General features: G+C 66.9%; 40 protein-coding genes and 1 rRNA gene. 17 read left to right on the forward strand and 24 right to left on the reverse strand.

Features of this window, described 5'->3' with window-relative positions; all coding sequences use genetic code 11:
* Positions 1-182 precede the first annotated feature (182 nt).
* Both AC5JJ2_RS12750 and AC5JJ2_RS12755 read right to left on the reverse strand, forming a co-directional pair.
* Positions 183-1,646, reverse strand: coding sequence for a M48 family metallopeptidase (locus tag AC5JJ2_RS12750; protein ID WP_495858372.1), 1,464 nt, complete (start codon positions 1,644-1,646; stop codon positions 183-185).
* Positions 1,647-1,670: 24 nt separating this feature from the next.
* Positions 1,671-2,270 (reverse strand): riboflavin synthase, encoded by a 600-nt coding sequence (locus AC5JJ2_RS12755; protein ID WP_495858373.1) that lies wholly within the window; start codon positions 2,268-2,270, stop codon positions 1,671-1,673.
* A gap of 87 nt (positions 2,271-2,357) precedes the next feature.
* On the opposite strand from AC5JJ2_RS12755, the gene AC5JJ2_RS12760 reads away from it, so the two are divergent.
* The gene (locus tag AC5JJ2_RS12760) at positions 2,358-3,365 is read left to right on the forward strand and encodes a Rieske 2Fe-2S domain-containing protein (RefSeq protein WP_495858374.1); all 1,008 of its coding nucleotides are present in this window, start codon (positions 2,358-2,360) and stop codon (positions 3,363-3,365) included.
* A 4-nt stretch (positions 3,366-3,369) separates the two neighbouring features.
* Positions 3,370-4,401, forward strand: a complete 1,032-nt coding sequence (locus AC5JJ2_RS12765) for a Rieske 2Fe-2S domain-containing protein (protein WP_495858375.1) — start codon at positions 3,370-3,372, stop codon at positions 4,399-4,401.
* Here AC5JJ2_RS12765 and AC5JJ2_RS12770 read toward each other — a convergent pair.
* The 3 genes from AC5JJ2_RS12770 to AC5JJ2_RS12780 all read right to left on the reverse strand — a co-directional run bounded on the left by AC5JJ2_RS12770 (position 4,384) and on the right by AC5JJ2_RS12780 (position 8,249).
* On the reverse strand, positions 4,384-5,448 hold the full coding sequence (locus AC5JJ2_RS12770; protein WP_495858376.1) for an ABC transporter permease: 1,065 nt from the start codon (positions 5,446-5,448) through the stop codon (positions 4,384-4,386). The two genes, AC5JJ2_RS12765 and AC5JJ2_RS12770, sit on opposite strands and share 18 nt — an antisense overlap.
* Before the next feature lie 3 nt (positions 5,449-5,451).
* Complete coding sequence (locus AC5JJ2_RS12775) at positions 5,452-6,399, reverse strand: ABC transporter ATP-binding protein (RefSeq protein WP_495858377.1); 948 nt, start codon at positions 6,397-6,399, stop codon at positions 5,452-5,454.
* A gap of 257 nt (positions 6,400-6,656) precedes the next feature.
* Positions 6,657-8,249, reverse strand: a complete 1,593-nt coding sequence (locus AC5JJ2_RS12780; RefSeq protein ID WP_495858378.1) for a deoxyribodipyrimidine photolyase — start codon at positions 8,247-8,249, stop codon at positions 6,657-6,659.
* A gap of 54 nt (positions 8,250-8,303) precedes the next feature.
* Here AC5JJ2_RS12780 and AC5JJ2_RS12785 point away from each other — a divergent pair, with 54 nt between their 5' ends.
* The 4 genes from AC5JJ2_RS12785 (at position 8,304) to AC5JJ2_RS12800 (ending at position 12,884) form a co-directional block, all read left to right on the forward strand.
* Positions 8,304-9,227, forward strand: coding sequence for an ABC transporter ATP-binding protein (locus tag AC5JJ2_RS12785; RefSeq protein WP_495858379.1), 924 nt, complete (start codon positions 8,304-8,306; stop codon positions 9,225-9,227).
* A gap of 3 nt (positions 9,228-9,230) precedes the next feature.
* The gene (locus tag AC5JJ2_RS12790) at positions 9,231-10,643 is read left to right on the forward strand and encodes an ABC transporter permease (RefSeq protein WP_495858380.1); all 1,413 of its coding nucleotides are present in this window, start codon (positions 9,231-9,233) and stop codon (positions 10,641-10,643) included.
* 384 nt (positions 10,644-11,027) lie between these two features.
* The gene (locus AC5JJ2_RS12795; RefSeq protein ID WP_495858381.1) at positions 11,028-12,230 is read left to right on the forward strand and encodes a glucuronate isomerase; all 1,203 of its coding nucleotides are present in this window, start codon (positions 11,028-11,030) and stop codon (positions 12,228-12,230) included.
* A 45-nt stretch (positions 12,231-12,275) separates the two neighbouring features.
* On the forward strand, positions 12,276-12,884 hold the full coding sequence (locus tag AC5JJ2_RS12800) for a Uma2 family endonuclease (RefSeq protein WP_495858382.1): 609 nt from the start codon (positions 12,276-12,278) through the stop codon (positions 12,882-12,884).
* A gap of 6 nt (positions 12,885-12,890) precedes the next feature.
* Here AC5JJ2_RS12800 and AC5JJ2_RS12805 read toward each other — a convergent pair whose 3' ends face one another.
* The 4 genes from AC5JJ2_RS12805 to pyrH all read right to left on the reverse strand — a co-directional run bounded on the left by AC5JJ2_RS12805 (position 12,891) and on the right by pyrH (position 17,603).
* A complete protein-coding gene (locus tag AC5JJ2_RS12805) occupies positions 12,891-13,259 on the reverse strand; it encodes a (2Fe-2S) ferredoxin domain-containing protein (RefSeq protein WP_495858383.1) in 369 nt (122 codons plus the stop codon).
* Positions 13,259-16,141 (reverse strand): calcium-translocating P-type ATPase, PMCA-type, encoded by a 2,883-nt coding sequence (locus tag AC5JJ2_RS12810; RefSeq protein WP_495858384.1) that lies wholly within the window; start codon positions 16,139-16,141, stop codon positions 13,259-13,261. Before AC5JJ2_RS12810 ends, AC5JJ2_RS12805 begins: the two co-directional genes overlap by 1 nt.
* A gap of 138 nt (positions 16,142-16,279) precedes the next feature.
* On the reverse strand, positions 16,280-16,840 hold the full coding sequence (gene frr / locus AC5JJ2_RS12815) for a ribosome recycling factor (RefSeq protein ID WP_495858385.1): 561 nt from the start codon (positions 16,838-16,840) through the stop codon (positions 16,280-16,282).
* Between the two features lie 25 nt (positions 16,841-16,865).
* Positions 16,866-17,603 carry a UMP kinase gene (gene pyrH, locus AC5JJ2_RS12820; RefSeq protein ID WP_495858386.1) on the reverse strand — a complete coding sequence of 246 codons (738 nt, stop codon included), beginning with the start codon at positions 17,601-17,603 and terminating at the stop codon, positions 16,866-16,868.
* 126 nt (positions 17,604-17,729) lie between these two features.
* Between pyrH and AC5JJ2_RS12825 the strand changes: the two genes are divergently transcribed.
* Positions 17,730-18,923, forward strand: coding sequence for a HEAT repeat domain-containing protein (locus AC5JJ2_RS12825; protein ID WP_495858387.1), 1,194 nt, complete (start codon positions 17,730-17,732; stop codon positions 18,921-18,923).
* Here the strand turns inward: AC5JJ2_RS12825 and AC5JJ2_RS12830 are convergent.
* From AC5JJ2_RS12830 to AC5JJ2_RS12860, 7 genes are all read right to left on the reverse strand, one after another.
* Complete coding sequence (locus AC5JJ2_RS12830) at positions 18,880-20,145, reverse strand: ribonuclease D (protein WP_495858388.1); 1,266 nt, start codon at positions 20,143-20,145, stop codon at positions 18,880-18,882. The genes AC5JJ2_RS12825 and AC5JJ2_RS12830 overlap by 44 nt on opposite strands.
* A gap of 25 nt (positions 20,146-20,170) precedes the next feature.
* On the reverse strand, positions 20,171-21,058 hold the full coding sequence (locus AC5JJ2_RS12835; protein WP_495858389.1) for a sugar phosphate isomerase/epimerase family protein: 888 nt from the start codon (positions 21,056-21,058) through the stop codon (positions 20,171-20,173).
* Between the two features lie 79 nt (positions 21,059-21,137).
* The gene (locus AC5JJ2_RS12840; RefSeq protein ID WP_495858390.1) at positions 21,138-22,397 is read right to left on the reverse strand and encodes a Gfo/Idh/MocA family protein; all 1,260 of its coding nucleotides are present in this window, start codon (positions 22,395-22,397) and stop codon (positions 21,138-21,140) included.
* Positions 22,398-22,644: 247 nt separating this feature from the next.
* Complete coding sequence (locus AC5JJ2_RS12845; RefSeq protein ID WP_495858391.1) at positions 22,645-23,427, reverse strand: putative hydro-lyase; 783 nt, start codon at positions 23,425-23,427, stop codon at positions 22,645-22,647.
* A complete protein-coding gene (locus AC5JJ2_RS12850; protein WP_495858392.1) occupies positions 23,424-24,389 on the reverse strand; it encodes a glutamate cyclase domain-containing protein in 966 nt (321 codons plus the stop codon). The genes AC5JJ2_RS12845 and AC5JJ2_RS12850 overlap by 4 nt, the downstream gene beginning before the upstream one ends.
* Before the next feature lie 3 nt (positions 24,390-24,392).
* Positions 24,393-25,097, reverse strand: coding sequence for an RluA family pseudouridine synthase (locus AC5JJ2_RS12855; RefSeq protein WP_495858393.1), 705 nt, complete (start codon positions 25,095-25,097; stop codon positions 24,393-24,395).
* A 140-nt stretch (positions 25,098-25,237) separates the two neighbouring features.
* A complete protein-coding gene (locus AC5JJ2_RS12860; protein ID WP_495858394.1) occupies positions 25,238-26,614 on the reverse strand; it encodes an amidase in 1,377 nt (458 codons plus the stop codon).
* A 47-nt stretch (positions 26,615-26,661) separates the two neighbouring features.
* On the opposite strand from AC5JJ2_RS12860, the gene argC reads away from it, so the two are divergent.
* The 5 genes from argC to AC5JJ2_RS12885 are packed head-to-tail and all read left to right on the forward strand — an operon-like array spanning position 26,662 to position 31,076.
* Positions 26,662-27,681, forward strand: a complete 1,020-nt coding sequence (gene argC, locus AC5JJ2_RS12865) for an N-acetyl-gamma-glutamyl-phosphate reductase (RefSeq protein ID WP_495858395.1) — start codon at positions 26,662-26,664, stop codon at positions 27,679-27,681.
* A gap of 3 nt (positions 27,682-27,684) precedes the next feature.
* Entirely contained in the window at positions 27,685-28,467 is a 783-nt protein-coding gene (locus tag AC5JJ2_RS12870; protein WP_495858396.1) for a TIGR02996 domain-containing protein, read from the forward strand.
* Between the two features lie 8 nt (positions 28,468-28,475).
* A complete protein-coding gene (locus tag AC5JJ2_RS12875; RefSeq protein WP_495858397.1) occupies positions 28,476-29,291 on the forward strand; it encodes a TIGR02996 domain-containing protein in 816 nt (271 codons plus the stop codon).
* A gap of 4 nt (positions 29,292-29,295) precedes the next feature.
* Positions 29,296-30,405 carry a TIGR02996 domain-containing protein gene (locus tag AC5JJ2_RS12880; RefSeq protein WP_495858398.1) on the forward strand — a complete coding sequence of 370 codons (1,110 nt, stop codon included), beginning with the start codon at positions 29,296-29,298 and terminating at the stop codon, positions 30,403-30,405.
* Positions 30,402-31,076 carry a hypothetical protein gene (locus tag AC5JJ2_RS12885; protein WP_495858399.1) on the forward strand — a complete coding sequence of 225 codons (675 nt, stop codon included), beginning with the start codon at positions 30,402-30,404 and terminating at the stop codon, positions 31,074-31,076. Before AC5JJ2_RS12880 ends, AC5JJ2_RS12885 begins: the two co-directional genes overlap by 4 nt.
* A gap of 85 nt (positions 31,077-31,161) precedes the next feature.
* Here the strand turns inward: AC5JJ2_RS12885 and AC5JJ2_RS12890 are convergent, their stop codons facing one another.
* Together AC5JJ2_RS12890 and AC5JJ2_RS12895 are read right to left on the reverse strand one after the other, a co-directional pair.
* Positions 31,162-33,762: a serine/threonine-protein kinase gene (locus AC5JJ2_RS12890; RefSeq protein WP_495858400.1), complete on the reverse strand. Its 2,601-nt coding sequence runs from the start codon at positions 33,760-33,762 to the stop codon at positions 31,162-31,164.
* 150 nt (positions 33,763-33,912) lie between these two features.
* Positions 33,913-35,415, reverse strand: coding sequence for a serine/threonine-protein kinase (locus tag AC5JJ2_RS12895; RefSeq protein WP_495858401.1), 1,503 nt, complete (start codon positions 35,413-35,415; stop codon positions 33,913-33,915).
* A 206-nt stretch (positions 35,416-35,621) separates the two neighbouring features.
* Here AC5JJ2_RS12895 and AC5JJ2_RS12900 point away from each other — a divergent pair, with 206 nt between their 5' ends.
* Together AC5JJ2_RS12900 and AC5JJ2_RS12905 are read left to right on the forward strand one after the other, a co-directional pair.
* Positions 35,622-37,718, forward strand: coding sequence for a molybdopterin-containing oxidoreductase family protein (locus tag AC5JJ2_RS12900; RefSeq protein WP_495858402.1), 2,097 nt, complete (start codon positions 35,622-35,624; stop codon positions 37,716-37,718).
* Between the two features lie 130 nt (positions 37,719-37,848).
* On the forward strand, positions 37,849-38,307 hold the full coding sequence (locus tag AC5JJ2_RS12905) for a hypothetical protein (RefSeq protein ID WP_495858403.1): 459 nt from the start codon (positions 37,849-37,851) through the stop codon (positions 38,305-38,307).
* Here AC5JJ2_RS12905 and pyrG read toward each other — a convergent pair.
* The 3 genes from pyrG to AC5JJ2_RS12920 form a co-directional block, all read right to left on the reverse strand.
* Entirely contained in the window at positions 38,304-39,956 is a 1,653-nt protein-coding gene (gene pyrG, locus AC5JJ2_RS12910) for a CTP synthase (protein WP_495858404.1), read from the reverse strand. The genes AC5JJ2_RS12905 and pyrG overlap by 4 nt on opposite strands.
* Positions 39,957-40,071: 115 nt before the next feature.
* The gene (kdsB, locus tag AC5JJ2_RS12915) at positions 40,072-40,827 is read right to left on the reverse strand and encodes a 3-deoxy-manno-octulosonate cytidylyltransferase (protein WP_495858405.1); all 756 of its coding nucleotides are present in this window, start codon (positions 40,825-40,827) and stop codon (positions 40,072-40,074) included.
* A gap of 59 nt (positions 40,828-40,886) precedes the next feature.
* Positions 40,887-41,261, reverse strand: coding sequence for a hypothetical protein (locus AC5JJ2_RS12920; protein WP_495858406.1), 375 nt, complete (start codon positions 41,259-41,261; stop codon positions 40,887-40,889).
* Between the two features lie 365 nt (positions 41,262-41,626).
* Between AC5JJ2_RS12920 and AC5JJ2_RS12925 the strand changes: the two genes are divergently transcribed.
* The 3 genes from AC5JJ2_RS12925 to ftsH all read left to right on the forward strand — a co-directional run bounded on the left by AC5JJ2_RS12925 (position 41,627) and on the right by ftsH (position 48,376).
* Positions 41,627-44,677 carry a PSD1 and planctomycete cytochrome C domain-containing protein gene (locus AC5JJ2_RS12925; RefSeq protein ID WP_495858407.1) on the forward strand — a complete coding sequence of 1,017 codons (3,051 nt, stop codon included), beginning with the start codon at positions 41,627-41,629 and terminating at the stop codon, positions 44,675-44,677.
* A gap of 7 nt (positions 44,678-44,684) precedes the next feature.
* Positions 44,685-46,124 (forward strand): DUF1501 domain-containing protein, encoded by a 1,440-nt coding sequence (locus AC5JJ2_RS12930; RefSeq protein ID WP_495858408.1) that lies wholly within the window; start codon positions 44,685-44,687, stop codon positions 46,122-46,124.
* A 218-nt stretch (positions 46,125-46,342) separates the two neighbouring features.
* On the forward strand, positions 46,343-48,376 hold the full coding sequence (gene ftsH / locus AC5JJ2_RS12935; protein ID WP_495858409.1) for an ATP-dependent zinc metalloprotease FtsH: 2,034 nt from the start codon (positions 46,343-46,345) through the stop codon (positions 48,374-48,376).
* 86 nt (positions 48,377-48,462) lie between these two features.
* On the opposite strand, the gene AC5JJ2_RS12940 is transcribed toward ftsH, so the two are convergent.
* The 3 genes from AC5JJ2_RS12940 to AC5JJ2_RS12950 form a co-directional block, all read right to left on the reverse strand.
* Complete coding sequence (locus AC5JJ2_RS12940) at positions 48,463-51,468, reverse strand: M1 family metallopeptidase (protein WP_495858410.1); 3,006 nt, start codon at positions 51,466-51,468, stop codon at positions 48,463-48,465.
* Positions 51,469-51,635: 167 nt separating this feature from the next.
* A complete protein-coding gene (locus AC5JJ2_RS12945) occupies positions 51,636-51,869 on the reverse strand; it encodes a Trm112 family protein (RefSeq protein WP_495858411.1) in 234 nt (77 codons plus the stop codon).
* Between the two features lie 155 nt (positions 51,870-52,024).
* Positions 52,025-53,315, reverse strand: a 16S ribosomal RNA gene (locus AC5JJ2_RS12950); the annotation flags it as partial.

Genomic DNA, 53,315 nt, shown 5'->3' on the forward strand with positions numbered 1-53,315 from the left:
CCCCCCCCCGGGTTGGGGGGGGGTGGGGGTGGGGGGGGGGGGCCCAACCTCCCTCACGCAGGAGGAGCGTCTTCGCGTCCGTGACGCTCTCACCCCCTCACCCCGGCCCTCTCCCCCGCAAAGCCGGGGGAGAGGGAGAAAGATCGGCGGGTCGGCGCAAAGCCTTGACCCGCCCCACAAGATCACAGCGCCCGCGCCATCTCCTGCCACCCGATGACGGCCGCGATCCCCGTCACGACCGCCAGCAGCACCAGGATCAGCCCGCAACGGAGCAGGAACACCCGCCACTGGATGCCGCGCTCCATATCCGGGTTCCGCATCAGCTCCGAGAGGAACCGAATCCGCTCGGTAATCGGCCCGTGCTGCCACGACCGGACCAGTCCCCAAAACCGCTTCCAGAACGACAGCGTTTCGGGCGTGTTCCCCTTGCTCGCATCCATCCCGTTCAGGTCCGCCACCCGCTCGAGCGCCCGGATCATCGCGTCGATGCCGTTCGCCGACAGGTCGCCGCCGGACGCCACCCGGCAGCCGTAGATGTCCGCCTGCCGCTCGCACCGCCGGGAGAGGAAGCCGAACACCACGAAGAGGTACGCGAGTAGCGCCCCGAGCGGCGGCAGCCCGGCCCACGGCTCCCACGCCTTGGCGTCGATCCAACTCATCTCCGCCAGTCCGGTGAACCCCAGCCCGACGACGGCGGCGACGGCCGGGGCGCTGAGCAAGAAAAAGAGCGCGTAGTACGGGATGTGCCAGTGCTTGGCGTGGCCGACCTCGTGGCCGAACACCGCGTCCAACTCGTCCGGGGCCATCGACTCGACTAGCCGGTCGGTAAACACGACGTACCGCGCCCACGGCACGACGCCCACGACCATCGCGTTCGCCATGGCCCCGCGGGTCGGCCAGACGAGCAGGTTCGTGTACCCGAACCGGTGGCGGCGGGCGAGTTCTTCCAACCGGTCCCGGACCGGCCCCCGCGGCATCGGGACGAGGCCGAGTGCGGGCTTCAACAGCACCGGGAGCATCACGAATAGGACCGGCACCATCGCGAACGCGACCAGCTGCGCGGCCAGGCTGTTCGCCGCCTCCGGGGCGAGCCGCACGAACGTCTGCTGGGCCGCGAACAGCACGACCGGCAGCATCACGAGGAACGCGAACGGCCGCAGGTGGAAGAAGAAGTACCCGGTGCGGGACCAGAACGAGCGGTCCGAATCGACGGCCGCGTGGAACATCCGCTCCGCGTCGTAGTGGACCAGCCAGGACGTAAACACGGTCAACAGGTACGGGGCCGGGACGAGCAACTCCGCCATCGGCGCGAGGATGCGGCCGTGGTCGGACGGGAAGATCGCGCGGTTCCAGACCGTCCAGCCCCAGCCGAGGCCGACGACGACGAGCACGCCCATCGCGAGGTTGACGTACCCCAGGATGCGGCGGTAGCGGTTGTACTTCGTGGCGATTTCCGCCCGGCGGGACGGTTCCGCGCGGACCACGGACGCGGCCCACCGGCTGAGGACGAGGGCTGCCCCGAGCGGGATGAGCAAGGCGAACGCGGTCAGGGCAAGGCTGCCGCTGCCGCCGAACCCGAACGGGGGTTCCGGCCAGGGGACGCGGGCACACGACGCGGTCAGCAGCAGGACGAGGACGATCGGCATGGAGGTATTTTAGGACACGACGAGCTAGATCGTGATGTTCATGTTTGCCATCAATTTTTGCACGTGCTTCGCGAGCAGGTCGAGTTCCAGGTTCACCGTCGCGCCGACGCCTTTTTGCCCCAGCGTCGTGTGGTCGCGCGTGTGGGGAATGACCATGACGTGAAACCTCCCCGCGGCCGTTTTCACGACGGTCAGGCTGATCCCATCCACGGCAATCGAGCCTTTGTCCACCATCAAGTCGTCGAACGCCGGCGGGCAGGCGAACTCGACCATGAGCCACTCGCCCTGCTGTTCCTTTTTCGTAATCGTGCCGACGCCGTCGATGTGGCCGGTGACGAAGTGGCCGCCGAGCCGGTCGCCGACGCGGAGGGCCTGCTCGAGGTTCACGCCATCGCCGACTGCGAGGCGGCCGAGGTTCGTCTTGAGGAGCGTCTCCGGGCCGACCTGGAACTCGAACCGGTCGCCGGCGTGCTTCGTCACGGTCAGGCAACAGCCGTTGACGGCGATGCTCTCGCCGAGCGTCGGCGTGATCGACGGGTCCGCGACAGTGAGGGTCCGCCCGCCGTGGCCGTCCTCGGTGACGGCGGCGACGCGGGCCAACGATTGAACGAGTCCGGTGAACATGGCGGAAATTCTAGAGTTTTTGCTCGACAAAGCCCCCGCGACACGTTATTCGCTCCCAGAATCAGGCTATTTTTCGCGGAGTTCCCGATGGGAATGCTCGACCACTGGCATCCAGTGCTGCCCGGCCACGCGCTCAAGGACAAGCCCCACGGCATCCAGCTGGCCGGGCGGTTGATCTGCCTGTTCCGAACGAGCGACGGTCAGGTCGCGGCCATCGACGACGTGTGCCCGCACCGCCGGCTGAAGCTGAGTTACGGCCGGGTGGTGAACGACCGCGTCGAGTGCAAGTACCACGGCTGGACGTTCAACGGGTGCGGCGACGGGGAAAGCCCGAGCACGCCGAAGATGCACACCTGCACCGAGAGCTTCGACGCCCGCGAGGAACACGGGTTCGTCTGGGTCAAGTCCCGGCACAGCGCCCCGGCGTTCCCGGAGATCAACAACGACAACTACTACCACCTGGGCAATTTCCTGCATACCGTCCCCGCGCCGCTGGAATTGACGGTGGACAACTTCACCGAGATCGAGCACAGCGGCACGGTCCACGACACGTTCGGGTACGACCTGCCGCGGATGCACGAGGTGAAGGTGCAGTTCGAGCCGACGGAAAAGACAGTGACGGTGCGGAACGTCGGGCCGACGAAAATCCTGCACCCGCTGTTCCGGTGGCTGCTCGGCATTCGCAAGGGCGACCTGTTCCACGACCACTGGACGACGCACTTCTCGCCGGTCTACAGCGTGTACGACCACTGGTGGACCGCGCCGGACGGCGGCCGCGAGGCGATGGTCCGGTGGCGGCTGTACATGTTCTTCTGGCCGGTGGACGGGAAGCGAACGAACGTCACGTCGTTCGTGTACGCCAAGAGCCGCTACCCCGGCCCGGCCGGCGGGCTGCGGCTGGCGAAATATCTGTTCCGCCGCGAGGTGGACCGCGAGGTGCGGCAGGACATCGCCATGCTCGAACACATGGCCGACCACAACCCGACGCTTGAAGGGATGAAGCTCAGCCGGTTCGACAAAGTGTTAGGGTTGACGCGGGAGCGGATCGCGCGGATTTATCGCGGCGAGCCGGTCGGCCGGATCGCCGTAGCATAGCGGGATGGGAATACTCGACCATTGGCATCCCGTCTTGGCGGTTCGCGAACTCGGCCGGAAGCCGGCGGCCGTGAAGCTGTGCGGCCGCAACCTCGTTTTGTTTCGCACGAAGTCCGGCTCCGTCGGGGCGCTCGAAGACTTCTGCCCGCACCGCCGGAGCAAGCTCAGTTCCGGCGTCGTCGTCGGCGACCGGCTCCGCTGCCAGTACCACGCCTGGACGTTCGACTGCCAGGGGAACGGCGAAAGCCCCGGCACGCCGAAGCTGACCGCCTGCGCCGTCAGCTACGACGTGCGCGAGGCTCACGAGTACCTCTGGGTGAAGCCTCGCGGCGCGGCCGCCGAGTTCCCGGACCTGGACTTCGCCGGCTACACCCGGATCGGCGAGATGCGGCACCACTTCCCCGCGCCGTTCGAGCTGGTCCTCGACAACTTCGTGGACATCGAGCACACGACGATCAACCACCACACGTTCGGCCACGGCCTCGACGGCATCGCGGCCGTCACCGTGAACTGCGAGTCGGACGACCGCACGGCGACGATCCGCACGGCCGGGCCGACGAAGAGCATCCCGTTCCACAAGAAGGCGTTCCTCGGCGCGTGGTCGGGCTACCACTTCCACGCGGACGACACGATCTTGTTTTCGCCGCTCTACGTCCGCTACGACCACTACTGGAAGCACCCGGCCGACGGCCGCGAGGGGATGGTCCGCTGGCGGCTCTACCTGTTCTTCGTGCCGGCGGACGACGCGACGACGAACGTGGTGTCGTTCATGTACGCGAAGTCGCGGTGGCCGGGGGCGTCCGTCGGGTGGAAGGCGATCGGCCCGCTGTACCTGTGGGAGACCGACCGCGAGTTGAAGCGCGACCTGGCGCTACTCGAAAACCTAGCCGACAAGAGCGTCGATTTGGAAGGGATGAAGTTGAGCCGCTTCGACAAGATTTTGGGCCTGACCCGCGAGCGCATCGAGCGTATCTATCGGGGCGAAAGCCCAGGGTCGGCCGACCCTGGGCTTTCGCCCTCAACGCCACCGGAATAGCCGCAGAGCGACGAAGAAGCTGACGACGCCCCACGCCATCAAGATGACCGTTGGCCGCACGACGGCCGACAGCCCGGCCCCGTCGTTCATCACGTCCCGCAGGGCGTTGATGAGGACCGTCAGCGGCAGCGCCTGGATGAATGGCTGCATCACGTCCGGGAACCGGTCGGCCGAGAAGAACACGCCGGACAGCAGGTACATCGGCAGCATGACCGCGTTCATCAGGCCGGACACGGTTTCAATCGTCTTCGCCCGGCACGCCACGAGCAGCCCGATGCCGCCGAAACACGTCCCGCCGGCGAGGAGGAGGACGAGGAACGCGAGCGGGTCGCCGAACACCTTCACGCCGAACACGAGCCACGCGAACCCCATCAGCAGTACGATCTCGATCATCGTGAAGATGAGCCGGCTGATGACGAGGCTGAGCATGAAGTCGCTCTTCCGCATCGGCGTGGCGAGGAACCGCTTGAGCAACTTCCGCACCCGCATGTCCACGATGACGAACCCGACGCCCCACAGCCCGCCGCCCATCAGGTTCGTGCCGATCAGGCCGGGGATGAGGAAGTCGATGTACCGCGCCCCCGGCTCGTCGAGCGTCGATTCCGTCGGCCGGGCGGCGGTCGGGAACTGGTCGCGGAGCAGCACGTTCTCGACCGCGTTCTTCGCCAGCACCGCCTCCGGCCGGTTCGGCTCGACGAGGTAGTCCGGCCCGCCCGACACGGCCGGCGTCACGACGATGTCCGTCTTCGCGGTGCGCATCCGGTTGCGGGTCGTGACGGCGTCGCCGAGGACCACCTGTAAGCGGGGGTCTTTTTCCAGGCTCGTCTTCATCCGCTCGGCCGCGACCGGCCCGGCCGGGCCGTCGGTGACGATATCGACGGTGATCCGCTCGACCGGCCGGTTGCGGAACGCGAGGCCCAGCAGAAGCGCGAGGAACAGCGGGAAGCCGTACACCCAGAACACGGCCGCCGGTTCGCGATAGAACTCGCGGATGCGGCTGAGGACCAGCTGCACCAGCGGCGACCTGTTGCTCGACGAATCGGCCATCGGTCATTTCTCCCCGTCGTCGCGCAGGTGGCGGCCGGTGAGCGTGACGAACACGTCTTCCAGCGTGGCCGTGCGGGTCGTCAGCCCGGCCAACGGGACGCCCTGCTGCCGGAGGTAATCCATCAGGGCCGGCAACGCGACGTGAGGTTCGCCGACGGTCATCATGTACCCGGCCCCTTCAGGCCGGAGCGATTCCACCGTCGGCAACTTCTCGCACCCCTGCTTGACGGCGTCCGTCAGCTCGCCCTCGATGGAAAACTCGATGACGTGCTCGCCGCCGAGGTTGCGGATCAGCTCGCGGGGCGTGCCGATGGCGATGACCTTGCCGTGGTCCACGACGGCGACGCGGTCGCAGAGGCGTTCCGCCTCGTCCATGTAGTGCGTCGTGATGACGATGGTGCGGCCGCGGTCCTTCAGCCCGCGAATCACGTCCCACAGCTGCCGCCGGGACTGCGGGTCGAGGCCGGTCGTCGGCTCGTCGAGGAACAAGAGGTCCGGGTCGCCGACGAGCGCCGTCGCGACCGCGAGCCGCTGCTTCTGCCCGCCCGAGAGCTTGTCGATCTTCGCGTCGGCCTTCTCCTGAAGGCTGACGAGGCCGACGGCTTCATCCGGCGAGAGGCCGGAAGAGTAGAAGGAGCGGAAGAGGGTGACCGTTTCTTTGACGGTCAGCTTGTCGGCGAGCCGGGTTTCTTGCAGCGAGATGCCGATACGGGACCGGATGGCGCGGTCGTCGCGGCCCCACTTGAGGCCGAGGACTTCGATTTCCCCGCCGGAGGGTTCGAGGATGCCTTCGAGGATTTCGAGGGTGGTCGTCTTGCCCGCCCCGTTCGGGCCGAGGAGGCCGAAGCACTCGCCGGATTTGACTTCCAGGTCCAGCCCGCGGACCGCCTCGACGGGCGGCCGGCCGGGGTAGGTTTTCGTGAGGTTGCGGCAGATGATGGCGGCTGGCATGAGCGGATTATAGGAACCGGTCCACTGGCCGCGATGTCAGTGGTTGGGATGAATGGTTTTCACCCCGAAAGGGTGGGAGAAGTTAGCCCAGGGCAAGGGCCGCAGGCCCGCCGCCCTGGGTGGCGACCGCAACCACCCGCAGGCTGAAAGCCTGCGAGAAGCCGGCCGGTTGCAGCGGGTCGGACGCCCGCGCCCAGGGCGTTGCCCTGGTCTATGAACTCCCACCCCTTCGGGGTGAAAACCGGTCCCCATCTATGCTATTCACTCCCCGAAAACAGGGTCGGCTTCGGCCCGTGCTTCAACGCGGCGATGTAGTCGAAGTAGTTCTTCAGCCTGAACTTCTTCGCCGTGTTCTCGCTCGACATGTAGCGGATGCTGCCGAACACGTCGCGTTCCGGCGGCCACGGGCGGTCGAACAGGCCGAACGTCCACAGGATGCCGGTGTAACTGTTCGGGTCGCGGCCGTCGATGGCGTACTTGTTGTTGAGGTGCTCCAGCACGCGGTACGCCTCCTCCGGCGACGGCGACCACTCCAGCACCTTCTTGGCCCACAGCATTCGCAGGTAGTTGTGGATGCGGCCGGTGAGCACGAGTTCCGTCTGGGCCGCGTTCCACAACTCGTCGTGCGTGGCCGCGTTCTCGAACTGTTCGAGGGTATACACGAACTCGCGGCGGTCCCGCGCGTGCTTCGTCAACGTCGTGAGCGCCCACGCGGGCAGCACGGTTTCGAGCGTGCCCTTCGTCAACGGCGAGAAGTCCATCGTCTCGAAGTTGAACGTCGGCCGCGGGTCGGATTGCCAGCTTTGGTTCTTGCGTTCCGAGTTCCGAGTTCCGAGTTCCGAGTTCCGGCAGTGGTGCCAGTGGTGGCCCACGTCCCGCCAGGTGATCGCCTCGTCCAGGAAGCTGTTCACGTTCGGGTCGCGGCAGAAGAAGTCGTCGCGGCCGCGGGCCTGACTGTTGATGAGCGTTGGCGACCAGTCGCCGGTCGTCGCGAGCGCCCCGGCGATGACTTCCTCGATGGAGATGTGCCCGAAGTGGAGCGGCGTGCTCAACCGGCTGGCCGAGTTCTTCGCCGGGTCGTCCGGCTGGTTCCGCTCCTCGGCGTAGCGGGGGAGTTTGTGCTTCAGGAACTCCGCCAGTCGCTCCCGCCCGGCCGTGCCGCCGCCCGGTTCTGCCGCGACCGCCGGGACCGACTGGTCGATCGGGAGCGCCTTCACGTATGCCGTCACGTCCTTCGGCGGCGTCCACGGCTCGAACGGCGGATCGAGCATCGCCTTCAGGCCAGTGAAGTCCGGCTCGGCGAGGGCACGATTCGCCCACCCCTCGGCGAACAGCTTGTGCAGACGCGGTCGAAGGTGTGCCGCGGCCGCGACCGACTTCCCCAGAAGTGACAGCGGGACGATGCCGTTGGAATCGACGGCGTAGACCGGAACGTCGAGCGATGCGATCGCGCGGTTGTGGGCGGGCACGATGTACGCCGGGTAGTCGTCCGTCACGAGCGCCGCGGCGTCCGCTGCGAGCTGCTTCACGAGTCCCCGTCCCGCGTCCTCCGGCGTCTCGACGAACGGCCAGTACGTCACCCCCATGCGCTTCGCGGTCGCCGCCGTGTCTTTCATTCCCTCCAGCATGACCGTGTGGATGCGGGCGTTCGCCCACGGGTAGTTCAGCTTCAGCGCCTCGTACACGACGAGCGGCTTCTTCAAATGCTTCGCCAGGTGGACCGCGTAGTCGAGGGCGTGGTTGTGCGTCAGCCGGCGGAACATCTGACACCAGTACAGCACGTACTTCCCCCGCGGCCGGGCCGGGCGGTCGTTGAGATGCCGCACGCGGGCGTCGTTAAACGTGGACATTTCGCGTGTTCCTCGGGGGAGCGCGAACTATCTATAGGCAGCATGGGCGGGCCGATGCTCGAAATCGACGACCTGAAGAAGCGGTACGGGGCGGCCTACGCCCTCAACGGCGTATCGCTGACCGTCGCGGCAGGCGAGCTGTTCGGCCTGCTCGGTCCGAACGGCGCGGGCAAGACGACGCTGCTCTCGATCATCGCCGGCCTGCTCGACGCGAACGCGGGGGCCGTGAAGCTCGACGGCCGGCCGTTCCGCCGCGCGGACCGCGAGTTGCGGCGGTGGGTCGGCATCGGCACGCAGGACTTGGCCGTCTACCCGGACCTGACCGCGCGCGAGAACGTCGTTTTCTTCGGCATGCTCTACGGCCTCGGCGGCGCGTCATTGAACACGCGAGCGGAAGAACTGCTCACCGCCGTCGGGCTGCACGACCGGGCCGACGACCGGGCCGGGACGTTCTCCGGCGGCATGAAGCGGCGGCTGAACCTCGCCGTCGCCGTCGTCCATTCGCCGCGGCTGCTGCTCCTCGACGAGCCGACGACGGGCGTGGACCCGCAGTCGCGGAACCTCATCTTCGAGATCGTCCGGAAGCTCAACCGCGAGGGGATGACGGTCGTTTACACCAGCCACTACATGGAAGAGGTGCAGGCCCTCTGCCCGCGGATCGCGATCATCGACGGCGGCCGGGTCATCGCGTGCGACACAACCGAGCACCTGCTCAAGCTCCGGCCGAGCGAACTGAAGATCAAACTCGAAGCGACGCCCGCCGGGTTCGACGAGAAGCTGCGGGCGCTGCCCGGCGTGGCGACGGCGAAGGTCTTCCCGGACGGCGTCCACGTCACGACGCGGGAACTCGGCCCGCTGCTGCCGAAGCTGGCGACGCTGTTCGCGGCGGAGAACGTCTCGCCCCTCGCCATCGAGACGAGCGAAGCGACGCTGGAAAAAGTGTTCCTCCACCTGACCGGCCACCGGCTGCGGGACTGACGGATGCGCGCGATCCTCACACTGGCGGGAAAAGACTTGCGGCTCATGGCCCGCGACCCCCGCGCGGGCGTCATCCTTTTGCTCATGCCGGTGCTGCTCGTGCTCATCCTCGGCATCACCGTGGGCGGCGCGTTCGACCCGAACAAGAAGGAGCAACTGCGGATTTCGCTCGTCAACCTCGACCGCGGCCTGCCGCCGGACCACGGGCCGTTCCCAGACCGGCCGTGGTCGCAGATTCTGCTCGACGACTTCGCCAGCACCGCGGACATCAAGGTCGAACTCATCCCGACCCGCGAGGACGCCGAGCGGCTCGTGCGGTCCGGCGAGCGGGCGGTCGTCATCGTCCTCGAACCGGAGTTCAGCGACCTCGTCCACCGCTGCTCGTTCGTCGGCGAGCCGTTGAAGCGAAACCCGATCAACCCGCTCTACCGCGACGGCATGAAGACTTCCGCCGTCGGCGTGACCGTCCTCCGCGACCCGACGCAAGAGGTGGCGGCGGCCGTCGTCGAGCAGGTCGTGCAGGTCGCGCTCATGCGGGTCGTCATCCCGTGGATGATCGGCCAGGCGTTCGAGATGATCGGCACGCCGCCGTTCATGGAGAAGATGAAGAAGTACGTCGTCGGCATCGACCTGCTGCCGCCGTCGATCATGAAGTCCCTCGGCGACGCGATGCAGAAGGGGATCAGCGGGTTCTTCGTCGATTACGACTTCCGCGGCAAGACGTGGGCGAAGCTAACGAAGAGCGACCCGCCGCCCGCGCGGGCCGAGAACCGGTCGGCGTACCAGTCGGACGGGACCGGCACGATCCGCCGCGGGGCCGTGCGATATCAGACGCTCGTGCCGAGCTACGCCGTCACGTTCGCGTTCTTCCTCGTGCTCGTCATGGGCTGGCTGTTCACCGCCGAGCGGCGGCACGGCACGCTCGTCCGCCTCACCGCCGCGCCGATCACCCGCGGGCAACTCCTCCTCGGCAAGCTGCTGCCGTGCTTCGCCGTGTCGCTGCTGCAAGGGTTCGGCCTACTACTCGCGGGGTCCATCCTCTTCGGGATGCCGCTGGGCACGCGGCCGGAGTTGCTCGTCCCCGTCGTCTTCTGCACGTCGTTCGCGGCCGTCGGGTTGGCGATGCTCGTCGCCGCGTTCGCGAAGACGGAACAGCAAGTCTCGGTGAACGGCACGCTGCTCGTGATGGTCCTCGCCGGGCTGAGCGGGTCGCTGATGCCGCGATACCTGATGCCGGAAGAGATGCGGGCCGTCACGCGGGTGACGCCGCACGCCTGGTCGCTGGACGCCTACGCGCAACTCCTCACGAACCCCGAGCCCCAGACGGCCATCGTCTGGAGGGCGTGCGCGGCACTCCTCGGCTTCGGGTTCGTCTTCCTGAGCATCGCGTGGTGGCGGATGTCAACGCGGGAGTAGCGGGGGAAAAAGACCTGCTCCGCCGTTGGGGGACGGCGGAGCGGCAGGGGGAATGAAATCGGACGTGGGGGCGGAAGGGGAACGGCGAGTGGGGGACTCGCCACTTGTACGGGTGCAAGAGTCGCGTTGGGGGGTGGCGGACGCTTGGGGGAAGCGGCCGCCGGTTGCGATTTCCTGCACCGTCCGCCGCTGGTTGGGGGAACCGCCGCGGACGAGATTCCTAAATGCACGGGTCGTGCCAATCGCGCCGGTCGTGCCGCCGGGCCGCGATTCCTCGGGTTTTCGCGACGAGAACTGAACGGCCGGGCCGCGGATTGTAAATGTTGCCGGGTCGCGTAAGACACATCATCGGTAAAAACGACAAACTCTCCGGAAATTACCGCCATGCCAGCCGACAGCCTGGTCCAGTCGCTGACCGCCGCGTTCGACGCGATCCCGCTGATCGACCCGCACTCGCACATCGAGCCGCTGTCGCCGGTGTCGCGGTCGCTCGACGACATCCTCGGCTACCACTACTACACGGAGTTGGCGCACTCGGCCGGCATGTCGCAGAAGCTCCTGGCGAAGGACGCCGACCCGAAGGAGCGGTGTCGCGAGATCATCCGGTTCATGGACCGGTACGACAACACGGCCCAGTACGGCTGGTTCGTCGAGATCGCGAAGAACTTCCTCGGCTTCCCCGGCGACCGCGTAACGGCGGCGGACGCCGACGCGCTGTTCGACGCGAGCGTGAAGCTGTTCGCCGCGAAGGATTGGGAGCAGCAGGTCTTCGCGAAGACGAACCTCGAAAAAATCTTTCTGACGAACGAGTTCGACGACAACCTCGACGGGTTCGACACGGCGAAGTACGTGCCGTGCCTGCGGACGGACACGCTCGTGTTCAAGTTCAAGGAAGCCGGAACCCGCGAGCGGCTGGCGAAGGTGACCGGCATCGACGCCGGCGACCTGCCGACGCTGAAGAAGGCCATCCGCGCGCTGTTCGAGCGGTTCCTCGCGAAGGGGGCGAAGGCGTGCGCCATCTCGCTGCCGCCGGACTTCGCGCCAACGAAGGACGGCAACAGCGTCTTCTGGACGCTGGCCGAGAGCTGCCGCGAGTTCAAGCTGCCCTTCGACCTGATGATCGGCGTGAACCGCCGCGTGTACGAGAACGGCGTTTACCAGGGGCAAGACCTGTTCGACCGCCGGTGTTCGCTGATCCAGTACCGCGAGCTGTTCAACGCCTTCCCGGAGGTGACGTTCCCGATCTCCGTGCTGACGAGCGGGCAGAACCAGGAACTGGTGGCGTACTCGTGGATCTTCCCGAACGTCGTCCCGAACGGGCACTGGTGGTACTCGAACATCCCGGCGTACATCACCGCCGACCTCCGCGAGCGGCTGCAAGGCGTGCCGAAGACGAAGCTGGTCGGGTATTACTCGGACGCGTACAAGCTGGAGTTCGTGCTGCCGAAATACGGCATGTACCGCCGCATCCTGGCGACCGTGATCGCCGACGAGTTCGTCCGCCCCGGCCGGCTGACCGAGGCGGGGGCCGTCGCCCTCGGCACGCGGCTGCTCCGCGACAACGTGCGGGAGATTTTCAAGGTGTAGCGGGGCGGCCGTGCCGGATGATATGCTTCATGCGGAGGATCACGAATGACGACGGCGACCTTACCCACACCCTTGCACGGCAGTTCCCCGACGCTTCGCCCCTTTCGATGGACCGTGAAGGCGTTCCATCAGGCTTGCGAACGGAAGGCGTGGGGCGACGGGAAACGGATGATCCTGATCCGCGGTGAACTTTTCGAGGTGCCGCCGATGAAGCCGCTCCACGCGACGGGTATCCGCCTTGTGAACGCCGTGCTGCCCCGCGTCTTCCCCGCCGAGTACGTGATTCAGGTGCAACTGCCACTCGTTCTCGACCTCGAGACCGACCCGATCCCGGATTTCGCGGTCGTCGCCGGGGACGTGCGAACGTTCCTGACGGCGCACCCGACGACAGCCAGCTTGGTCGTCGAAATCGCAAGCACGTCTCTCGACGCCGACCTCACGACCAAAGCCGAGTTGTACGCGACGGCCATGATTACCGAGTATTGGGTTCTCGACTTGCACAACCGCCGGTTGTACGTTCTCCGCGATCCCGTTCCCGTGCCGGGCAACGGGGTGGCGTCATACCGCACGCAACTCACTTACGCGGAGGCGGACACCGTGTCGCCGCTGGCCGTGCCGGACAAGTCGATCAAGGTCGCCGACCTCTTGCCCTAGCGCCGGTCATACCCCCAACGGGTTCCGCGCGAAAATCCACTCCTCGACCGGCTGGTTCTGAACCAAGTGCCGCTCCACGAACGCCGGGATGCGGTCGGCCGTCATGCCGTGGTAGTACGTCCCTTCTGGGTACACCACCAGAATCGGCCCGCCGGCGCAGACCCGGAGGCACTGTACCTTCGTTCTGTAGCACGCCGCGGGACCGGTCGCGAGTGACAGGTTCCGCCGTTTCAACTCATCCTTCAGAACCTCCCACGCCTTCGCCCCGGCCTCCGCGGAGCAGCACGCGTCGCCGATGCACAGGAAGACGTGGCGGCGGTAGTCGCCGATGAGTAGCTTCTTGGCCAGCTCGGCGAGCTTCTCCTTCTCGTCCATCACGACCTCCGCACGAGGCGAATCCGGCGGATCACTTCCGCGAACGCCAGCACCGACGACGTGCCCGCGATGATCGCCAGCCAGTCGAACGGCTCCAGCGGCTCGACCTGGAAGACGCGGCCGCCGAACCCGACGATCAGCACCTGGCCGAGCAGCGTCACCAACATGATGAGCAGGAACATCCGGTTGTTCAACAGCCCGCGCAACCCGGACGTGGCGGGCGTCAGCGACCGGCAGTTGATCTGGTTCCACACCTGGAACAGTACGTACACGGTGAAGAAGACCGTCACCTGCCGGGCCGTCAGGTCGGTGAACCCGTCGGACACCGGGCCGTCGCCGGCGAACCACCCCGCTCGCTGCATGCCGAGTAGCAATCCGATCATCACGACCACGAAGAACCCCGCCGTGAGCGCGATGGTCCGCAGCATGTGGCGGGTGAGAATGCTCTCGGCCCGCCGCTTCGGCGGCACGCGCATGAGGCCGCGGCGCGGCGGCTCGGAACAGAGTGCGATGGCCGCGAACGTGTCCATGATGACGTTGATCCAGAGCAGTTGCAGCACCGTGAACGGCGGCTTCACGCCCAGGAACGGGCCGACGAACGCGATGACCAGGGCCGACACGTTGATCGTCAGTTGGAACTGGATGAACTTCTGGATGTTCTCGTACAGCGCCCGGCCCCAGTGGACGGCCTTCACGATCGTGCCGAAGCTGTCGTCCAGGAGGACGATCTTGCTCGCCTCCTTCGCGACCTCCGTGCCGGTGATCCCCATCGCGAGGCCCACGTCCGCCTTGCGGAGCGACGGCGCGTCGTTCGTCCCGTCGCCGGTCATGGCGACGACGTGCCCCTGCTCCTGCAGCAGCTTCACGAGCCGGTACTTGTCGAGCGGTTGGGCGCGGGCGACGACGCGGACGAGCGGCAGCCGTTGCTTCAGCTCGTCGTCGGTCAGCTTCGCCATCTCCTCGCTCGTCAGCACCAGGGCGAAGTCCGAGTCGAGCAGGCCGGCGTCGCGGGCGATGGCGCGGGCCGTCTCCGCGTTGTCGCCGGTGATCATCTTCACCTCGATCCCGGCCCCCTGGCACTCGGCCACGGCCGCCGCCACGTCCTCCCGCAGCGGGTCGCGGATGCCAACGAACCCGTCGTAGGTGAGATTCGTTTCCAGCGAGCCGCCGCGGACCATCGCGTCGATGTCCTGCCGTGTCGTTCCCGCCGGCAACTCCCGGTGCGCGAACGCCAGCGTCCGCATCGCGTCGCGGGCCGACTTCTCCAGCTCGGCGGTGACGTTCTCCCGCTCGGTCGCACCGAGGGTGCAGTCTTTCAACACCAACTCCGGCGCACCTTTGACGAAGACGAGGACGCGATCGCCGTCCGCGATCACGGTTGTCATACGCTTCTTTTCCGAGGAAAAGTGCGACTGATACAGGGCGCGAACCTTTTGCCGCTGGACAGTCACGTCGGCCTCGCCGACGGACTTCAGCCACTCCAACAGCGCTCCTTCGGTCGTGTTGCCGATGACGACCGGCTTGCCGTCCTTCTCCGCGAGATGCGCCGTCGAGTTCACGGCCGCGTTCCGTCGGAGCATCGGCGAGTCGGGTTCGACCCGCACCACGGTCATGTGGTTCTTCGTCAGCGTTCCGGTCTTGTCCGTGCAGATGACGGTCGCGGAGCCGATCGTCTCGCACGCCACGAGCTGCCGGACGAGCGAGTTCGCGCGGGTCATCTTCCGCATCGCGAGCGCCAGCGACACCGTCACGCTCATCGGCAGCCCCTCTGGGACGGCCACGACGATGACGATGACCATGTACACGAAGTAGCCGAGCAGGACGCGGAAGTTGGCGAGCAGAACCTTCGCGAGCCCCTCGTCGGCCGCCGGCCAGCGGAGTTCGCCGACGATGATGCCGCGGACGAACAGGGCGATGAAAATGGCGACGGCGGCGGCGTAGCCGATCTTGCTAATCAGCCCGGCGAGGACGGCGAGCTTCTCCTGGAGCGGCGTCGATTCCTTGCTGAGCGTGAGCTTCCGCTGGACGCGGTCGGTCTGCTCGGACGGGGCCGGGTCGTCGCCGCTTAGCCGGCGGGCGATCTGCCCAAGCATCGTGTCGTCGCCGACGTTCGTGACGACCATCCGGCCGACGCCGCCGACCACCTGCGTACCGCGGTACAGGCTCCACGCGCCGCTCGGCGCGTCGCCTTCCTCCGCTTCCGCGGGGACGAGCTTCTCGACCGGCTCGGACTCGCCGGTCATCAGGGCTTGATCGAGGTGGAATTCGTTCGCCGCGACCGGGCGGCCGTCGGCCGGGATTTCGTCGCCCGTTTCCAACACAACCAGGTCGCCGACGACCAGCTCTTCGAGCGTGAGTTGTTGCAGCCGCCCGTCGCGGACGGCCTTCACGCGGATGGCGTCCTTGTGGGCGTTCAGCGTCTCGAACTCGCGGTCGCTGCGGTACTCGGCGAGGAACGCGACGCCGGTGGCGAGGGCGACGGCCAGCATAACCGCCAGACCCTCGTAGGACGGGTGGCCGAGGGCCACGCTCAACACCACGAGCGTCAGAGCGACGGCGAACAGCGTGGCCGGAACCCACGACGCCAGCCGCGGCACGAGCCGCAGACCGAGCGTCGCGAACGTCGCGGCGAGGCCGACGATGCCGGCCCAGGCGGTCGCTTCAAACAGGTCGATGACGAGCTTGAGCAGGGACGCGGCGAGGAGGATGAGGATGATCGGCTCGTCGAACTTGGCGAGCAGCTTCCGCCACGCCGGGTCGCGGGGCAGGGGGGTGAGGCGGTTGTGCCCGAACCGGCCGCCGCTCTCGACCACCTGGGCCGCGGTCAGCCCGGCGTCCCGCGCGTTCGGGAACAAGTCCAAGACGGTGCGGAGCGTTCGCATGGCGGGTCCGGCGAAGAAAAAAAGCACCCGCTCGCGCGGGTGCTGCACTGGGTATCTTACGTTCGGCCGGGGTGTCGGTTTCCCCGCGAAGGTACTGAGTACCGGGTACCGAGTACCCGGTACTCGGTACCCGAACCGCTACCCTTCCATCACTTCCTTCGACTTCTTGTCCGCCGCGTCGTCGATCTTCGTCTCGTAGCTCTTGAGCAGGTCCTGGACCTTCGCCTTGCCCTTGTCCCGGTCGTCCTCGGTCATCGCCTTCGCCTTCTCGGCGTCGTCGAACTGCTTGTTCCCGTCCCGGCGGATGTTCCGGCACGCCACCTTCGCGTCCTCCGCCTTCTTCTTGATCTCGGCCACCAGTTTCTTCCGCTGGTCGCCGCTCATCGCCGGGAGCGACAGGCGAATCACCTTACCGTCGTTGTTCGGGGCGAGGCCGAGGCTGCTCGCCCGGATCGCCTTCTCGATCTCCTTCAGGCTGTCGGCGCTGAACGGCTTGATGACGATGCTCGCCGGGTCCGGGCAGGAGATGTTCGCCACCTCCTTCACCGGCGTCGGCGACCCGTAGTAGTCCACCCGCAGGGTGTCGAGCATGGCCGGGGACGCCCGGCCGGTGCGGAGGCCCTTCAGGTCGTTGCGGAGGACGTCGAGCGCCTTCTCCATCCGCGTCTCGCAGTCCTTCAGGTACTGTGCCGAACTCATGGGAACCTCGGGTGCAGGGGATCGGTCAGTCGCTCACGAGCGTGCCGTGGGCCTTGCCGGCGACGGCCTTCTCGATGGCGGCCTCCCGCTTGTAGTTGAACACCAGAATCTTCAGCTTCGCCTCCTGGCAGTGCTCGAACGCGCCGAGGTCCATCACCTTCAGCCGGTCGTGCAGCACCTTCGCGTAGGTCAGCTTCTCGTACCGCTCCGCGTAGGGGTCTTTCTCCGGGTCGGCGGAATAGACGCCGTCCACCTTCGTCGCCTTCAACAGAATCTCCGCTTCGAGTTCGCGGCCCCGCAGGGCGGCGGCGGTGTCGGTCGTCACGTAGGGGTTGCCGGTCCCGCCCGCGAGGATGACGACCCGGTTCCGCTCCAGGTGGCGGACCGCCCGGCGGCGGATGTACGGCTCGCAGACCGTGTCCATCGGCACGGCTGACATCAGCCGCGTCTCGCACCCGATGCTTTCGAGCGTGTCCTGCAGCGCCAGCCCGTTCATGACGGTGGCGATCATGCCCATGTAGTCGGCCGTCGCGGGCTTGATCGTGTCCAGCCCGGCGGAGAACTGCGCCCCGCGGAGCAGGTTCCCGCCGCCGACGACGACGGCCAGCTGCACCCCGCGGTCCACGACCCGCTTCAACTGGTGGGCGATCAGGAGCGTCTCGTCCAGGCTGATCCCGTTGCTCTTCCCGCCGTGCCCGAAGGCTTCCCCGCTCAACTTCAACAGCACACGGCGGTAGACGGGCGACAACTGTTCGGGGTTCATTCTGCGTCCTGGGTCTCGTTGGGGATGCCCGGAAATTATAGGGAACGCGGATTTCCGGCCAAGAACGCCCGGTGGCAGTCGGCGACGGCGTGTGATACCTTGATGTCACCCTCCGGGATGCCGCCGATGACCCGTCGAATCTCACTCGTGGTCTTGTTCTCGCTCTTCCTCCCGAACCTGCGGGCGGACGACGACCCGTCGTTCAACGGCCGCAAGATGACGGAGTGGATGGCGATTCTCAAGGACGACTCGCTCGTGCGGAAGCGCCGCGCGGCCGTCGTGTCGCTCGGCCAGATCGTCGCGGGCGACGCCGCGGCGCAGAAGAAGGCGTTCCCGCCCCTCGTGAAGGCACTCAAGACGGACAGCAACGCCGGGGTGCGGGCGCAAGTAGCGACGCTGTTCGGCCAGCAATCGACGGAAGCGGCCGCGCTGTTTCTGTCGGACGTGGCCGAGGCCCTGCGGTCGGAGAAGGACTCCGACGTTCGGAAGGAACTGGCGGTCGCGGCCGGGCGTTACGGCAAGCTGTCGGCCGCCGCCGTGTTGCCGCTCACGGACATCCTGAAGGACAAGGCCGCCCCGACCCGCGCGGCCGCGGCGGAAGCCCTCGGTCGTATCGGGAAGGAGGCCCGCAAGTCCGCGCCGGTCCTCGTGCCGCTGGCGCAGGACGCCGACCGCGGCGTGCGGTACGCGGCCGTGTTCGCGCTCGGCCGGATCGACCCGGACGACTCCGAGGCGGCGGCGGAAGCGATTTTGGAAGTGCTGAACAAGGAGCACGCGAACGGGCCGAAGGCCGCGGCCGTCGCCGCCGGGGTCGCGGGGCTGGCGTGGGCGACGACCCGCGACGCGGAACTGACTTCCGCTTGCGTCGTGTCGCTGGGGCTGCTCGGCGAGAAGTCGCCGGACGTGGTGAAGGCCGTCGCCCGCCACCTCGCCGACCCGGACACGGAACTGCGGCAACTGTCCGCGAACACGCTCGGCAAGTTCGGCATCATCGGCCGCGTGGCGAGCCTGGAACTGACGAAAGCGTTCCAACAGGACACGGACCGGCTGGTGCGGACGTATGCGTTGAACTCGTTGTGCGCGGCCCACGGGTCGGACGTGAAAGACCTGATCCCGGTGCTGACCGCCAGGCTGAACGCGGACGCGGACTACGAGGTGCGGATCGCGATTGCCGAGCAGTTGGGCGGCATGGGAGCGGTGGCGAAGGACGCACTCCCGGCGCTGCGGGAGGCGCGGCGGGACCCGCAGTTGAAGGTGCGGGAGGCGGCAGGGATCGCTATCCGTCAGATCGAGAAGCCGCCGGAGAAGCCGAAGCCTTGACCCCGGACGGTTCCGGCACGCTGACGACCGGGGCGACCCGGAGCGGGTGGGACTGGGCCGCGTTCTCCACGATCAGCGACCGCTTGCCGTCCAGGAACGCTTCCAACTCTGGCAGAATCACCCGCTGCCGCCAGCCCGTCATGAGCGCCGATTCGCGGAGCGGCGCGCCGCCGGGTTGCCGCGCCCGGACGAGCTTCTTCAAGTCCGTCACCGTCGCCACGAGGTTCGACGCCATTTTGTTCCGGGCGCACCACTCGGCCAGCACCACCCCCAGCAGGCTCGACAGCAACAACACATGTGGCGGGTCGTTCTCCCGCTCCTCCGGCTCGGGGAGTTCGGCCGTCGGCAGCGCCTTCGCCCGTTTGATCGCTTCCAGGATGTTCGGCGCGTCGGCCTTCGACACGCCGCGGTAGCTCAACAAATCCTCGACCTTGCCCGGCGGCCGCCGGGCGAGGTCGCTGAGCAACTCGTCGCGGAGGACCGTCCGCGGCGGGCGGTTCCCCTGCGCCGCCCGCTTGTCCCGCCACGCGTACAGCTCGCGGGCCACGGCCAGCCCGCGGGCGTCCAACCCGCCGACGCCCTTGAGCTTCCGCCACCGCTCGACGGCCGGGTCGTCGCCGACGCTCCGCCGGACGAACGCCGCGAACTCCTCGGCCGCCCAGTCCTCCCGCGTCAGCCGCCGCAGCCGGTCGTGCAGCTTCTTCCACATCGGGATCAGGTGGCGCACGTCGTCGAAGGCGTAGGCTTGTTGCGACGGCGTGAGCGGCCGCCGCCGCCAGTCGGTCAGCGTCTCGCCCTTGTGTAGCCGCTCGCCGAGGAGTTCCTGAACCAAGCTCGCGTAGCCGATGGGGTACGTGTACCCGACGAGGCCGGCGGCGATTTGCAGGTCGAAGACGTGGGCCGGCGGGCGGGCGATGCCGTGGTGGCACATCCGCATCTCCTCCCGCCCGGCGTGGACGATCACCACCCGCTTCGGGTCGGCGAGCAGCTCCCAGAACGCGGTCAGCGGGCCGGTCGCGAGCGGGTCGATGAGGAACAGCTTTTCCGGGGTGGCGACCTGGACGAGGCAGAGGTCCGGCCGGTACGTGTCCTCGCCGACGAACTCCGTGTCGAACGCGACGTGCGTGTTGGCCGCGAGGTGGGCCATGCACTCGGCGAGGGCCGCGGGGTCGGCGACGGTCAGTTCCGGCAGCGCGGGGTGGGCGGACGGTTTCTTCGGCATTATCGGGTGGCGGTGAGGGAGTGGGTTACTCCAAGCCTAGCACCTTCTTCATCCTCTCGGCCACGTCCTGGAGCCACTTTTCGTCCCCGGCCTTGACCTCGGACGTGGCCCAGCCGTCGTAGCCGACCTCGCCGAGGGCCTTCAGCACCTCCGGCCAGTCCTCGTCCCCCTCGCCGATCTTCACGTCCCACTTCTTCGCGTGGCTGTACGCCTTGAAGTCGAATTTGACCATCCGCTTGCCGAGCTTGCGAATCCACTCCGCGGCCGGGACGCCGTACTTGAGCATGTTGCTGCAATCGAAATACGCCCCGATCCACTCGGACTTGAAGTCGTCCACGTACTGGATCAGTTGCTCCGGCTTCGTGATGAAGTTGTTCCAAACCGTCTCGATGGCGATCTTGACCTTCAGTTTCTCCGCGAGCGGCAGCACCTTCTTCACTTCCGCCTGCGACCGCTCGTAGCACTGCTCGTAGGTCACGTCGTCCTTCACGACGCCGGGGACGAGCAGGACGGTGTCCGCCCCGACCTTCTTCGCGTCGTTCAGTGCAGTGGTCAAATCCCGCACGCCCTTTGCACGAACCTCTTCCTTCGGGCTGGAGAGCGGGTCATTCCAGTGCGTGGAGTCGATGACGCCGTGGATGACGATGCCGGTCGCGTCGCGGGCCTTGAGCAGGTCGTCCAGGTCGAGCTTGCTGGGGCTGTCGATCTCGACGCCGTGGAAGCCGAGCTTCTTGACCAGCTCGAACTTGTCGAGGTTGCTCCCGTTGACCTTCACCATGCCGTACTTGACCGCGATCTTCAGCTTCGGCTTCTTCGGGGCGGGGGCGGCCCACCCCGCGCGGGACGCGAGGACGGCGGCGGTGACGGCGGTGGAATACTGGAGGAAGTCGCGGCGGCCGAGCTGGGTCGTCATGCTGCTGCTCCGGCTACGGAAACGGGCGAAGCCGGAGGCATCGTACCCCGGCTTCGGCGCATGTCGAAAAGAAAAATGCTTAAATTACGCCCGGCTTCGGGACGCCCGGAACGGGGTTCGGCCCCCAGGCGTAATTCTTCGGCGCGAGCGAGACGTTCGACGCCAGCAGGTCCTTCCACAGGATGCGCTTGCCGGTGTAGCACGCCTCCCGGCCGAGGATGCCCATGAGGCTGCTCTTGGCCGCGTTCTCCATGTCGTTGATCGGCGTCCCGCTCCGCAGCGACGCGTAGAACGCCTTGTGCTCCTCGGCGTACATGTCCGTGTCCGCCCCCTCGTAGGCCCAGGTCGCGCCGCCGGCCGTGATCGTGTGCGGCATCAGCTTCGCGATCCCCTTCGTGCCGAACACGATGTCGCTAATCTCGCCGTGGCACTTCGCCATCTGCCGGCAGTACGAGAACACCCGCTGGCCGTTCGCGTACTCGAAGATGGTGCTGAAGTGGTCGAAGACGTTGCCGTACTTCGGGTCGGTGCGGACCTGCCGACCACCGAGGCCGGTCGCCGCGATGGGGAGTTCGTCCTTGAGAACCCACATCGCCTTGTCGAGGTTGTGGCAATGCTGTTCGACGATGAAGTCGCCGGACAGCCAGGTGTAGTAGTACCAGTTGCGGACCTGGACCTTCATCTCGTCCCAGTCTGAGCCGACCTCGCGATACCAGATCGGCCCGGTGTTGTACGTCGCCTGGATGTTGACGATGTCACCGATCGCGCCGCCGTGAATTCTCTTCACCGTCTCCTGCTTCGCCTTCTCGTACCGGAAGCAGTACCCGGAGGCGCAGAGCAGGTTTTTCTCCTTCGCCTTCTTCGCGGACTCGATGACCGAGCGCACGCCGGGGGCGTCCACGGCCATCGGCTTTTCTGCAAAGACGTGCTTGCCCTTCTCGACGGCATAGGCAAGCTGCATCGGCCGGAAGCCGGGCGGCGTGCAGAGGAACACCACGTCGCACCCGCCGTCGTCGATGAGTTGCTTGTACCCGTCGAACCCCGTGTACTGCCGCTCGGTGGGCACGTCCACGCGGTCGGCGAACTTCGACTTCTTGAACTGCTCCATCGCGGTGGCGAGGAAGTCCGGGAAGATGTCGCAGGCGGCGACGAGGCGGATGTTCTTGTCCGCCTTCATGGCGTCGCCGACAGCCCCCTTGCCGCGGCCGCCGGTGCCGACGATGCCGATCTTGATCGTGTCGCTACCGGCCGCGTGGACCGCCGGGGCCGCCAGGGTCGCGGCGGCGGTGGCCGCGGTGGTGGTCAGGAACGTTCGCCGCGAGGGGATGGGTTTCGACATACGAGCCTCGGAAAGGGGAAGTCGGTGGGAGGGCGTGACACCGCCATTATGCCGAATCGCGGGGCGTGTGTCATGCGGGAATCGCCCGGTTTTCCGGGCGGTTTCGCAAGGAAGTTGCGAAACCTGACTTCCGAAGTCCGGCTTCGACTTCGGAAGTCGATAGGGAAGAGGGGCGGTTGCCGACGTGGTAAACGCGCCTGCGCGGTTCGACTTCCGAAGTCGAAGCCGGACTTCGGAAGTCAGGCACTTACACCCGCTCCAACTCGTGGTCCCGCAGGTCGGTCAGGAACATGTGTCCCGGCTTGTGCGTGATTGCGAACGGCGGCTTCGCCGCCATCACCGCCGCCTGCGGCGTCACGCCGCATGCCCAGAAGACGGGGACCTCACCGGGCCGAATCTCGACCGCGTCGCCGAAGTCCGGCTTCGCGATGTCGCGGATGCCGATGGCCGCCGGGTCGCCGAAATGGATCGGCGCGCCGTGCGCGAGCGGCAGACGCGCACAGATGTTCGTGGCCGTGATCGCCCGCTCCGGCTTGAGCGGCCTCATGCTCACGACCGTCGGCCCGTTGAACCGCCCCGCCGGCTGGCACGGGATGTTCGTCCGGTACATCGGCACGTTCACGCCCTGCTCGATGTGCCGCACCGGGACGTTCGCTTCCAGCAGCGCGTTCTCGAACGTGAACGAGCAGCCGATGACGAACCCGACGAGGTCGCCGCGCCAGTGGTCGCGGATGTCCGTCGGCTCGGCGACCAGCTGGCCGTCCTTCCAGATGCGGTACGCGGGCAGGTCGGTGCGGAGGTCGGCCCCCGCCGCGACGCACCGCGGCTCCGGGTCGCCGGGTTCGGTCACGTCCAGCAGCGGGCACGGCTTCGGGTTCCGCTGGCAGAACAGGAGGAAGTCGAACGCCCAGTCCTTCGGCAGCAGCACAAGGTTCGCCTGCACGAACCCCGGCGCGAGGCCCGGCGTAGGCCCGTTGAGTTTCCCGTCTCGGCAGGCCGCGCGGACGGCGGCCCCGGTCGCGAGCGTCATGATGCGAGAATCTCCCGGATGCGGATGAGCGGCTTGACGTACTCGTCCCACGACAGCCCGTCCACGGTGGCGGTCTGCTTCCCGGTCACGCCATCCACGAGCGGCCCCTCGCGGACCATTTGTTCCAACAGCGTTTTCTCGCAGTCCGGGTCGAAGAGATTCTCCGGTACGGTTCGATCTCCCAGGAGCACAAACAACCCGGCAGCTAGTGCGTACGCTCCCCAATTGCTTACCCCAGCAACGATCAAGTGGTCCGTAGTTTCACGACAGTGTATCTGATCCCCATTCGGGATGTTGGCCACCACTGTATCATGCGGGATTCTTCCCATGCCGACTTCGTTACCCCCGTCACCGATGCCGATATCGCAGCCGAAATCGTGCTCATTCAGGTTGTATTTTTGTTGAAGGCTTTCCGGGGAGACGCCCTTCGCGATATATTCTCTGTAAGCCTCTTTTAAATTTGTTCGGGCAGGCGGCGGTTGGACGCGACTGTATTCAAGTTCCATGTGCTCTGTGATGTCACGCCCTCGCATGGTGTAGCACTTGCCATCAATTGCCGGGCCTCCGCGTTCCACCCAAATTTGAAAGTACGGCGACCATCGGCATAGTTCATCGAACTCGCGGGTATCGACTCGGCGATAAGCGGAAGAAATGGCCTGCCAGACTGCCGATTCTGCCTCGACCCTTGTCAATCCACCGATGTGATCGATGGCCCTTTGCAGGAACAACGCCCCGAGAGGCCCGTCAGTCTCAAAGCAAGGTGGGTCACTACTTGGGATGAAGAATCCCGTCTTGATCGACACGTTTAACCTCTTCGAGTTGGCAAGGGCGTGGCATGCCGCCTCGAAGTCGCCGGCCGTCGCCGTGAACAGGTTGTTCCCCGGCACGCGGGCGAGGCCGCGGTTGCCGGGGTCGGTCTGCACGGCCGCCAGGATCGCGGCCAGCTTCTCGTCGGTCGTCATGCGTCACCCGTTGAGGAGCTTCGCGAACCGGCCGCGCCACACCTTCGGGACCTCGGCGGTGATCGTCGTCGGGTTGTGCGTCGTCGGGTGCAAGAACGTCAGCGACCGGGCGTGCAGCCCGATGCTGTCGCCGAGCCGCTGGATGGAGCCGTACTTCGCGTCGCCGTAGATCGGCGTGCCGCGCTTGGCGAGCTGCACCCGCAGCTGGTGCTTCCGCCCGGTGTGCGGCCGCAACTCCAGCCACACGAGGCCCGCGTGCCGGTTGCGGACGGTGTACAGCAACCGCGCCGGCTTCGCCCCCGGCGTGTCGGCGTCCACGATCTTCACCCGCTTGTCGAAGTCGTCGTGCAGCAGGAAGTCGTCGAGCGACCCGCTGTCCTTCGCCCACCCCGCCTTCCCGGCCTCGACGACGGCCCAGTAGACCTTCTCGACCGTCCCCTCGCGGAACTGCTCGCTGAGCCGGGCCGCGGCCTTGCTGGTGCGGGCGAACAGCAGCGCCCCGCTGGTCGCCTTGTCGAGCCGGTGAACGACGCCGAGGAACACGTTGCCGGGCTTGTCGTACTTCTCCTTGAGGTAGCTCTTGACGAGCCGATCGACCGTCTCGTCGGTCCCGTCGAAGTGCGTGGTCGGCCACCCGCTCGGCTTGTTGAGGCCGATGCAGTGGTTGTCCTCGTGCAGGATGTCGAGCAGCTCCGCGAACGAACTCATGCCGACCTCGACTGCCAGTTTGGCGGTTCGATCCCAGAGGCCGCCAAGGTCGCCAACTTCAGACACATACCTCTTGGCGGCCTGACACCTGGAATTGACCTGTTTCGTATAATGACCATTTGTATACATTTTCCTGCTTGTCACTCTCCCGGCCGCGGCGGGAGTTGCAGGTGACGACCGACTACCTGTTCGAGCCAAGCCCCCGCTTCCAAGAGGTAACCTTCTTGTTCGCTACTCCCGGCCAACTGCACGGAAAATTGGGACCCGTCCGCCAACCGCCTGATCGGCAGGGACACGGTCGGCAACCCGAGGAAACTCCACGGCAGGTTAAACGCCGGATCGCCGGTCGTCGATGCATCGGGCGCAGGGCCCACTGTGGCCGGCGTGAGGTAGAAGCCGCTCCAAACCGCTGGTCCGTCTATTTCGATTTCCACCGTGTCGCGATGGGCGCGTGCGTCCCGGTACTCGACGGCGCTCAGGCAGAGGCCGAACTCGATTAGTTCGCGAATCCGCGGCGGGTATTCGTCCGGTCGTGCCCGAAGCCGTGTCCCGTGGTAGTGGGCGGCCTCGACCGCCATGATCGTCTTGTGATGGCGTGGGAGTTCGATAAAGCCGACGGGCGGCACGGCGATCTCGACGTGGCCTTGAGCCGAGGCGAGGGAGCGGATGTCATAAGCCAATTGATCGACGGCCGCCGTTACCTCGGGTTCGGCTATCTCGGTGAACAAGCCGCGGAGTCGGACAAAACGAGGCGGGCGCTCCCGTCTTGGTTCCGACAGCAGCCGGTCGATCCGCCACGACGCCGACGGGACCGCTTTCGCAAAGCCGTGTTCCCCGTCCGTCCCGGAGACCGCTTCAAACAGTAGCGCCAAGTCCCGGACGCAATTCGCCATCACGCCGACGTGATCGAGACTCGGCGCGAGCGGCAGGACGCCGTCCACGCTCACCCGGCCGTGCGTCGGCTTCAAACAACAAACGCCGCAGTAACTCGCCGGCCGCGTCAGGCTGCCGCCGGTTTGCGTGCCGAGGGCCGCGAGGCACATCCCGCACGCGACGGCCGCGGCACTGCCGGAACTGCTGCCGCCGGGCGTGCGGTCGAGGTTCCACGGGTTCCGCGTCACCGGCGGGTCGGTGAACGCATACGGCGTTGTCACCGTCTTCCCCAGGATCACCGCCCCGGCCGCCCGCAGCCGCTCCACGACCGTCGCGTCGCGGCGGGCGTAGCTGTTCGCCCACAGCTTCGACCCGCAGCCGGTCGGCATGTCGAACACGTCGATGATGTCCTTCACGCCGATCGGGATGCCGTGCAGCGGGCCGCGGTAGTTCGCCTTCACCTCGTCCGTCAGCCGGGCCGCGTCCCGGCGGGCGCGCTCGCGGTCGAGGTAGACCCACGCCTTGACGTGCGGCTCGTACACGTCGATCCGCCGCAGGCACTGCTCCAGCAACTCCGACGGCGTGAGTTCGCCCGTGCGGATGAGTGGCGCGGCGGCGGTGATGGTCAGCGGTTCGTCTGGCATCGTGCGTGTATAGTAAGCTGGACACGCGAAAAAACGAACGGTGACCGATGAACAAGGTGAAGTGCGCCATCCTCGGCGGGTCGGGGTACACGGCCGTCGAGTTGCTGAAGATTCTACTGCGGCACCCCGGCGCGGAGGTCGTGGCCGTCACGTCGCGGCAGGAGGCGGGGAAGCCGGTGTCGGCCGAACACCCGGTCCTGCTGAACCGGTTCGACCTGCCGATGGAGAACTTCGACCCGGCCGCGCTGAAGGCGAAGGGCGTCGCGTGCGTGTTCGGCTGTCTGCCGCACGGGGCGAGTATGGAGGCCGTGCCGCGGGTGCTGGAGCAGGGCATCCGCGTCATCGACCTGAGCGCCGACTACCGCCTTGCGGACCCGGCCGTGTACGAGCAGTGGTACAAGGAGCCGCACCATGACACGGCCAACCTCGAACAGGCCGTCTACGGCCTGCCGGAGCTGTTCGGCGACGCGATCAAGCGGGCGACGCTCGTGGCGAACCCCGGCTGCTACCCGCAGACGGCGATCCTCGGCCTCGCGCCGCTCGTCCGCGCGAACCTGATCGAGCGGGACACCATCATCATCGACAGCAAGTCCGGCGTGTCCGGCGGCGGCCGCACGCCGAAGCTGAGCTTCCACTTCCCGGAGTGCAACGAGAGCGTGACCGCCTACGGCGTCGGCACGCACCGCCACACGCCGGAGATCGAGCAGGCCCTGTCCATCGTCGGGGACGGCGAAGTACAGGTCATCTTCACGCCGCACCTGATGCCGATGGACCGCGGCATCCTCAGCACGATCTACGCGACGCCGACGCTGCCGCTGGACGAGGGGCGGCTGGTCAAGCTGTTCCGCGAGTACTACCGGGGCAAGCCGTTCGTCCGCATCCGCGAGACGCCGCCGGCGACGAAGGACACGGCCCACACGAACTACCTCGACCTGTGCGTGAAAGTGGTCCGCGGCCGCGTGCTGGTGCTGGCCGCGGAGGACAACCTCGTCCGCGGGGCGAGCGGCGTGGCCGTGCAGAACTTCAACCTCATGTTCGGGTTCGACGAAACCACCGCCCTGGGGTGACCCATGCTGGAGGAGCAAGAGGCGTTCCTGCGGGCGATCTTCGACGCGCCGGACGACGACACGCCGCGGCTGGTGTACGCCGACTGGCTGGAGGAACACGGCCAGGAAATCGCGGCGCAGGCGATCCGGCTTTCCGTCGAGTGGTTTCGTTGGCCAGTGGGTCTGCACCAACGGGTCGCGCTACACGAGGAGAGCGAACGCTTCCAGGCGCACCATCCCGAAATCGTCAAAGAGTTGGCGCGCGTTGTCCGGTGGCCGATCGACGAGCCGCGGTACGGCTTGATTCCGCTGACGGTAGCCGAGTTGTCCGATCACCTCACCGTCCGTCAGCGGTCGATCCGTTGCCCCTGGTGGTTTGGCAGCGACACGCTGTTCGTGCGCGGCGGCGGCCACCGCGTCATCGACGCGACACCGTTCGACACGGCCTTCAACACGCTCGCGTTCCAGAAGGTTGTCGAATTGCACATGCCCGGCGAACTCGTCCCCGTGACCGGGACCGTCACCGACGACACCGGCAGCGTGACGGAGTACCCCGTTTTCGAGGAACGTATCGTGCCGATCATCACGACGGCCGGTGTGGAAGCGCTGGCGAAGCACCGCGGCTCGCGGCGGCTGACGCTCCTCGACCTCACGAACAACAACCTCGGCAACGACGCCCTGCGGTTCCTCGCCCGGTCGCCGCACTTGGACCGGCTGAAGCGCCTGACCATCGCCGAGGGGAACACGTTCCGCGGCCGCGTCTGGCAGGAACTGATCGGGCGGTTCGGCGAAGACGTGGTGTCGTAGGAGGCGGCATGTTGGAAGAACGCGAGGCGTTCCTGCGGGCGATCTTCGACGCGCCGGACGACGACACGCCGCGGCTGGTCTACGCCGACTGGCTGGAGGAGCACGGGTTCGCGAGCCACGCCGGGCTGATACGGGTGCAGTGCGAACTCGCAAGGCGGGAACCCGGCGACCGGCCGTCGCCGGAGACGTACCAGCGGCAGGCGGAACTGATCCGGGCCGTGAACGCGATCGACCTCCCCGCCGTCACGTCGGCCTTCCCGAACCGCGGGTTCCGGTTCGCCGAGGAAGTCTCGTTCCTCGCCAACGAGCTATCGCACCCGGCCGAGTTGCGGCAGACAGCGGCGATCAGCCGGCCGGAGTGGTTCGGCGCGACGCGGCTTCGTGTTCGCGACGGGCTGCTCGCCACGGCCGAACAAGTCGCGACGATCTTCGAGCTGCCCTGTTTCGAGCGAGTGGCGGAACTCGACCTCACCGGGCAACAGTTCTTCATCTTTCCAACCGGCCGGGCGATACCGGTATCCGCGGAAATTCTTCAGGGTGGGCAGTATCGCTGCCAGCCGGTGATTTCCTCGGAAGGGCTTGAACGCTTGGTTCAACAACCGGGGTGCGAACGCCTGCGAACGCTGCTCCTCTACAACAACGACCTCGACAACGCCGCCGTCGCCGCGCTCGTCCGGTCGCCGTACCTCGGCGGGTTGACCCGGCTCGAACTCTCCCGCGGCAACCGGTTCGACGCCGGCGGGTGGCAGCGGCTGCTGGCCATCGTCCGCGGCGGGACGTGGGAGCGGCTCGTGGAACGGTTCGGCCAATCGGTTGTAAGCTAACCCCATGACGGACGCGGACAAATTCCTGGCGGCCATCGTCGCGGACCCGGACGACGACGTGCCCCGGCTGGTCTTCGCCGACTGGCTTGAGGAGAACGGCGACGGCGTTCGCGCGGAGTTCATCCGGCTGCAAATCGACCTCGCCCGCCAGGAGCATTCCCCGGAGGTGAAGGCTTCCCTCGAAGGACGGGGCGTGGAGTTGCAGCAGGTCCACGGCGAGCGGTGGAAGCTGCCGAACCTGCCGGGCGTACAGACGTTCCACCGCGGGTTCGTCGAGGAAATGAAAATCTCCGCCGCCGACTTCCTCCGCCACGCCGACCGCATCGGCCGCGACGCGCCGGTGACGGACCTATGGCTGACGGCGGCGGAATACTACACGACCCCGCTCGCGGCCGTGCCGTGGCTGCCGCGGCTGCGGAAGCTCAAGTTCCGCACCGACTCCATCGGCGGCCGGCTCCGCGACCTGTTCCGGCCGAACCTCTTCGCGGAGTTGCGGTCGCTGACGGTCCTTAACGCCCGCCTGTGGGCCGAGCACGTCGCCACTCTGGCGTCGCTTGCCGACAGTTGGCCGAAGCTCGACCACCTCGACCTGTCCGGCAACCCGGTGGGCGACGAGGGGTTCGCCCACCTGGCGGCCGCGACCGGCCTCCGCGGCCTCCGCGAACTCGTGCTCCGGTCCGACGGCATCGAGTACGACTACCGCGTCCACGGCGTCGGCGCGGCCGCGTTCGCCCGGTCGCCGACCCTGACCCGCCTCCGCGTTCTGAACCTGGCCGGGCAGAACGTCGGCGACAGCGGGTTCGGGTCGCTCGTGCGGTCGGAGAACGTCAGCCACATCGAAGTCCTGGACGTGTCGCGAAACGGCCTCGGCGAGATCGGCTCGGAGTGGGCGGTCGAAATGCTGGAGTCGCCGTACCTCGGCCGGTTGCGCCGCCTCAACGTGTCCGGCAACACGATCCACCGGCTGGCCGCGGACGAACTGTCCGTGTGGCCGCACCTGCGGACCGGGTGCGTCGTCGATCTGCGGAATTGCACGATGCCGTCGAACGCCCTGCGGACGCTCCGCGAGTCCGAGTTCCGAACCCAGTTCCGGCTCGACGAGGGGGAAGCGTGAAAGCCACGATGGTCTTCGGTCTGTTCGTCCTGTCCGCTTCCGTCGCGGCGGCGGCGGAGAAGTTCACGCTCAAGCGGACGGAGGCCGAGCCGCCCGCCGAGGTCGGCGAGGCGATTCGCCCGCTGTTGCCGAAGGAGGCGGAGATCGTGCAGGACGCCGCCGGCGCGACCGTCGCCGAGTTCTGGTTCGGCCGCGAGGTTCCCGGCAAGGCGACGGCCGAGCAGGTGAAGAACGGCCTGACGTACCGCGAGCTGACGGAGACGAGCGTTCTCGGCGTCGTCCGCTTCGCGAACCCGTTCATCGACTACCGCAAGCAGGAGATCGCGGCCGGGGTGTACACGCTTCGGCTCGCGTTCCAGCCGGACAACGGCGACCACAAGGACTCCGCCCCGCACACGGAGTTCGCGCTGCTCGTGCCGGCGGACAAGGACACGAGGCCGGACGAGTTGGAACCGAAGGCGCTCTACAAGATGAGCTTCGCGGCTACCGGCGGCGAACACCCCGGCGTGATGCTGCTCTACCCGAACGCGGAACCGGGGAAGGAGACGAAACTGGCGGACCGCGGCGGCGGTGTGTGGACGCTGAACTACACGCGGGCGGTGAACGCGGAGGGCGGGAAGGCGGACCTGGGGTTCGCGATCACCGTCGCGGGGCACAGCAAGATTCGGTGAATCTTGTAGGACGGGTCAAGGCTTTGCGCCGACCCGCCGTCGCACCCGGCAACCCCGGCGGGTCGGCGCAAAGCCTTGACCCGCCCTACTCGGCCGTCGCGCCGACGGCGACCTTGTTCGGCCCGACCGCCGCCAGCGGCGAGGACTTGGGATACCGCAGGAACTTGGCGTCGTCGTCCGGGTCGGTGCCGAGCAGTTCGCCCTTCTCTACGACCACCGGTTTCTCAGCCAGGTTCCCGTCGCCACTCGCCGAATCGCGGGCGTTCTCCGGCGACTTGAAGTTCGGCACGGCCGGCAGGTTCTTCACCGTCGCCGCGGCCTTCGTCTTGGCGAAGTAGTTCCGCGTCAGCCTCACGTCCGCCTTCGCGGGCAGGTCGGCCTCGCCGGAAAAGAACGCCGACCCCGCGAGCGTATGGAACGTGTTGTGCTCCACGACCGCCTTGAACGGCGCGTTCGGACCGGGCGTCTGAAGCACACCGACGCCGTTCGTAAAGTTGTAAACCCGGTTCTGCACGAACTCGAAATCGCGGAGCGGCGCGTCGATGGCGACGGCAGCCCCGGCCCCAGGGCCTTCGAGGCGGCAGTTCGTCATCGACACGAAGGCGTTCAGGTTCGACGCCGCGCCGACCAGCTTGTCCGGGGCGGACAGTTGCACGGCCGCCTCCGCGTCGGCCGGCGCGACCAGCCGCACGCGGTTCAGCACGCACGGCTTGCCCGGCTCCCCGGCCGCGTTCTCGAACCGCACGGCCGCCTTCTTCGCCCCGCGGACGGTCACGTCCTCCAGCCGCACCCCGGCGAGTTGCCCGGCGAGGACGAGGCCGTAGTCCAGCCCGCCCTCCACGTCGAACAAGACGCCCTTGATCGTCAGGGCGTTCGCCCCGCGGATTTCGAGCAGTCGCTTCACGTTCGCGCCGGGTTGCGTCTTCCACACGACCGGCTTCGCCGGGTTCTCGGCCGTGATGGTCAAGTCCTTCAGCCGCTCGATCCGCGGGATGTGGAACGGGTATTCCTGGTGTTGCTCGTCGAGGAGAACGATGGTCGGCGCGGCCTTCCGCGCGGCCGGGTCGAACTCGGCCCGCTTGGCGATGGCGTCGGCCGCCTCCCGGACGCTCGGGAACGTGGCCGCGTTGTCCGGCCCCTTCCCCTTCGTCACGTAAACGCGGGCGAAGTCGAGGGCCGGCGGCGGGGGCGGCGGGGCGGGGGCCGGGGCGAGCGCCTGCACGACGGCGTACCCGATCCCGCCGACGGCGAGGACGGCCGCGGCGATCCCGGCCGCGAGGTAGAGCTTGCGGCGGTTCGCGGCCTTCTTCGGAACCTGCAACCCCTTCAGGCTCTCCGTCTTCTTGGTCAGCGCCGTTTCCGGGGCCTCGCGGGGGGCGGTGTCGTGGTCGAGGCTCGCCCACACGCCGACCTGCACCTCAGCCGTGGCGGCCGGGGACCCCTGCGGCCCCGGCATCGTCTGGACGGCCTGCTTCTCGTGCGTCGAGCCGCCCGGAACGGACACCGTCGCGTAAGGGGACCGCAGCTCGAACGTCGATTGCGTCGTGGACGTGCCCCCGGCGATCAGGATGCCGCTCGCGTTCCGGGCGCTCGCCGCCGGGCCGCCGGCCGCCGGGGAGAGCAGCGGCAGTTCCTTCTCCGTCGGCGGCGGGATCGGAACCTGGACGAACTCCTGCAGGGCCGCGAGCACCTCGTTCGGCGTCTGGAACCGCTCGTTCGGGTCCTTCTTCATCAACCTTTCGACGACCGCCACGATCTCGGCGGGAACATCCGGCCGGACCTGCGAGACCGACTTCGGGTCGCGGGTCTGGTGCCAGAGCAGCTTCTGGGCGACCGACCCTTCCGGGAACGGGGCGTGCCCGGTCAGCAGGTAGTAGAACGTCCCGCCGAGCGAGTACAGGTCGGCCCGGATGGTGACGTTGTGGCTATCGACGGCCTGCTCCGGGGCGAGGTAGTCGGCCGTGCCGAGGACGTTCTCGTCGTACTTCTTCGTCAGCGACGTGTCCTCGTCGTTGAAGAACCGGGCCAAGCCCATGTCGAGGATTTTCACCACCCCGGTGCGGTCGATGAGGATGTTCCCCGGCTTGATGTCGCGGTGGACGATGCCGGTGTCGCTGGCGTACTGGAGGCCGACGGCCGCGCCGTAGACGTAGTGGCACGCCCGGACCGGGTCGAGCGGGCCGGCCCGCTTCACCAGGTCCTGCAGGTTGACGCCGTCCACGAACTCCATGACGAGGAAGTGCAGCCCCTCGTCGTGGTCGATGTCGTAGGCGCGGACGATGTTCGGGTGGTCGAGGGCCGCGACGGCGCGGGCCTCCTGATAGAACCGCTCGCGGGAGGCGTCGTCCTGGCCCTTCGCGGCCGGGAGGACCTTCACGGCCACCCGCCGTCGCATGAGCTTGTGCTCGCAGAGGAACACCTGCCCCATGCCGCCGACGCCCAGCTTCTCCAGAACCTTGTACTTGCCGATCGTGAAGCGCTTCCACTTCCCTTGCAGGAGTTGTTCGGCCTGGAAGTAGGTCAGGACGGCGTCGCGGACGAGCTTGCCGGCGCACTTGGCCGGGTCGGTCGGGAGGGGGCCGGACTCGGCCTGCTTGCCGAGGTAGGCGTCCAGCTTGGCCTCGTCGATGACGCCACTCTTCTTGATCAGGTCGATCAGTTCAGCGACAGTGGCCGGTGCTGGCATCCACGTCACTCCGGTGGCGAGTCGTCTCATCAATCGCGAATACGGGCCGCACGAGTCGGGCGGATTTGGCTAAGTATAGTTTACGCGGTCCGTCAACGACGACGGGAAAGGTCGAACGGGGGTCAAAAATATCCGGGTTGTTACGGCGGATTAGCGCGACAGGGCCACCGCGATGGCGACCAGCGTGGCGAACAGCGCGAACCCCAACGCGACCACGGCCAGGCGGCCGTTGGCCGACCCGACCGCCCGGGGCGTGGCCTCCATCCGCGGGGACGAGTCCGCGATGAGCTGCGCGTCGTCCGGGTTAACGATCAGTTCCACGCTCTCCTTCGTTTCCCGGAGCGGGCTGGTCCGGATCGGCGTCGTCTTCACCTTGCGGCCGGTCGGGACCTGGGCCTCGCCGGCCGGCTCGTCGATCCGGACCTGCTGGCTGTTCGAGACCGACGTGCCGTTCCCGGTCGTCGAGTACCGGGACGAGCTGCCGCCGCCGAGGTTCCGATACCCGGCCGCGACCGCCCGGGTCGCCATCGTCGAGGCCCGGATGCGGTCCGCGTGGCCCATGAGCGCCAGCACGGCCGGGCAGAGGTCCGGCATCTCGTGGTCCGGCGGCGGCGGGAGTTCGTCCTCCGTCCACGGGGCGAGCGCCTCCGCCACCTCCATCGGGGTCTGGTAGCGGTCGTTCGGGTTCTTCGCCAGCATCTTGTCGAGGACTTCCAGGATGCCGGCCGGCACGTCGGACCGGAACTCGGTCACCGGCTTCGGCTGGCTCGTCTGGTGGAACACGAGCTTCTGGGCGATCGTCCCCTCCGGCACCGGCGACTGCCCGGTGAGCATGAAGTAGAACGTGCCGCCGAGGGCGTAGATGTCCGCCCGGATGTCCACGACGTTGGACAGCGCCTGCTCCGGGGCCAGGTAGTCGGCCGTGCCGAGGACGCACTTGTCGTCGTACTTCGCCGTCAGGTTGTCGTTCTTGTCGTTGAAGAACCGGGCCAGCCCCATGTCGAGAATCTTGACGACCCCGGACCGGTCGAGCAGCAGGTTCCCCGGCTTGATGTCCCGGTGGACCATGCTCAGCTCGTTCGCGTGGTGCAGCCCGACGGCCGACTGGGCGACGTAGTGGGCGGCGCGGATCGGATCGACCTGCCCGAACCGGACGACGATCTCCTGCACGCTCGCCCCGTCCACGTACTCCATGACGAGGAAGTGCAGGTTGTCCGCCTTGTCGATGTCGTGCGCCCGCACGATGTTCGGGTGGTCGAGGGCGGCGACGGCGCGGGCTTCGCGGTAGAACCGCTCGAGGTTCGACGGGTCGCTGAGCTTTTCGAGCGGGAGTACCTTCACCGCGACCACCCGCTTCATGAAGACGTGTTCGCAGAGGTACACGGCCCCCATGCCGCCGACGCCGATGAGTTCGAGCAGCTTGTACTTGCCGGCCACCATGAACCGCTTGTACCGGCCGAGCTTGAGTTGCTTCGACTGGAACCGGGTGAGTAGGCCCGCCTTGAGGAGGGCGGTCGTCATGCCGTCGATGGTCTGCGGCGTCCCCTCTTCCAGCCGTAGCCGGTCGAGTTCCGCGTTCAAACGGTCTTCCGGGACCAACCCGCTCTTGCGGGTGCAGTCGAGGAATTCGGTAACGGTCGCGGGCGCGGGCATGAACGCGGACCGAGGGGTACGAGTGGGGATCGTTTCGGAAACAGGTCGCGAGACGTTCCTGTTTTGTAAATAATCTTGGATCGACCGGTAGGAACCTGCAAGCCGCGACCCTCGATTTTTTCGGCTTTTGTTCCCACGCCGAGGCGAGTGACGCGAAGAGATTTCATGGCCGTGTCATTTGTGTGCGACTGAGGGCGAAACTTCCGATGCCACGCGAACTCACGACGGTCCGGGCCGTGTGCCCGCTCGACTGCCCCGACACCTGCGGGATGGTGGTGACGGTCGATCCGGTCGAGAAGCGCGCGGTGAAACTCCGCGGCGACGAGGCCCACCCGTTCACGAACGGCTTCCTGTGCCGGAAGGTGAACCACTACCTCGAACGGGTCTACCACCCGGAGCGGTTGTACCACCCGCTCCGCCGCGTCGGTCCGAAGGGCGAGGGCCGCTTCGAGCGCATCACCTGGGACGAGGCGATCCGCACCGTCGCGGACAGACTGAAGCGGGTCGCGGCCGAGTTCGGCCCGGAGGCGATTCTGCCGTACAGCTACGCCGGGACGATGGGGAAGATTCAAGGATCGAGTCTCGACCGCCGGTTCTTCCACCGGCTCGGGGCGTCCCTGCTCGACCGCACGATCTGCGCGTCCGCCGGCAGTGCCGGGTGCGAGGTGACGCTCGGCATCGGCAAGCGGGCGGTCACGGACCCGGAGCTGGCCGTCAACTGCCGGTTCATCGTGAACTGGGGGTCGAACACCGTCGTCACGAACGCGCACTTCTGGGCGGTCGAGCACGAGGCCCGGAAGCGCGGCGCGCGGATCGTGACCATCGACCCGTTCCGGACGCCGACCGCCGAGAAGTCCGACTGGTGGCTGCCGATCCGCCCCGGCACGGACGCGGCCCTGGCCCTCGGCGTCATGCACGTCCTCTTCCTCGAAGGGTGGCACGATCAGGACTACCTCGACAACTACTGCCTCGGCGGCGAGGAACTGAAGGCACGGGCGCTGAACGAGTACCCGCCGGACAAGGTGTCCCGCATCACCGGGCTGTCGGTCGAGGAGATCGAGCAGTTCGCGAAGGAGTACGGCCGGTCGCGCGCCTTGTTCGGTGGCCCGGCGCTCATCCGGTTGAACTACGGCCTCCAGCGGCACGGTGGCGGCGGAATGGCCGTGCGGACGATCACCTGCCTGCCGGCCGTCACCGGCGATTGGCGACACCCCGGCGCGGGCGCGCTGCTCAGCACGAGCAAGGAGTTCCCGTTCGACTCGTTCAAGCTCGAACGACCGGACCTGATCCCGCCCGGCACGCGGACCGTCAACATGGTGCAACTGGCGGAAGCCCTTCACGGCGAACTTCCCGGCCCGCCGGTGAAGGCGATGGTCGTTTACAACTCGAACCCGGCGGCGGTCTGCCCGGACCAGTCACGGGTGCTGGCCGGCCTTCGCCGCGACGACCTGTTCACCGTCGTCCTCGAACACTTCCTGACCGACACTGCCGGGCACGCGGATATCGTGCTACCGGCGACGATGCAGCTCGAACACTGGGACATCCACAGCGCCTACGGCCACCTGTACGTGCAGGCGAACCCGCCCGCCCTACCGCCGCCCGGCGAGACGAAGGCGAACACGGAGGTCTTCCGCCTGCTCGCGCGGGCGATGGACTTCGAGCCGGAGCTGTTCGAGGTTTCGGACGAGGAGTTGTGCCGCGATTCAATGACAGAGAAGGGCGGGTTCGCCGGGATCACGTTCGACCGGCTCCGCGACGGCACGCCGACGCGGCTGAACGTGCCGCGGGACTTCGCCCCGTTCGCGGAAGGAAACTTCGGCACGCCGAGCGGCAAATGCTACCTGTTCAATCCGAACGAGCAGGCGGCCGGCCGCGACCCGCTGCCGTACTACCAACCGCCCCACGAGGACCCGCAGACGCGGCCGGAGTTGGCGCGGAAGTACCCGCTCCAGATGGTGACGCCGCCGGACCCCGCCTTCTTGAACTCGACGTTTGTGGAAATCGCTCACCTTCGGAAGCAGGCGGCCGAGCCGACCGTGGACCTGCACCCGACCGACGCGGCCGCCCGCGGCATCGCGGACGGCGAGACGGTGACGATCTACAACGACCGCGGCCGCTTCCGGGCGCGGGCGAACGTCGGCGAGACGGTGAAGTCGGGCGTCGTCGTGACGCAAGGGTGCTGGTGGTCCCGCTACACGCCGGACGGCCGCAACCACAACACGCTGACGAGCACCGCCCTCACCGACCTCGGCGGCGGGGCGACGTTCTTCGACAACCTCGTGGAAGTGAGCCGCGAGGACTGAACTTTGCATTTTTCATCGGTCATTTTGAAATGGTTCGCGGTTTGAAATGACCGATCCGATTCAAAATGACCGATGAAAAATGCAAAATCACCTTTCTGAAGCCGCTCAACGGCCGTAACTGGAATTCACCATGAGCGCACCCACGACCGACGACGTACCGCAGAAGTTGGGCAACGTCCGCATGTTCCTGACCGTGTTCACCGTCGTGCAGATCGTCGCGGCGGGCGTGGTCGTGTTTTCCGTCAACAAGATGAACCTCGCCCTCGTCCCGCACCCGCGGGCGGCCGACGCGTTCTTCGGCGCGGCCGTCCTCGTGCTGCTGTTGAACGTGCTGTTTCTGAAACGGGCGCTGCTCCTCGTGCGGACGGCGAAGGCCGCCGACCCGGACCTGTTCGCGCGGTTCACGTCCGAGGCGCTGCTGCGGACGTTCCTCATCAACGTGCCGACGCTCATCCTGCTGGTCGGCTACGCCCTCACGGCGAACCAGCGGCTGCTCGTGCCGGCCGCGGTCGGGCTGGTGGCGGTGTGGTTCACCCGGCCGAGTCGGAAGCAGTACGACGAGTGGTTGGCCGAAATCAAAGTGGGTTAGCCGACGACGACAGCGCGGTTGCGGACCGCCTCGTCCTTCTTCGTCTGTCGCAGCTTCAGCGACGCGCCGATGAAGTCGCGGAACAGCGGGTGCGGCTCGATCGGCTTCGACTTGAACTCCGGGTGGCACTGCACGCCGACGAACCACGGGTGGTCCGGCAGCTCGATCACCTCCACCAGCGACCCGTCCGGACTCGTCCCGGAGATGAGCAACCCCGCCGCTTGCAGCCGGTCGCGGTAGTCGTTGTTCACCTCGTACCGGTGCCGGTGGCGCTCGGAAACGAGGAGGCTCTTGTACGCCTTCGCCGCCCTCGTGTCTGGCAGCAGCTTGCAATCGTAGGCCCCGAGCCGCATCGTCCCGCCGACCTGCGTGACCTTCTTCTGCTCGTCCAGCAACGCCACGACCGGGTGCGGCGTCTGCTTGTCGAACTCCGTCGAGTTCGCGTTCGACAGCCCGAGGACGTTGCGGGCGTATTCGATGGTCGCGCACTGCAACCCGAGGCAGATGCCGAAGAACGGGACGCTGTTCTCGCGGGCGAAGCGGATGGCCTCGATCTTCCCGTTCGTGCCCCGCTTGTCGAACCCGCCGGGGACGAGCAACCCGTCCACGCCGCTCATCAGGGCCGCGGCCCCGTCCTTCTCGACGTTCTCCGCCTCGATCCGGGTGAGCCGGACCTTGCAGTTGTGGAAGATGCCGGCGTGATCGAGGGCCTCGTAAACGGACTTGTACGCGTCGCGGTGCTTGACGTACTTCCCGACGAACGCGATCTGCACCTCGAGCGGCGGCTTGTGGATGACGCGAGACAGCATCTCCCGCCAGTCGGAAATCTCGGCCGGTTTCGCGTGCGACAGGTTCAGCTTCTCGACGATGAGTTCGTCGATCTTCTTCTCGTGCAGGCTCAGCGGCACCTCGTAGATGCTATGCTCGCGGTCCTTCTCCTCGATCACGGCCCGCCGCTCGATGCTGCACATCTGGGCGATCTTGTCGCAGTCCTCCGGCGGGATCGTCCGCTCGGTGCGGCAGATGACCACGTCCGGCTGAATCCCGATCTTCCGCAACTCCTGGACGCTGTGTTGCGTCGGCTTCGTCTTCAGCTCGCCGGCCGCCTTCAGGTACGGGACCAGCGTGAGGTGGATGAACAGGCAGTTCTGCTTGCCGACCTCCAGCGCGAACTGGCGGATCGCCTCAAAGAACGGCATCCCCTCGATGTCGCCGACCGTCCCGCCGATCTCGGTGATGACCACGTCCACGTTGGGGGCGAGCAGCTTCCGGATGCACAGCTTGATCTCGTCCGTGACGTGTGGGATGACCTGCACCGTCTTGCCGCGGTACTCGCCGTTGCGTTCCTTCGTGATGATCGACTGGTAGATTTTGCCGGTGGTGTAGTTGCAGTCGCGGTTGAGGGGGGCGTTCGTGAAGCGTTCGTAGTGGCCGAGGTCGAGGTCGGTCTCGGCCCCGTCGTCGAGGACGTAGACCTCGCCGTGTTGGTACGGGGACATCGTGCCGGGATCGACGTTCAAGTACGGGTCGAACTTCTGCATCCGGACGGTGAGGCCGCGGCGCTCGAGGAGCATCCCGACCGACGCGGAAGTCAAGCCTTTTCCTAAGGAACTAACGACGCCGCCCGTCACGAAAATGTGTTTCGCCATTCACCCGCACCCCGGCCGGGGCCGCGCCGCCGGTGGTGCGGTGGCCCAAAGGTGACTATATCGACCGCCGGGGTCGGGTCCAAGAAGAGTTCGCCTGAAACTGTACAAACGTCCGTCACGCGGCCCCGCGCAGCCGGTCGCGGCGGTACGACTCGACGAACGCGGCATAATCGGCCGGCGTGTCCACCCCGCGGTGGGCGGCCGGCACGACCGCGACCCGGATCGTCCCGCCCACGGCCAGCATCCGAAGTTGTTCCAGCTTCTCGCTTTCCTCCAGCGGGTGCGGCGGCGTCTTCGCGATCTTGAGGAGCGAATCCCGCCGGTAGGCGTACACGCCGAGGTGGAGGAGGAATCGGTCGCCGGAGAAGTCGGGTTGCCCGTCGCGGACGTGCGGGATCGGGCTGCGGCTGAAGTAGAGCGCCCGGCCGTCGTCGGCGCAGACGACCTTCACGCAGTTCGGGTTCTCGTAGGTCGTCCGGTCGCGGATCGGCGTGGCCAGCGTCGCCATGTTCGCCGTGCCGTCGGCCATGAGCCGCATCAGCCCCTCGACGGCCCGCGGGTCGAACTGCGGCTCGTCGCCTTGCAGGTTGACGAACACGTCGGCGTCGGGCAGCGATTCCGCCACTTCCGCGATCCGGTCCGTGCCGCTGGCGTGGTCGGCCCGCGTCATCACGGCGTGGCCGCCGAACGCCCGCACGGCATCGCGAATCCGCTCGTCATCGGTCGCGACCAGCACCCGGCCCGCGCCGCGGACCTTCGCGGCCTGGTCGTGGACGTGTTCGATCAGCGTCTTGCCGGTCTCGCGAAGCAGCGGCTTGCCCGGCAGCCGGGTCGAGGCGAACCGGGCGGGGATGACGATCACGGACTTCATGGGCCAACCTCGGTGGGAGATCGGCCCAGGATGCCCTCCGGCGGGCGAACGGGTCAAGCTCAGAACGTGCCGTTGCGGGTCGTGCCGAGCAGGTGGTTGAGTTGGGACTGGAGCTTCCGGTGGGCGGACGTGGGGCCTTTCGCGAGCGTCAGCGCCTCGCGGACGTTCAGCTTCAGGTCCGGGACGGGCAGCTTCGCGAGCGCGGTGTCGAGGTCGCCGACGAGGTGGTACTTGTTGTCCGCCGGATCGACGCTGATGCCGCGGGCGCGGAGCAGTTCGAGTTCCCGGTAGAAGCCCCGCTCGTTCAGCTTGAGCTTTTTCAAGAGCGCTTCCCGCCGTTGCGGGCCGTCGGAGAGGATCGTAAGGAGGCGATAGAGGCGGGCGGCCCGCTCGGTCGTGATCGGGTGCTTTTCGTCCGCGATTCGCGCGCTCATAAGGGTTCTCCAACCTGTCACCGCGGTGTCCGTCCCGGCCCGCACGACGGGGCGAAGGCGTCCGGGACCGGTCCTGCGAGTGAACCGTCCTGAGATTGAAGTGAGATGGTAGAGCCGAATCGTGAGGAAATCAAGAAGCGAGTTTCGCGATCTTGGTGACCGACTTCCGAAGTCCGGCTTCGACTTCGGAAGTCCAACCTCGCAGCCGCATTCGTAGGTTCGGCAACCGCCCCTCTCCCGGATCGACTTCCGAAGTCGAAACCGGACTTCGGAAGTCGGGCCGCTGGCATTCGACCCGGCAATCTGGTACAACCGAATCGCGAACCCTCCGACTCGCCGAATCGCGTCCCCGCCTGGGCCTCTCGATGCTCCGCTACCTCCCGTTCGTCGCCCTCTTGATCGCGCCGGCCGCGGCCGCCGACCCGGCGGCCATCGACTTTACCCGCGAGATTCAGCCGATCCTCGCCGAGCACTGCTACGCCTGCCACGGGCCGGACGAGAAGGCCCGCAAGGCGAAGCTGCGGCTCGACACGAAGGACGGCCTCGCCGGGGTCGTCACCGCCGGCAAGCCGGCGGACAGCGACCTCATCGAGAGAATCCTGGAAACGGACGCCGAGCGGGTGATGCCGCCGAAGAAGTTCAACAAACCGCTGAAGCATGAGCAGGTCGCGAAGTTGAAGCAGTGGGTGGAGCAGGGGGGCAAGTGGACCGAACACTGGGCGTTCGTGCCGCCCCGGAAGCCGGAGGCCGGAGGTCAGAAGTCAGAGATCGGAAACACGATCGACCACTTCATCCGCGGACGGCTGACGGCCGAGGGGCTGAAGCCGTCGCCGGAGGCCACGAAGACGACGTGGCTCCGCCGCGTTACGTTCGACCTGACCGGCCTGCCGCCGTCGCCGAAGGAGGTGGACGACTACCTCGCGGACACAACGGCGAACGCGGCCGAGAAGGTCGTGGACCGGCTGCTGAAGTCGCCGCGATTCGGCGAACACATGGCCCGGTTCTGGCTCGACTACGCCCGGTACGGCGACACGCACGGCCTGCACCTGGACAACTTCCGCGAGATGTACCTCTACCGCGAGTGGGTCATCCGCGCCTTCAACGAGAACAAGCCCTACGACAAGTTCCTGGTCGAGCAGCTCGCCGGCGATCTGCTCCCGAACGCGACCGTCGATCAGCAGGTCGCCACCGGGTTCCTCCGGTGCAACATCACGACGAGCGAGGGCGGCGTGATCGAGGAAGAGTGCTACGTCCGCAACGTCGTGGACATCGTGGACACGTTCGGGTCGGTCATGCTCGGCTTGACCGCCGGGTGCGCCCGCTGCCACGACCACAAGTACGACCCGTTCTCGCAGAAGGATTACTACTCGCTGTTCGCGTACTTCAACAGCATCGAGGGGTCCGCGCTCGACGGGAACGCCGCCCGGCACGCGCCGTTCGTGCCCGTGCCGACGCCGGAGCAGTCCGCGAAACTGGCCGAGCTGCGGGCGAAACTCTCGGCCGTGAACGAGCGGATCGCCGACGAGGTCGCGAAGGTGAAGTACGCCGGCGACGCCACCGGGACGATCACCGCGGCCGTGCCGCGGAAGGATGTCGTGTGGATCGACGACGCGCTGCCGCCCGGCGGGACGCCGGCCGCCGCCGCCGGGTTCAACGCCGCGTGGGACTTCGTGGCGAAATCGACGCACGAACCGGCCGCGGGCGAGAAGTCGGTGAAACTGACGGCCGACGGCTTGAAGCAGGTCGTCCTGACCGACGTGTCGCCCGGCCTTCGTGTCGGGGCAGGGGACAAACTGTTCGCCTACGTGTTCATCGACCCGAAACACCCGCCGAAGGAGATCATGCTCCAGTGGCACACGTCCGGGTGGCTGCACCGGGCGTACTGGGGCGAGAACCGCATCGACTGGGGCAAGGACCGCACGACCGAGCGGCGGCCGCAGGGCCAACTGCCGGAGGCCGGGAAGTGGGTCCGGCTCGAAATCGCGGCCGCGCTGGTCGGGATCAAGCCGGGGTCGGTGGTCACCGGCCTGGCGTTCACGCAGTTCGACGGCACGGCGTTCTGGGACAAGGCCGGGATCGTGACCGCCACGCCGCAGGGCGACCGGCGGTTCGACACGCTCGCCGAGTGGGCGGCCTCCGCCGCCGCCGACACCGGCGTCCCGCAGGCGATCCGCGAGATCATCAAACTCGACGCCGTTAAGCGGACGGACGCGCAGAAGAAGCAACTCCGCGAGTTCTTCATCGAGAACGGGTACAAGAAGACCCGCGACACGTTCGAGCCGTTGCAGAAGGAGCGGACCGAGCTGGCCGGCGCGATCGTGAAGCTCGACGGCGAGGTTGCCGTCAGTTACGTGTTTAAGGAGCGGGCCACCCCGCGGCCGGCGTTCTTGCTGAAGCGCGGCGAGTACGACCAGCGCGGCGAGCCGGTCGGCCGCGCGACGCCGCGGGTACTCCCGGCGAAGGGCACGCCCGCGAATCGGCTGGAACTCGCGAACTGGCTCGTGTCCGCGGACCACCCCCTGACGGCCCGTGTCGCGGTCAACCGGTTCTGGCAGCAGGTGTTCGGGACCGGCCTCGTGAAGACGGCAGACGACTTCGGCACGCAGGGCGAGTTGCCGAGCCACCCCGAACTGCTGGACTACCTCGCCGTCCAGTTCCGCGAGTCGGGCTGGGACGTGAAGAAGCTGATGAAGGCGTTCGTCTTGTCGGAGACTTATCGACAGTCGGCGAGGGTAACGCCGGAGAAGCTGACGAAGGACCCACAGAACCGGCTGCTCTCCCGCGGCCCGCGGTTCCGGCTCGACGCCGAGATGGTCCGCGACCAGGCGCTGTACGTCGGCGGGCTCCTCGTCGAGAAGGTCGGCGGGCCGAGCGTGAAGCCGCCGCAGCCGGCCGGGCTGTGGGAGGCGGTCGGGTACACGTCAAGCAACACCGCCCGCTTTTCGGCCGACGCCGGGCACGAGAAGGTCCACCGCCGCAGCCTTTACACGTTCTGGAAGCGGACCTCGCCGCCGCCGCAGATGACGGCGCTCGACGCGCCGAGCCGCGAAGCCTGCACCGTCCGCCGCGAGCGGACGAACACGCCACTCCAGGCACTCTTGCTCATGAACGAGACGCAGTTCGTGGAAGCGGCCCGCGCCACGGCCGAACGGGCGATGAAAGAAAACGAGGGCGACCCAGTCGGCCACCTGTTCAAACTCGCCGTCGGTCGGCCGATCACCGATTCGGAACGAACGATTCTCAAGGCCGCGCACGCGGAGTATCGTACCGCCTTCGCGAAGGACACGGCCGCGGCGACGAAGCTGCTGGCTCTCGGTGAAACGAAGGCCGACTCGAAGCTAAATGCAACCGACCTCGCGGCCCTCACGATGGTCGCGAACACGGTCCTGAACCTGGACGAAGTCCTCACTAAGTAGGCCCGCCATGCACCCGATCCGCGAATCGCTGACGGCCCTCACCCGCCGGGCGTTCTTCGGCCAGTCCGCCCTCGGCCTCGGCGCGGCCGCCCTCTCGACGATGCTGCCGGGCCGCGCGGCGGCCGAACCCATCGCCGGGCTGCCGCACTTCGCCCCGACGGCAAAGCGGGCCATCTTCCTGCTCATGAACGGCGGGCCGTCGCAGCTCGACCTGTTCGACCACAAGCCGAAACTCGCCGACCAGTTCGACAAGGAACTGCCGGACTCGATTCGCAAGGGCCAGCGGCTGACGACGATGACCAGCGGCCAGGTCCGGTTCCCGCTCGCGCCGTCGAAGTTCAAGTTCGCCCAGCACGGCAAGGCCGGCCTCTGGGTGAGCGAGTTGCTGCCGTGGACGGCGAAGCTGGCCGACGAGTTGACGGTCGTAAAGAGCCTGCACACGGAGGCGATCAACCACGACCCGGCCGTGACGTACCTCTGCACGGGCAACCAGATTCCCGGCAAGCCGAGCCTCGGCGCGTGGTTGAGCTACGGCCTGGGAACGATGAACAAGGACCTGCCCGACTTCGTCGTGATGACGCCGTCGTGGTCCGGCCGCAAGGAGGCGCAGGCGATCTACAACCGGCTCTGGAGCGCCGGGTTCCTGCCGAGTAAGCACCAGGGCGTCGCGCTGCGGTCGCAGGGCGACCCGGTACTGTTCCTGTCGAACCCGGACGGCGTGGACGCCTCGACCCGCCGGACGATGCTCGACGCCCTCGGCAAGTTGAACCAACAGCACTTCGACCAGCTCGCCGACCCGGAGACGCAGACGCGGATCACGCAGTACGAGATGGCGTTCCGGATGCAGACGAGCGTGCCGGACCTGATGGACCTGTCGAAGGAGGACAAGAAGACGCTCGACCTGTACGGCCCGGACGTGACGAAGCCCGGCACGTTCGCGGCCAGCTGCCTGCTCGCCCGCCGTCTGGTCGAGCGGGACGTGCGGTTCGTCCAACTTTTCCACCGCGGCTGGGACCAGCACGCCAACATCGCCGGCGACCTGCCGAACCAGTGCCGGGACGTGGACCAGGCGTGTTACGCCCTCGTCACGGACCTGAAGCAACGCGGCCTACTCAAGGACACGCTCGTCGTTTGGACCGGCGAGTTCGGGCGGACGGTCTACTGCCAGGGCGGGCTGACGAAAGCGAACTACGGCCGCGACCACCACCCGCGGTGCTGGACGATGTGGATGGCCGGCGGCGGCCTCAAGCCGGGCTACGCCCACGGCGAGACGGACGACTTCAGTTACAACGTCGTGAAGGACCCGGTCCACCTGCACGACCTGAACGCGACGATCCTGCACTGCCTGGGGATCGACCACAAGCGGTTCGCGGTCAAGTTCCAGGGCCTCGACCAGCGGCTCACCGGCGTGGAGGAGCATTCGGCCGTGAAGGCGCTGCTGGCGTAATGGCCCTGACTTCCGAAGTCCGGCTTCGACTTCAGAAGTCGAACGTCGCAGCCGCTTTCGCGGAGGCGGATCACGCCCCCTTACCCGCTCGACTTCCGAAGTCTAAAACCGGACTTCGGAAGTCGGACCGCCGCGTGAGCGTCGGGATTTCCCGGACCGCCCCGTCGCCCCGGCCCTAAAATGGGGAAGTCGATTCCCGAAGCACGAGGCCGTTCGGAATGCCAGCCGCTCCCGAAGACAACCCGCCCCCGACGCCGTCCCCACCGGCCCCGAACCCCCCGGCGACGAAGCCGGGCCGCCCGAACGTCCTCCTCCCCGGCGGGTGGGCGGCCGTGTGCGTCGTCCTCGGCGTCGTCCTCCTGCTCCTGCTGTTCCAAAGCCCGACGCGGATTTCCGTGACGGCGTTCGAGAAGGTCCGCGACGCCGGCGAGATCAAGGCGTTCAAGCTCGTCGGCCAGGAGCGGGCTTACGGCGAGGTCCGCGACCCGAAGGGCGAACTCGCGAAGCAACTCGAACTCACCGGCGGCCTCTTCTCCGTCCAGCTCCCGCACACGGACAACACGTACCGCGACGTGGTCGAGGTCGTGAAGGCGGCCGACCGCAAGGTCCGGGACGAGAAGAAGGACGGCCAGGAGCCGGTCGTGGTGACGGTCGAAGAAGAGCAGATGAACTACATCGGCCCGCTGCTCTGGACGACGCTGTTGCTCATGGGGTTCGCGGCCATCGTGGTGTTCTTCGTGCTGCCACGGCTGCGCGAGTCCGGCGGCGGCGGGTTCATCAACAACTACATCCGCAGCCCCGCCCGCCGGTACGAGAAGGGCAAGACCCGCGTGACCTTCGACGATGTGGCCGGCATGGACTCCACGAAGCGGGAGTTGCAGGAGATCGTGGACTTCCTGCGGAACTCGGACAAGTTTACCCGCCTCGGGGCGCAAGTCCCGAAGGGCGTGCTGCTCGTCGGCCCGCCGGGGACGGGGAAGACGCTCCTCGCGAAGGCGGTCGCCGGCGAGGCGAACGTGCCGTTCTTTAGCATCAACGGGTCCGAGTTCATCCAGATGTTCGTCGGCGTCGGGGCCAGCCGGGTCCGCGACCTGTTCAAGACGGCGAAGGAGAACGCCCCGTGCGTCGTGTTCATCGACGAGATCGACGCCGTCGGCCGGATGCGCGGCGCGGGCGTCGGCGGCGGGTCGGACGAGCGCGAGCAGACGCTCAACCAAATCCTCAGTGAGATGGACGGGTTCCAGCCGACGGAGACGGTCATCGTCCTGGCGGCGACGAACCGGCCGGACGTGCTGGACACCGCGCTCCTGCGGCCGGGGCGGTTCGACCGGCACGTCACCGTCACCCGCCCGACGTGGCAGGGGCGGCTGGCGATCCTGAAGGTCCACACGCGGAACAAGCCGCTGTCGGACGCCGTGGACCTCGAGCGGATCGCCCGGTCGATGATCGGCATGAGCGGGGCTGAGCTACGGAACCTCTGTAACGAGGCGGCGCTCTTGGCGACGCGGGCCGGGAAGAACAAGATCGAGCAGGAAGACTTCGACCAGGCGTCCGACCGCGTCCGCCTCGGGGCGAAGCGGGAGGAAGCGTTCGGCGAGGAGGAGAAGAAGCGGACGGCGTACCACGAGGCCGGGCACGCCCTGGCCGCGTGGCTGGAGCCGAAGACCGACCCGATCGAGCGGGTGTCGATCGTGCCGCGGGGCAGGGCGGGTGGCTTCACCCTATTCCAGCCGGACGAGGACCGCGTCGATCACTCGTACACGGAACTGCTCGCGGAACTGGTCGTGACGCTCGGCGGGCGGGCGGCGGACCGGCTGGTGTTCGGCGAGCCGATGAGCGGGGCCATCGGCGACCTGAAGCACGCCACGAAGATCGCCCGGATGATGGTCACGCAGTTCGGCATGAGCGAGAAGCTCGGCCCGGTGTCGTACCGCGTCGGCGAGGACCACGTCTTCCTCGGCAAGGAGATCGTCGAGTCCCGCGACTTCAGCGAGGGGACGGCCCGCATCATCGACGAGGAAGTGCAGCGCATCCTGAGCGACGCCGAGAGACGGGCGTACAGCCTACTGGAGAAGAACCGCGAGGACCTCGACGCACTCGCGAACGCGCTGTTGCAGCAGGAAGAATTGGACCGCGAGGCGGTGGACAAGTTGCTACGAAAGGCCCCACGGCCGGACGCACCGGAGAAGCCGGCGGCGGAGCCGACGACGGAGGCCGCCCCTTCGACGAAGTTGGCGTTCGGCGGGGCGTAAGCAACAAAACGTGGCGAGCCGAGCGGTGTAAGCCGCCGGGTGTTAGGCGACCCACCCGGCGGCTTACGCCGCTCGGCTCGCCACGTTTAGAATGCGTGCTGCACGCCGAACCAGAACTGGAACGGCGTGTTGTCGTTGATCGTTTTGGCGAAGTCGAACCGGAACGTCACCCGCTCGATGAAGCTGAACAGCGCCGTGTCCACCCGCAGCCCGGCCCCGAGTGCGTGGGCCACTTCGCCGACACGGCGGCCGTTCGAGTAGACCGCCCCCACGTCGTAGAACGCCGCCAGCCACACGTTTCGCGCCCCGACGGTGTGGTCCAACACGTCCCACGTCACGTCCCGGTAGAGCGGCAGCCTCAACTCCGCGTTCGCCACCCAGAGGGCGCTCCCCTGCTTCTCGGCGAGGTCGTACCCGCGGAACAGCGTCCCGCCGCCGAGCGCGAAGAACTGCCCGCGGTCCGGGAACGCCCCCTGCGTCACGATGCGGCCGGCGATCCGCGTCTGGCTCCACCGGCCGAGGCACTCGCTGTCCAACAGCTTCTGCACGGCCGCCAGTTCCAGCCGCAGTTGATGCACGCCCACGTCGCGGTGCAGCCGCGTGACTCCGCTGGCGAGCGTGGCGTCGGCCCAGAACCCGCACTCCGGGTCCCAGTACGGCGTGTACAGGTTGACCCGCGTGTGCAAACCGTTCAGGAACGTCCAGTCCGGCCGCTCCGCCCCGCGCGGCCGCGACCGGGCGAACGGCAGGAAGTTGTCCTGGTACGACGTGAACACTTCCGAGTACGCCAGCGGCGGCAGGTAAAAGCTCGACCCGTACTGGTAGACGTACCGGGCGAACGCCGACGCCCGCGTCGCGGTGTCCCGGCCGTTGACGTTCCCGTAGGGGCCGCCGAGCCGCTGCTCGACGTTGACCCCGAGTTGCGTCTTCGGCAGCGGCCAGTGGTCCCAGAGGCCGTCCGCCCCGACGACGAGGTCGCGGAAGTCGGTGCGGTACGCGGCGTACGCGCCGCCGCTGAACACCTGCGTGCGGTGGACGCCGGCCCGGACGCCGAGCATGGTGGACCGCGTGTACCACGGGTCCGGGAACAGCGCCCCGCCGACCCACGGCCCGCCGCCGACGTTCCACCGGTCGTAGTCGGTCGTCAAGTCGGTCTGATTCAACATCGAATAGAACGGCGTCGCCTCCACCCGCGGGGCCGGCTTCCAGACGTTGTTCGCCGGGTTCTTGTCCAGCAGCACGGAATCGGGATCGACGACGATCTGCGTCGGCTCCCGCGGCAGCGTCGCCTCGATCCGTACCTTGTTGCCCGCGAGCGGCCGGATCGACACGTCCATGTCGTCGAGCTTCATTTTTGCCGCGCCACCGCCGATCGGGACGCGGACCGGGAACCCGTCGCCGTCGGCGAACTGAAAACCGACGGTCGTGGCCTCCGACAACTCGGCCGTCTGCGACACGACCACGGAAACCCGCGTCGGCCCGCCGGCGTTCATGGTCCCGATCATCGTCCGCGCGACCCGCTGTCGGGACTTATCCAACTCGACGCTCTCGACCTGCCAGTCACTCGTCCCCTTGCCGTACACCCACCGCTCGAAGAACTCGTTCCAGGGCTGGCCGGTGTAGGCTTCGAGTTCCGCTTTGAGTTGCTGGGCGGACAACACCTTCCACGAATACTTTTGCGTGACACCGCGGACGAAGTCGAAGAACGCGGCCTCGCCGAGGCGGGCCTCGATCATGCCGAACACCTTCGACCCGCGGTCGTAGGCCCCGCTGAACAGGCCGATCAGATGGTTGAACCCCGGCAGGTCGCCGGCCGCGGCCGGCATCTCGTCCCGGCGGATCGCGCCGTACATGCTGCCGTGCCGGTAGTTCTCCCGGCGGATGTTCGGCATCCATCCCATGCCCTCCGGCCACTTCAGCAGCTCGTTGTTCTTGCCGTGCTTCTGGTCGATCAGCCGGTGGGTGAAGTACGTCGCCGCCCCCTCGTCGATGAACGTTTCGGCGTACCCGTTCGTGCCGACCAGGTTGTACCACCACTGGTGGCACGTCTCGTGCGAGACGAGGTACTCGACGTACCCCCGCGCCAGGTGCGGCATGCCGAAAACCCGCTCGTCGATCAGCACGAGGCCGCCGCACTCGTTGCCGTTCCAGCCGAAGTACGATTCCGCGACGGTGAACTGCGAGTACGGGAACTCGCCGAACCACTCGGAGTAAACGGGGATCGCCTCGCCGACGATCTTCAGGATTTCGCGGGCGTAGTGCTCGTGCCGCGGGAACGCGAGGCACTTCAGGGTGATCTCCCGGCCGCTCGCGAGCTTCGTCGTGCCGACGAACTCCTGGTACTCGGCGCTCGCCAAAACCGCGAAGTCCCGACCGACGAACGGGTGCGTCTCGATGGTCTTCCAGCCGTCCGCGCCGGGTTGCTCTTCTTTGATGATCGCGGAACAGGCGAGTTTCTGCTCGGCGGGCAGGCGGATCTTCGCCGTGTACCGCCCGGCCTCGTTCCAGAACGGCTGGTGCCACGGGATGAACGGCATGGCGTGCCAGCCCATGTCGTCGAAGAACGCCACGACCGGCAGCGCGTTCGTGACGTAATGCACGCCCTGCCAGTGGCCCCAGCGGCCCTGCTTGTTCGGCAGCCGGATCGCGCCTTCGAGTTCGACGGTAATCGTTTCGCCGGCGTTCAGCGGGCCGGGCAATTTCACGACGATGGCGGACGGGTTGTCGTGTCGGTACGAGTACGTCAGCAGCTTCGGCTCGCCTGTCATCGTGGGCACACTCACCCGGTCGATGCTGCCGTGCCGCCCGGCTCGGTCGATGCCCTGCGACGGGTTCATGCGGAGGAGTTCGAGCGTCTTCGCGAGCAGCAGGTGGTCGCCGTCCGGGATGCGGTAGTGCGGGTAGAAGTTAAAGACGATCTCGTCCGTCGGCTTCGCCGACCGGTTCGTCCAGGTGACGCGCTGGCAGAAGTCGGCCTTGTGGTGCTTCGTGTCGAGTGTGAGGTGCAGGTCGTACTGTGGAAGGGTGTCAACGTCGGCACGGGCGTGGCCGCACAACAAGCCGACAGTCAAAGCTAGGCCCAGCCACCGCATCCGCGCGCACCCTCCGGGAGGGCCGGGATATAGCGGGGGAGGGGAGTTGCCGCTAGGCGGGTTTTCAAAGTAGTAGGCACACTCCGTGTGCCGTCTCCTCCACACCTCAGAAACCTGCACGATGTCACTGCGACCGACAGCAGACGGCACACGGAGTGTGCCTACTACTATTTCTCTCGGTTGACCCGTCGGTTCTCGCGACGCTGACAGCGGAGCTGCGACACTTCCCTTGTTCCCTCCGGCAGTGTAGCGGCGTCTGCGATCAACACGGGCAGGCCGTGCTTGATCGGGAACGTCACGGCGCACTGGCCGCACGTCAGCGTCTGGCCGTCACGGGTCAGCGGCGTCTCGCGGGTCGGGTCGAGGGGACAACGGAGGCAACCGAGGAGATTGTCGGTCATGGGAAGTAACCCCCGGAAATGGAAAAAGCCCCGGTCAAGTTACCCTGACCGGGGCTTCATCTATCAATGCAAGTTGGTAGCGTTCGAGTTACGTTTGAGTGGTGACTTGATCGGCTTCTACCCGTGAAGGTAGAGCCTTGGAAATACATCCTTAGAAAGGAGGTGATCCAACCGCAGGTTCCCCTACGGTTACCTTGTTACGACTTAGTCCCAATCAAGTGTTTCGCCTTCGACTACGGTAAAGTAGGCTTCGGGCGCTCCACTCTTTCGTGGCTTGACGGGCGGTGTGTACAAGGCTCAGGAACACATTCACCGCGGTGTTGCTGACCCGCGATTACTAGCAATTCCAACTTCACGAAGGCGAGTTGCAGCCTTCGATCTGAACTGGGGCGTGTTTTTTGGGATTGGCTTGGTTTCGCAACTTTGCGTCCCTTTGTTCACGCCATTGTAGCACGTGTGCAGCCCTAGACATAAAGGCCATGAGGACTTGACGTCATCCCCACCTTCCTCCGGTTTGACACCGGCAGTCCCACTAGAGTCCCCGGCATGACCCGCTGGCAACTAATGGTAAGGGTTTCGCTCGTTAAGGGACTTAACCCGACATCTCACGACACGAGCTGACGACAGCCATGCAGCACCTGTGTTAGCTTCCGGATTGGATACCGTTCGTTCCCGTTTCCGGGTCCTACTTGCTAACTCTTTCGAACATGTCAAGTCTAGGATAAGGTTCTTCGCGTAGCCTCGAATTAAGCCACATGCTCCACTGCTTGTGTGAGCCCCCGTCAATTTCTTTGAGTTTCAGCCTTGCGGCCATACTCCCCAGGCGGAGAACTTAGCACTTTTGCTTCGGCAGTAAACCCAAGTCAAGTCTACTACCTAGTTCTCAACGTTTAGGGCTAGGACTACCGGGGTATCTAATCCCGTTCGCTCCCCTAGCTTTCGCGCCTCAGCGTCAGAAGAGGTCCAGCATGCCGCCTTCGCCACCGGAGTTCCTGTGCATATCAACGCATTTCACCGCTCCACGCACAGTTCCGCATGCCCCTACCTCCCTCGAGACCGCCAGTATCCACGGCCGTTCTCCGGTTGAGCCGGAGGATTTCACCACAGACTTGGCAGCCCGCCTACGCGCCCTTTAAGCCCAGTGATTCCGAACAACGTTCGCACGGTTCGTCTTACCGCGGCTGCTGGCACGAACTTAGCCCGTGCTTCCTCCAGGGATAGATCAAGCTTTCGCTTTTCTCCCCCTCGACAGTGCTTTACAACCCGAAGGCCTTCATCGCACACGCGGCGTCGCTCGGTCAGGCTTGCGCCCATTGCCGAAGATCCTCGACTGCAGCCACCCGTAGGTGTCTGGCCAGTGTCTCAGTGCCAGTGGCGCGGGTCGTGCTCTCACACCCGCTAGACATCTTCGCCTTGGTGGGCCGTTACCCCACCAACTAGCTAATA

The organism is Limnoglobus sp., assembly GCF_059499385.1.

What these genes read in the sequence shown, in the direction of transcription:
- AC5JJ2_RS12805 (WP_495858383.1), bottom strand. Translation starts at nt 13,259, where the DNA reads ATGGACGAGAAGGAGAAGCTCGCCGAGCTGGCCAAGAAGCTACTCATC.
- AC5JJ2_RS12755 (WP_495858373.1), bottom strand. Translation starts at nt 2,270, where the DNA reads ATGTTCACCGGACTCGTTCAATCGTTGGCCCGCGTCGCCGCCGTCACC.
- AC5JJ2_RS12890 (WP_495858400.1), bottom strand. Translation starts at nt 33,762, where the DNA reads ATGCCAGCACCGGCCACTGTCGCTGAACTGATCGACCTGATCAAGAAG.
- AC5JJ2_RS12830 (WP_495858388.1), bottom strand. Translation starts at nt 20,145, where the DNA reads ATGCCGAAGAAACCGTCCGCCCACCCCGCGCTGCCGGAACTGACCGTC.
- AC5JJ2_RS12765 (WP_495858375.1), top strand. Translation starts at nt 3,370, where the DNA reads ATGGGAATACTCGACCATTGGCATCCCGTCTTGGCGGTTCGCGAACTC.
- AC5JJ2_RS12900 (WP_495858402.1), top strand. Translation starts at nt 35,622, where the DNA reads ATGCCACGCGAACTCACGACGGTCCGGGCCGTGTGCCCGCTCGACTGC.
- AC5JJ2_RS12835 (WP_495858389.1), bottom strand. Translation starts at nt 21,058, where the DNA reads ATGACGACCCAGCTCGGCCGCCGCGACTTCCTCCAGTATTCCACCGCC.
- AC5JJ2_RS12940 (WP_495858410.1), bottom strand. Translation starts at nt 51,468, where the DNA reads ATGCGGTGGCTGGGCCTAGCTTTGACTGTCGGCTTGTTGTGCGGCCAC.
- AC5JJ2_RS12800 (WP_495858382.1), top strand. Translation starts at nt 12,276, where the DNA reads ATGACGACGGCGACCTTACCCACACCCTTGCACGGCAGTTCCCCGACG.
- AC5JJ2_RS12785 (WP_495858379.1), top strand. Translation starts at nt 8,304, where the DNA reads ATGCTCGAAATCGACGACCTGAAGAAGCGGTACGGGGCGGCCTACGCC.
- AC5JJ2_RS12855 (WP_495858393.1), bottom strand. Translation starts at nt 25,097, where the DNA reads ATGAGTTCGTTCGCGGAGCTGCTCGACATCCTGCACGAGGACAACCAC.
- AC5JJ2_RS12860 (WP_495858394.1), bottom strand. Translation starts at nt 26,614, where the DNA reads ATGCCAGACGAACCGCTGACCATCACCGCCGCCGCGCCACTCATCCGC.
- AC5JJ2_RS12775 (WP_495858377.1), bottom strand. Translation starts at nt 6,399, where the DNA reads ATGCCAGCCGCCATCATCTGCCGCAACCTCACGAAAACCTACCCCGGC.
- AC5JJ2_RS12825 (WP_495858387.1), top strand. Translation starts at nt 17,730, where the DNA reads ATGACCCGTCGAATCTCACTCGTGGTCTTGTTCTCGCTCTTCCTCCCG.
- AC5JJ2_RS12920 (WP_495858406.1), bottom strand. Translation starts at nt 41,261, where the DNA reads ATGAGCGCGCGAATCGCGGACGAAAAGCACCCGATCACGACCGAGCGG.
- ftsH (WP_495858409.1), top strand. Translation starts at nt 46,343, where the DNA reads ATGCCAGCCGCTCCCGAAGACAACCCGCCCCCGACGCCGTCCCCACCG.
- kdsB (WP_495858405.1), bottom strand. Translation starts at nt 40,827, where the DNA reads ATGAAGTCCGTGATCGTCATCCCCGCCCGGTTCGCCTCGACCCGGCTG.
- AC5JJ2_RS12880 (WP_495858398.1), top strand. Translation starts at nt 29,296, where the DNA reads ATGACGGACGCGGACAAATTCCTGGCGGCCATCGTCGCGGACCCGGAC.
- pyrH (WP_495858386.1), bottom strand. Translation starts at nt 17,603, where the DNA reads ATGAACCCCGAACAGTTGTCGCCCGTCTACCGCCGTGTGCTGTTGAAG.
- AC5JJ2_RS12895 (WP_495858401.1), bottom strand. Translation starts at nt 35,415, where the DNA reads ATGCCCGCGCCCGCGACCGTTACCGAATTCCTCGACTGCACCCGCAAG.
- AC5JJ2_RS12850 (WP_495858392.1), bottom strand. Translation starts at nt 24,389, where the DNA reads ATGACGACCGACGAGAAGCTGGCCGCGATCCTGGCGGCCGTGCAGACC.
- AC5JJ2_RS12770 (WP_495858376.1), bottom strand. Translation starts at nt 5,448, where the DNA reads ATGGCCGATTCGTCGAGCAACAGGTCGCCGCTGGTGCAGCTGGTCCTC.
- AC5JJ2_RS12930 (WP_495858408.1), top strand. Translation starts at nt 44,685, where the DNA reads ATGCACCCGATCCGCGAATCGCTGACGGCCCTCACCCGCCGGGCGTTC.
- AC5JJ2_RS12925 (WP_495858407.1), top strand. Translation starts at nt 41,627, where the DNA reads ATGCTCCGCTACCTCCCGTTCGTCGCCCTCTTGATCGCGCCGGCCGCG.
- AC5JJ2_RS12810 (WP_495858384.1), bottom strand. Translation starts at nt 16,141, where the DNA reads ATGCGAACGCTCCGCACCGTCTTGGACTTGTTCCCGAACGCGCGGGAC.
- AC5JJ2_RS12870 (WP_495858396.1), top strand. Translation starts at nt 27,685, where the DNA reads ATGCTGGAGGAGCAAGAGGCGTTCCTGCGGGCGATCTTCGACGCGCCG.
- AC5JJ2_RS12875 (WP_495858397.1), top strand. Translation starts at nt 28,476, where the DNA reads ATGTTGGAAGAACGCGAGGCGTTCCTGCGGGCGATCTTCGACGCGCCG.
- AC5JJ2_RS12945 (WP_495858411.1), bottom strand. Translation starts at nt 51,869, where the DNA reads ATGACCGACAATCTCCTCGGTTGCCTCCGTTGTCCCCTCGACCCGACC.
- argC (WP_495858395.1), top strand. Translation starts at nt 26,662, where the DNA reads ATGAACAAGGTGAAGTGCGCCATCCTCGGCGGGTCGGGGTACACGGCC.
- AC5JJ2_RS12845 (WP_495858391.1), bottom strand. Translation starts at nt 23,427, where the DNA reads ATGACGCTCGCGACCGGGGCCGCCGTCCGCGCGGCCTGCCGAGACGGG.
- frr (WP_495858385.1), bottom strand. Translation starts at nt 16,840, where the DNA reads ATGAGTTCGGCACAGTACCTGAAGGACTGCGAGACGCGGATGGAGAAG.
- AC5JJ2_RS12780 (WP_495858378.1), bottom strand. Translation starts at nt 8,249, where the DNA reads ATGTCCACGTTTAACGACGCCCGCGTGCGGCATCTCAACGACCGCCCG.
- pyrG (WP_495858404.1), bottom strand. Translation starts at nt 39,956, where the DNA reads ATGGCGAAACACATTTTCGTGACGGGCGGCGTCGTTAGTTCCTTAGGA.
- AC5JJ2_RS12840 (WP_495858390.1), bottom strand. Translation starts at nt 22,397, where the DNA reads ATGTCGAAACCCATCCCCTCGCGGCGAACGTTCCTGACCACCACCGCG.
- AC5JJ2_RS12750 (WP_495858372.1), bottom strand. Translation starts at nt 1,646, where the DNA reads ATGCCGATCGTCCTCGTCCTGCTGCTGACCGCGTCGTGTGCCCGCGTC.
- AC5JJ2_RS12795 (WP_495858381.1), top strand. Translation starts at nt 11,028, where the DNA reads ATGCCAGCCGACAGCCTGGTCCAGTCGCTGACCGCCGCGTTCGACGCG.
- AC5JJ2_RS12760 (WP_495858374.1), top strand. Translation starts at nt 2,358, where the DNA reads ATGGGAATGCTCGACCACTGGCATCCAGTGCTGCCCGGCCACGCGCTC.
- AC5JJ2_RS12790 (WP_495858380.1), top strand. Translation starts at nt 9,231, where the DNA reads ATGCGCGCGATCCTCACACTGGCGGGAAAAGACTTGCGGCTCATGGCC.
- AC5JJ2_RS12905 (WP_495858403.1), top strand. Translation starts at nt 37,849, where the DNA reads ATGAGCGCACCCACGACCGACGACGTACCGCAGAAGTTGGGCAACGTC.